We start from the raw sequence: 41896 nt of genomic DNA, 5'->3' as shown, positions 1-41896 counted from the left end.
TGTATCGGCTTTTTTGCTTTCTGGGGATTTAGAAATTATACCCAGCTGGCATCGCCAGGCTCACTCTCATAATTTCAGTAAAAAGCCCAACTCATTGAGTTGGGCTTTTGCGTTTTGGCGTATTTAATTATTCAGATTTAAGACGCTAATACATCAGGCTCACTTACATAAGTTCAGCAGAAACACGATACAGAAATGTGTCAGTTTTTTGTTTTGTGGGATTTAGAAAGCATCTAAATGCACTAAGAGGCTAAAGCCATTTAAGATTTCTTTTGTTAAATCCAAATACCTTAACCTATAAATTACTACATTATATTGAAATATATTTATAAAATTAGCACAAGTGCTTTTATGATAGTAAAGAGTCAGCCTCAAATATTGCTTTAATTTATCAATGAAATGATATTTTTAGTCGATATTAATTTTATTTAATACTTGTATTTCATTTTATACAGCATAATTTTCGATTAAAGACCGAGCAAATGGTTTTTATTGTAGAAACTTCAACTATTAGTACATCAATGCTTGTATTTTGTCTTGCAAATAAATAGCATTGTAGGTTAATAAAATAAAAAGATAATAATTAGCGTGATTAGGCCGTTTTTGGGAATTAAATATATGCGATTTGCACCTTTGTCTCTTTTGATATCATTAAGCTTGCTCTCATTTACTACTGTTGCGCAAGATACAAACACAGTTACGGCAATTGAGAATGACATAACACTGAAACAAGCTGACTTTGATAGTTTTACTGATGTATTGAACAAGCATTTAAAGGATGAAAGTCAACAACAGCATCAATTAGATCTTTTACGTGCGAGATCAACCAAGCTAGAAAAAGAAAAAAACCAAGCTCTAGATGCAATGAATGCGTTATACCGTAGATTAATCGAGGATCCCTCTTTAGATATTTCAGATACAAAATTGAGATATCAAAATGCTGTTGACTCACATAAAACAAATAAAGAAGACATTGCTATGCAATTGGCTTCAATTGCTGCACACAGAAAAGATATCGAAAAAATTCGCATCGACAGACATTCTTTATTAAATACACTTGAAGGGTTGAAAGAACAAAAAAATACAGCAAGAGTTGAGCGATTAAGAAATGAGTTTAATCGTGATGGCACGCTTGAAATACAAAATACAATTAACTGTAAGCGTACTGAGACACTTGCTGCTTGTGAGCAAAGAGGCCAGCATTTAGGTATGCAGAAGGCAACAAAACGCTTTTTAGACCAAGTCTTTGCAAATTTAACAGAGATCCGTTTAGTTGAACCAAAAAGAAACTCTGCTGGTGCAAGAGTTCAGGTACTAAATAGTCATGTTGTAAGTAATGGCTTTAGTGGTCATGGCAATTATGACGTTAATCTAAGTGTGACCATGAGAGGTGAAGCTAATAACAGTCGATTATGTCATTTATTAAATTTAGATAATCGTTTTTGTAGTGAGTACTCAAGTTCTTTCCAAAGTGTATATAGCCCACAAGAATCGTCAAATTTTACAGGGAATGTACGCTTTTCAGATCCTGTTACAGCATCAAAAACTTATCCAAAAACAGAAAAAAAAAGTCAAACTTATAGCAAGCCGGTTGTAGATGTTATTCAAGAACCTGAAATTGCATATACACATGAATTAACATTACGCTCTAATGTGCACGATGATGAAGTGTTTATTGATGGCGTAAGTTATGGCTCTACGCGTTTGTCAGTTGAGTTACCTGTCGGTATTCATGATATTGAAATTCGTAAACTTGGCTATTCATCTTATAAGAAAACACTAAACCTCCGTAAAGCACAAACTCTAAAAGCACGCTTAGTTAAGAACAAGGCTCCTGTTGTCTCTAAACCTGCTGTAGAAACTCTTATAAGTAATTTATCGGTTCCTGGCATGGTCGTTATTCCTGCAGGTAGCTTTGAGATGGGTGATATAACAGGTAATGGATTGGCAAATGAGCGGCCAGTGACAAAAAAAATCCTGAGTGATTCTTTTGCTATGAACTCAAAGGAAGTGTCTGTAGCGCAATATAATTCTTTTGTTATTGAAACTAATTATGTAACAGAAGCTGAATCTGGAAAAGGGTGTGCTTATTACCTTAACGGCGAGCCTGTTTGGGAACCTTCGTTAAATTGGAAAAACCCTGGCTATGAACAAGCTGATGACTTTCCTGTTGTGTGTTTAACTTATAATGATGCAAAAGCTTATGCTGACTGGTTATCTAGTACAACTAATAATGAATTTCGTTTACCAAATGAAGTAGAGTGGGAATATGCTGCACGAGCTGGAACATCTACGGATTATTCTTGGAGTAACGATATAGGCTCAAATCAAGCAAATTGTGGTTGGTGTGGTAGTGAATGGTCAAATAAGAGCTCTTCTCCTGTAGGGTCATTCTCAGCTAATCAGTTTGGCTTATACGACATGGTTGGCAATGTATGGGAGTGGACACAAAAAACAGCTGGCCAGTCTGATGTTGCTGTAAGAGGCGGAGCATGGAATTTTGCACCAAGCTTAGCGCGTGCTTCAACTCGACTTATTCTATCTACTGAATTTAGAGCAAACTACATTGGTTTTAGATTAGTAAAAGAAAGATAAATTTTGGGCTGAAATAAGTGCCTATATATAAGATTGATAATTTCATTTAACTCATTTTTTTTATAAAATATGACTTAATTACTTTTAATGATTAACAATAAATAGCATGTTATTAAAATAATACCATTGGCATTAAAATAGTTAGTCTATAAACAAAATAACAATATACAAGGATCAACCTGCTTTATGTTTAAAAAGCTTCGTGGAATTTTTTCAAATGATTTATCCATAGATTTAGGGACTGCTAATACTCTAATTTATGTGAAAGAGCAGGGCATAGTATTAAATGAACCTTCAGTTGTCGCTATCAGACATGATAAGCCTGGTGGCCCTAAAAGCATTGCTTCAGTAGGAACAGAAGCAAAACAAATGCTTGGTAGAACACCTGGTAATATTAAAGCAATCCGTCCTATGAAAGATGGTGTAATTGCTGACTTTTATGTAACTGAAAAAATGTTACAGCACTTTATCAAGCAAGTTCATGACAATAATTTTTTACGTCCTAGCCCAAGAGTATTAATTTGTGTTCCTTGTGGCGCTACTCAAGTTGAAAAACGTGCAATCCGTGAATCAGCTATGGGAGCAGGAGCAAGAGAAGTATATTTAATTGAAGAACCTATGGCTGCAGCAATTGGTGCTGGTTTACCTGTATCTGAAGCAACAGGCTCTATGGTTGTGGATATTGGTGGTGGTACTACTGAAGTAGCTATCATTTCATTGAACGGTATTGTTTATTCATCTTCTGTGCGTATCGGCGGTGATAAATTTGATGAAGCTATCATCAACTATGTACGTCGTAATTTTGGTAGCTTGATTGGTGAGGCAACTGCTGAGCGCATTAAGCATGAAATCGGTTCTGCATTTAAAACAGAAGAAGCGAAAGAAATTGAAGTGCGTGGTCGTAACTTAGCTGAAGGTGTTCCAAGGTCTTTTACCCTTAATTCACACGAAATCTTAGATGCATTACAAGAACCTCTTCAAGGGATTGTAAGTGCTGTAATGGTTGCATTAGAGCAATCTCCACCTGAACTAGCTTCTGATATATCTGCACACGGTATGGTGTTAACTGGCGGTGGCGCTTTATTGAAAGATTTAGACCGTTTATTGATGGAAGAAACAGGTATTCCAGTTGTAGTTGCTGATGACCCTTTGACATGTGTAGCAAGAGGCGGCGGTAAAGCTCTTGAGATGATCGACATGCATGGCGGTGATGTATTTAGTTACGATTAATGAATTTATTATTTGGACGAAATGCTTCTTTACAACTGCGATTAATCATCGCAGTTGTTTTAAGTGGCTTAATAATGCTGGGAGATAGGTATACTTCAGGCGCATCTACAATCCGTACCAGTTTAAATACTTTTGTAAGCCCTCTATTTTATTTTGCAAATATGCCTTCTGAGTTTTTAAATTGGAGTTCTAAAAATTTAGATTCTAGAGAGTTACTTTTAGCACAAAACACTTCATTAAAAGCAAAGCAACTAGAGCAAAATGCCAAACTGCTTGAGTTTCAGTTTTTACAAAATGAAAACTTGAAATTAAGAGCGCTTCTAAATTCATCTGCCAAATTAGAAAGTAAAAAGCTGGTCACTAAAATCTTATCCATACACTCTAATACTTATAATCAACAAGTTGTTATCAATAAGGGTTTTTTAGATAATGTTGTAGAGGGATTAGCTGTTGTTGATGATTTAGGTGTTGTAGGCAAAGTAGTACAAGTTGGCTCGTCTACAAGTCGAGTATTATTAATGACTGACAATACTCATGCAATCCCAGTTCGCGTATTAAGGAATAATATACAAACAGTTGTAGAGGGGAATGGCAAGCTCAATCAGGTTGAATTACCCCATGTGCCCCATAGCATGGATATCAGAGTGGGGGATATTTTAGTTAGCTCAGGTTTAGGTGATATTTTCCCTGAAGGTTTACCTGTGGCAACTGTGACAAACATAGAAAGAGATGAAAGTAAGCCATTCTCAAAAGTATATGCGCAGCCTATTGCTCAATTAGATCGTATTAGACTACTTGTTTTATTATGGTCGCAGCAAACTAAGGTGAATGAAAATGATGAATAGGCATTATTGGTTGATCCTATTATCAATTTTTGTTGCATTAGTTGTAGCATTAATTCCTTTGCCAAGAGAGTTACAGCCTTTTCAGCCAGACTGGGTATTGTTAATCCTTATGTATTGGTCACTGGCATTGCCTCATAGAGTTAATATTGGTACAGCTTGGGTTGTAGGTTTATTAATGGATTTAGCAATAGGTTCACCTTTAGGTGTGCATTCACTTACATATTCTGTATCAATTTATATTACAGCAAGTAATTATCAAAAAATTAGAAATTACTCCGTACCACAGCAATCATTATTAATAGCGCTATTTCTTGCCTTATACCACTTATTACAATTTTGGGTGAGCCATTTTTTAATTGATATCTACTTTTTACCTCAATATTTATGGCCAGTCTTGACTGGATCTTTATCTTGGGTTTGGATCTTTTTATTGCTTAGAAAATATCGACGTCATTTTAGGATCCGATAATGAAAAATTTAATATACTTAGCTTCAGCTTCCCCTAGACGTAAAGAGCTATTAAGTCAGCTAGATGTTGAGTTCAAGCAATTTTCTTTAGATGTAGATGAGTCTCATATAGATGATGAGACTCCAAAGCAGCATGTCCTAAGGTTAGCTTGTCTAAAAGCGCAAACAGGTGTTAATTCAGGTTATAAAGATCGACCTGTATTGGGCTCAGATACTATAGTTGTATTAGATGATAGGATATTAGGTAAACCAAAAGATAATCTTGATGCTAAAAGCATGCTAGAAAGTTTATCTGGTCGTACGCATCAAGTTATGACCGCGATTGCTTTTGCAAATGAGCAAAAAGTCAGAAGTAAACTCGTGATCACAGATGTGACATTTAAAAGCTTATCAGAACAAGAAATAAGTGAATACATAGCAACAAAAGAGCCGAATGATAAAGCTGGTAGCTATGGTATTCAAGGATTAGCAGGGCGATTTGTAAGCCATATTAGTGGTAGTTACTTTTCTGTAGTCGGTTTGCCATTATTTGAAACCGAACAATTATTATCACATTTCTGGAATGAATCATGAGCTCTGAACTATTAATTAATATTACACCAAGTGAAAGTCGAGTAGCACTTATTGAAAATGGTGTATTGCAAGAGATTCAATTAGAACGCCAAAGTCATCTTGGTATAGTTGGTAATATATATTTAGGAAAAATAAGCCGTGTATTACCTGGTATGCAGGCTGCATTTGTTGATATTGGTTTAGAAAAAGCGGCATTCCTGCATGCTTCTGATATCGTTAATAGTACAATCATAACAGAGGGAGTTGCGGCTTCTAATGTTAAGAAAACCCAAGATATAAGAGCCTTAGTACGTCAAGGTCAGCTTATTATGGTGCAAGTGGTTAAAGATCCGCTTGGCACTAAAGGTGCACGACTTACTACTGATATTACTATACCTTCCCGATATTTGGTTTTCATGCCAGATGCTAAGCATGTAGGTGTAAGCCAAAGAATCGAAACAGATGAAGAAAGACTGCGCTTAAAAAATATTGTTAAACAATATAATGATGATGATGGTGGCTTTATAATTCGTACTGCCGCAGAAGGCGCTTCAGAGTTAGAGCTTGCTCATGATGCTAAGTTTCTGAAAAAGCTTTGGCTAAAAATCAAAGAAAAACGAAAAAAGTTATCAAAAGAAGGTATTTTACACGAAGATCTAATTTTAGCTTTTCGCACATTAAGAGATTTTGTTGGTGAAGATATGGAGAGAATTAGAGTTGACTCTAAATTGACATATCAGCAACTTAAAGCCTTTACTGAAGAATTTGTACCGCAGCTTGCAGCACCATTAGAGTATTATCCTGGTGAAAGACCTATTTTTGATTTGTTTAATGTTGAAAATGAAATTCAACGGGCTTTACAGCGTAAAGTAGAGCTTAAGTCTGGTGGTTATTTGATTTTTGACCAAACAGAAGCAATGACAACCGTAGACGTTAATACCGGAGCTTTTGTTGGCCACAGAAACCTTGAAGAAACCATATTTAATACTAATATTGAAGCAGCGCATGCAATTGCACGACAGCTAAGATTGAGGAATCTTGGCGGTATTATTATCATTGATTTTATTGATATGTCATGTGATGAACATCAAAAGCGTGTATTGCACGCCTTAGACTTAGGATTATCTAAAGAAAGAACAAAAGCGAATATTCATGGATTTTCAGCTTTAGGTTTAGTTGAAATGACGCGCAAACGTACAAGAGAAAGTTTAGAGCATATTTTATGTGACTTCTGTCCAGCATGTCAGGGGCGTGGCGCTTTAAAAACTGTAGAAACTGTATGTTATGAAATATTAAGAGAAATAGTGAGAGTGAATCGCGCCTATAATGCTGATAAATTTGTTGTGTATACATCACAAGCTGTAAGCGAAGCTTTGAAAAATGATGAATATCATAACTTAGCCGAACTTGAGTTGTTTATAGGTAAGCCTGTCAGCATACAGACCGAAGTCTTATATACTCAAGAACAATTTGATGTGGTGATGATGTAGTGCAAAACCCTGTTGTACAACAAAATACGACTGAAAAAGTAAAGCGCTTAACAATTGGGCGCTTTTGCTTTTCTTGTATTAGAAAAATTTGGCAGTTTTTTGCAATTACCCTTGTTCTTTTAGCTGTGCTAATTTCAGTTCTAAAATATAGTTTACCTCATGCAAATGAATATAAATCACACTTTGAAAGTTTGATTTTAGATAAATTTAATGTTGAATTATCAATCGGAAATATCTCTGCGGGCTGGCAAGGAAAAGGTCCCGCGCTAGAGTTGAATAATATATCTTTTCAATCAAATTCACTTTCACCAATTAAGCTCGAAATCAAACAAACGCGTTTGCACATTAATTTATGGCAAACAGTAATTGATAGGCAGTTTCGTTCTAGCTATTTTGTATTAGATGGTCTTAAAGCGAATATAAATTTACCAGAATTACTCAAGCAGTCGCAGCAAACTGAAACTGATAAGGCGAATGATCAGCTTGATTTATTTGAGGGATTGTTTTTAGGTGAAATAGGTCACTTTGCTTTAGAAAATAGCTTGCTAGAAGTTGTAATGCGAGATGGAAATCATAGAACTGTTGAGCTGAAAAAATTAAGCTGGCAAAACAAAAATGAAAAGCATCAAGGTCAAGGGACAATAAGTTTACCAGGTATTTCAGATAATTATTTAAATATTATTTTAGATTTATATGGTACAGAGTTTAATGATTCTTTTGGTGAATTATACTTAGTTGCTAAGAGCTTAAATATCACGCCTTGGCTTTCATCTACAATTTCCAAAGATATTAAATCAGTTCAATCAGATATTAATTTTGAGCTATGGTCACGTATAGATAAAGGTTTGTTTAAAAGCATTCAGCTACAATGGCAACCAAGCACTTTGAGTTGGGACTTTGATAATTTAGAGCAAAATTTTGCTATTACTTCAGGTACTTTGCGTTTTAAACCTACAGAAATGGGCTGGCTGTTAAATTCATCTGATTTAATGATGAGTAGTAATCATGCTGCTTGGCCAAACATGAATTTAGAAGTAGAGAGAAATAAAGACCAATTCAAAGGGGAAATTAAAAATCTAGATATAGAAATGCTTAGTCAGCTTTCACAGCTAGTAAACAATAAGGCTTTTGAACCTTTATTGATAAGAAAGCCTAAAGGGCAAATAACCGATTTATTTGTTAACTTTAACCATGAAAGTGACTGGCAGGTGTCAGCTAAAGCAAATAGTGTTGGTTGGATTAATCATCAAGGCATACCTGGAGTGGAAGATTTTGAACTTGATGTTAATTTTAATCAATCTTCCGGGACTATTTCACTTCATTCTGAACAAAACCAGTTGCTAACGGGTGATTTGTTTCCAAAAAACATTAACTATGAACAGATTGATTTAACACTTTCTATGTTAAAACAGGATTCTGGTTGGCAAATTAAAAGTGATAATATTTGGCTTCATAATACAGATTTAAGTCTAGCTGCAGAGTTAACACTGAATCTATATGATGAGGCTTCAATGACCTTGTATGCTGAATTAAAAGGCCCTAAAGCGATATTGGCAAAAGAGTATTACCCTAAGGGCTATATGCCGCAAGGTACCATCGATTACTTAAATGACTCATTATTGGGTGGGCAAGTAGAGCAAGCTCAAGTGCTTTGGCATGGCAAGTTTTCAAGTTTCCCTTATGAAGATAATGATGGCCATTTCGCCGTTGCAGCAAAAGTGGTTGATGCAGAGTTTCAATTTCAACCTGATTGGCCAAGTATTAAAAATTTAGACGTTGATTTAGTTTTTGATCGCCAAAGAATGGATATATTTAGTGATACTGGTCAGTTAGTTAATCTTTCTTTAAAGGATGGTGTAACAGTCAGTATTGATGATTTACGTATATCTGATTGGCTAGATGTCAAAATAAATAATGAAGTTGATGCGAAAATTTTACAGCCTTTTTTTGCAAAAACGCCTTTATCAAAATCTGTTGGTGAGGTATTAAAAATTGTAGATGCTAAAGGTCATGTGTCAGGTTTTACCCATTTAAAAGTTAATTTATCTAAACCTGAAGTTATTACAAAAGGTAGAGTTAGCTTTTCAGATATTGATGTCAATATTACTAAGCCAGGAATTGAATTAGATAAAGTATCTGGAGAGCTTAGTTTTATTGATAATCAAATCAATTTACCAAATATCTCTGCAAACTGGTTAGGGCTACCAATTAACTTAGCTATATCGGGTGAGCAAACACCTAAAGAGTATGCTTTGACAGTTAAAGGCGATGTGAACTGGCCTGTGGAACAATTGTTAAGCAAAGGTACAGGGTTAATGGCTGGATATGTTTCAGGTGAGATTCCTTTATCAATAGACTTTAAATTGGGATTGCCTGACTCAGGCTTTCATTATCAAGCTGAAATTAACTCTACACTAGAAGGTTTTGCAACCTCTTTACCTAAGCCATTTAATAAAGATATAGCGAAAATTAAAACATTTAAAGGGGTTGTGAGAGGGGATGAAATATCAAATTTAATTACACTTAATTTAAATGAACAGCTTTTCTTTAATAGTATTTTTGAAAATAAAACAACCAGTATGAGCAATGCCCATTTGATTGTTGGAACCAGTGATTTAGGGCTAAATGCTTCTGACTTTGATGTGAGCATTAATTTGAAGCATGCTAACATGAAAAGTTGGATCCCATTTATAGATCACTTACTTGAAAATATAAATCAAGGTGAGTCCTCTGGTATTTTCCCGCCTTTAAAGCAAATTAAAGGTGAGATTGAAAAAGTTGATTTATCGGGCATTATATTTAATGAATTGGATTTTAAGTTAGATAATTTCGCCCAAAGTACACAACTAAAATTAATGGCTAAAGAGTTAAGGGCCCAGGTAAGTATTCCAAAAGTACTTGCTCAACGACCTATTTATATTGAAGCTGATTATTTACGTTTCAATTTGCCTGAAACAGACAAAACGAATGCAATTGAAAAAGAAAAAACAGATACCAGCTGGTTTTATTCGTTGCCAGCGATCCGCTTTAACTGTGCGGATTGTCGAATTGATGATTATCAGCTAGATAAATTAATCGTTAACTTAGATCCAGCGGAAAATGGTATTCAGATATCAGATTTTATTTTAGATAAAAATAAACATAAATTAACAGCAAGTGGTTTATGGAAAAATGAAATGACTTATCTAAAAGGCCAGTTTACAAGCAAAGATATAGGTGAACTGTTTGATGAATATGATCTGACATCTACTATCAAAGATTCTAAAGCAGATGCAAATTTTGATCTAAACTGGCAAGGTTTACCTTATGAATTTGACGTCGCATCTTTATCTGGAGACTTTAAATGGAATTTAGCAGATGGCCATTTAACAGAGGTGAGCGATGGTGGCGCAAGAGTTTTTTCTTTACTGAGCCTGGATTCATTAGTTAGAAAGTTGAAATTAGATTTTAGAGATGTATTTGCTAAAGGTTTTTTTTATAACAGTATTAAAGGGTCTATGTATTTAAAAAACGGATTAGCGACAACGACTAATACAAAAGTTGACGGTGTTCCTGCAGATGTATCAATAAAAGGCTATGCTAATTTAAATACCCATGAATTAAATTATGATTTAGCCGTTTTACCTGAAGTAACATCCAGTATTCCTGTGATTGTTGCTTGGATGGTGAACCCAGTAACAGGTTTGGCTGCATTGGCTATCGATAAAGTAATACATTCAGCTAAGGTCATTTCAGAAATTAAGTTTCAGATCAGCGGTACAATGGATAAACCTGTTGTAACTGAGTTAGGCAGAAAAAGCCGAGACGTGGAAATTCCGCAAACAGCTAAACCAAAGCTGGAAGTGCCAAAATCTCAACCAGAATTACAATTGCAATAAAAATTCATGAAAGTGATATTTAGGGTATTTTTTAATAGATATAAATACACTGATTAATAGAATATAAGAGTTAACACATGACAACTGAAGTAGAAAATAACTTACTACGAGAAAGTAACTTATCTCGTGATGATTTAACTAAAGCATTAGCACTTATACACCAAAATAACGTAGATTATGCTGATTTGTATTTTCAATCTAGTTATCACGAAACTTGGATGTTGGAAGATGGTCTTGTAAAAGAGGGATCTTACAATATTGAGCGTGGTGTCGGTGTTAGAGCTGTTAGCGGAGATAAAACAGGTTTTTCATATTCGGATGCAATTAATCTAGAGGCACTAACACAAGCATCTTCAGCGGCAAAAAGCATCGCTAAAGCTGGTGAAAATAAACAAGTAGAAATATTTACTGAAAAAAAACATGCTATTCAATTTGAAGCTGTCAATCCTATTTCGAGCCTTCCTGATAGCAAAAAAATTGAACTATTGCATCAAATAGAAGATTACATACGTCAGCTTGCACCTGAGGCTAGTCAGGTTATCAGTTCTATTTCTGCAGTATATGAAGAAGTTTTAGTTGCTGCTAGTGATGGTACTTTTGCAACTGATAGCCGCCCATTGATCAGAATGAATTGTTCTGTTTTATTAGAAAAAAATGGTAAACGAGAACGTGGTGGCGCTGGTGGTGGTGCAAGGTTAGATTATGGTTATTTTATTGAATTAGAAGATAATAAACCACGCTGGATGGGTTATGCTGAAGAAGCGGTTAGGCAGGCTAGAGTGAATCTAGAAGCAATCGATGCACCAGCAGGGTCAATGCCTGTCGTGCTTGGTTCAGGTTGGCCTGGTGTATTGCTACATGAAGCGGTAGGTCATGGGCTTGAAGGTGACTTTAATCGTAAAGAAGCCTCAGCGTTTAGCGGTAAAGTGGGCCAAAAGGTTGCCTCAGAGTTATGTACTGTTGTTGATGACGGCACATTACAAGGCCGTAGAGGTTCATTAAATATTGATGATGAAGGTACGCCTGCACAATGTAATGTGCTTATCGAAAAAGGAATTCTAAAAGGATATATGCAAGATAAGTTAAATGCTCGTTTAATGGGAGTCGCTCCTACGGGTAATGGTCGTCGTGAATCATATGCACATTTACCTATGCCTAGAATGACCAATACTTATATGCTGGCAGGCGAAAGTACTCAGCAAGATATAATATCGAGCGTCAAAAAAGGCATATTTGCACCTAACTTTGGTGGTGGTCAAGTTGATATTACTTCAGGGAAATTTGTTTTTTCAGCCTCTGAAGCTTATTTAATTGAAGACGGCAAAATTACTCAGCCAATTAAAGGTGCTACTTTGATCGGTAATGGCCCTGAGGTCATGCAGCAGATATCTATGGTAGGGAATGACTTATCTTTAGATAAAGGTGTGGGTGTATGTGGTAAAGATGGCCAGAGTGTGCCTGTTGGCGTTGGTCAGCCTAGTTTGAAAATAGATATGCTTACAGTAGGTGGTACAGCTTAGATTTATTGCTACTCAAAGAAAAAGCGAAGCTAGTAATTAGCTTCGCTTTTTTTATAACTAATTTTTAGTTTAATCTAATGGTATTGAAATAACTGTACCGCTTGTAATACCTGAAGGGCTTGTAATTTCAACTTCAACGACAGCAACCGTAGCAGGATCATCTTCAACTAATGTATTTTTCAATACAAAACTGACAGTTTGACCACCAAAAACGCTTTTATCAATTATCGCTTCAGCAATACTTATGTTGCCAACGTCACTATCTGAAATTGGCTTGCTAGCACCTGATGAGTTATTGCTTACAGTGAATGATGTTTGTCCAACTAGTTCGCCTTCATCAGAAGTGATGGTTACTATTGAGCCAATAGCAAGCGTTTGTAATGCTGTATCTGCAAAAGCTAGGGTATAGCTTTGTGCATTATTACGCGCTATTGATGTTGGTGAAACGATCGTTTCATTATTGGAATTATTTGAAGCTATCGTAGTTGCAGATAATGTTATGCCATCTTCATATAAAGCCCAAGTACTTGCACCACTTGCCATCACTAGGCGAATAGCCTTCCTAACATTGACGGATTTACTTGAAGAGCAATTTGTACCTTCACAGTGTGGACCATTGAATAAAGTATCTTGTTCAGTATGTTCACCATTTAAATCATAGTCAATGAAGATTTCACCAGTTTGATAAATACTATCTTCATTATCATCACGCCATGCTTCAGGCATATCTATAAAGCTTGAAGAAAAATATTCAGAGCGCCCAAAACCGCTAGAGACTAATGGGTTAACAATTGGCCCATCAACAGGATTTACATCAGCATCATCAAATATATTATTACCATTGGTATCAAAGAAGGTTTCATGACCTAGGGCCGTCGCTAAGATTGTAATACGGTGGTTGAATACTCTTGGATTACTGCTTTCCCATTTTACAAAACAAGAACCGTTTAAAGTTTGACATGAAGGCTCTATTTGACCGCCTTCTGTAGTGAAGTTAACCGTCGTGCCATCTGGAACTGGGTTATTAAAGCTATCTGCCAACCAAGCTGTTATTTGAGTTTCAACACCATTGATAGCATGGGATTCTGGGTTTAACGTAACAGCAGATAAACTAATACTATTTTGATCTGCTAAGCCGGTATTAACGGATAATAAATCAGATTGTGTTGAAATGACCTCTCCACCTTCTGATGTTGCAGAAGCTGAAACCCGAACAACTGTAGGTACATTACCTGAAGTTACTTTAGTACTTACTTGACCCAGAGAGTTAGTAAAAGCCGTTACTGGATTAATGCTTAAACCTCCTACTTGCGTATCGAGCTCAAAAGTCACTTGTTGCTGTGCTAAAGGATTACCCAATTTACCTTTTACTAAAAAAGATAAAGTTGAAATTTCTTGCTTGCCTTGCCCACCAGTTCCTTTGAGTACTATGGAGTCTGGTTCAGCTGAAACAAATTCAACTGCACCTAAACTCTCAGGTTGAAGTTTTACTATTTGTGTTAAAGTGATGTTTTCTGCGCTACCAGCAATAGTCGCGATAATTTGGTCTGTATTACCAGTTGAACCAGCACAGCTAAGATCTTCATAGGTTGCATTAGCTTTGCCGTTAATAGTTAATACCTGTTCATCAACCTGAGCTTGTTGATTAGCAACACAGCTAGACGTAAAGCTAATAGCAGTAGGTGTAGAGATAGGTGTATTGTTTTCGTCAACAATTGCAATTTTTAAACCTAAAGTGCCACCTGCACTTAAATTAGCTTCCCCATCTTGAATTGCGCCATCTAAAGTGAAGCCTACTTTACCTTCGATAAATAGGTTGTTTTCATCAAAATATCCAGCTTTTATCTCAGGTTGCTCAATGATATCGGCATCTAAGATTTGATAATTGAATTGCTGATTGATTGTTTGGCTATTGTCACTAAGTGTATAACTTGCCGTTAATACAGCTGCGCCAATACTGTTTTCAGTTGAGGCGGATAATGTTGCTTTAGCAGTGCCATCTTGGTTTGTTAAAATAGCTGAAGCATCCAGAATGCCAGATTCTGCTGTTAAATTTATGATTTGGTTATTTAGTGGTAAATCAGCGGCATTGGTTAGCTGGATTTGGACTAAAACAGATTCGCCTTGTTTAAATTGATTATTCGCTATACCATTTTTTTGCATTTGCACATTAATTTTAGGTAAATCGGATGCTCCACTATCATTATTTATAAACTCATATTGTGCATTCGCTGAAGACTGATCTTGTGTTGCTGTTAAAGTCGCAGCACCAACAGAAGTGCTATCACTGTCTAGATAAATAATCGCATTACCATTGGTATCTGTAAGTTTGGAGCTTTGGCGTAAAGTACCTAATGGTGCGTCAAATACAACAGTTAAGCCAGATACCGGGGACTCATTCTTAGTTAAATTGGCTTTTACACATATCGTATCTCCCGCTGTAAAACTAGGTAAACCAATTGGGTTACATTGTGCATTTAGCATCTCAAGAGAGAGTTGAACCGGTGCATTTGGATCGGGTTCATTACTTTCTAAAAACTCATAATCGGCTGATGCGGATACATCAGCTACACTTGCTGTTATGGTATTGGAACCAACATCTGTAATGTCACTGTTTAACATTACTTGTGCGATACCATTTTCATCACTGAGTGTTGAAGGTGGAGAAATAGTGCCTGTTGGCGCACTAAAATTAACCGAAGTATTAGTTACTGCTAGGTTATTTTTAATGAGTTTAGCTTGAATACAAAATGAGTTACCAGCAATGACTTTTGGTGTGGTCAGTATCTGACAATTTTCATCTAATACAGAAAGTGAGATTTCAATTGGAGCATCTGGATCTGGAATATCAGGTTCTTCATTTTCTCCAGACGAGCCGTTACACGCAGTTAAAAATAAACATGCTAAAAAACTAAAAAAAAGTTTAGTGGTTCTCATTTGTGATCCTTTGCTATTTATTTCAAGATGCTAAGATAGATTCTTTTAAATATTGAAATAAGTCTCGGTAGCCTTTAGCTGGTTTTTCTTGCTCGACTTCTTTTTTTGCTTGGCGAATAAGTTGACGCAGCTTTTGTCTGTCCAAATTATCATATTCTTCAATTAATTCATTCACTTTTTTGTCACCATCTGCAATTATTTGGTCACGTAAATGTTCTAATTTGTTTAAAGCAACTGATGCTTGTTGATTTTTATTACCAATTAGATCCATCGCATGTTTTATTTCATCTAGGTTATCAGCTAATCGTAACTGTTTTGCAATATAGTTCAAATGTCTGCGATAGGATTCTTTCTTTTTACTGAGCTTATCAGCAAGTACCATAGCTTCTTCTAGTATTGCATCTAATGGTACCTTTTCTCGCGCTTTAGGTGATAGTGCAGCTAGTTGAGTGCCTAATTTATGCATCTCTTGTACTTCACGTTTAATTTCACTCTTTGAAATGTAAATAATTTCTTCTTCTAGCTCTGGATTACGCTTTTTTCTAGCCATGATGCTCTACACTGTTTTAATAATTTAATTTATATCAGCATAGTATAACTCAATGTTATATACCCAAGCCACTTGAATGTATCTATAAGCGTTTAGGTATAATCGTTAAAATCAAGCTTGGCGTATGTTATGCTTAGTCTATTAGTCTTATTTACATTATTTGGTTGGTTTTATGAGTGAACAACACAAGTCAGACCCTATTTACAAACAAATATCAGAAGTTGAAGCTGCAGTTGCACAAGCATTAGATAAAGCAAAAAAATTAGGAGCGACATCAGCTGAGGCTGCTATGAGTAGCACGTCTGGCTTGTCTGTAACAACGCGTTTAGGTGAAGTTGAAACAATAGAGTTTAATCAAGATGGTGCTTTAGGGATCAGCGTATATGTTGGTAATAAAAAAGGCTCTGCCTCAACTGCTGACTTAAGTTCTAAAGCATTAGATTTAGTTGTGAAAAAAGCAATTGAAATTGCAAAATATACATCAGAAGACCCTTTTAACGGTTTAGCTGACAAAGAATTATTAGAGTTTTCTCCAGTTGATTTAGATTTATATCACCCTTGGCAAGTATCACCTGAACAAGGCATTGAGTTTTGTAAGCAAGCTGAAGAAGCTGCATTAAATTCAGATTCGCGTATTGTTAATTCAGACGGAGCTAGCTTTGCGAGTCATCAGGGGTTGAGAGTTTATGGAAATAGCCATGGTTTGATTGCTGGTTTTCCGCGTACACGCCATAGCTTAAGCTGTATGGTGATAGGTGAAGAAGCTCAGCAAATGGAACGCGATAGCGCTTATACTACTGCTCGCATAGGCAATCAGCTAAAAGCTGCAAATGAAATTGGTTTAGAGGCAGCTACTGAAACACTTGCCAAGTTAAATAGTCGAAAATTAAAAACAGGAAAAATGCCTGTTGTTTTTAGAGCTGATATAGCTAGCTCTTTATTTGGTCATTTAGTTTCAGCCATTGGCGGCGGTGCTTTATATCGCAAATCAAGTTTTTTACTCGACAGTTTAGGTAAGCCAATATTTAGCGAACTTGTTAATGTAGAAGAGAAACCACATATTCTCCAAGGCATGGCTTCCTCACCTTTCGATAGTGAAGGTGTTAAAACCCAAGATCGTATTATATTAAATAATGGTGAGTTACAAACTTATCTGTTAGCAAGTTATGCCGCGCGTAAACTAGATATGACCGCAACAGGCCATGCTGGTGGCATACACAACTGGTTAGTTCAAAGCACTGATGGTGATTTAGCTCAATTACTTAAAACGATGGGCACAGGTTTGTTTGTTACTGAATTAATGGGCCAAGGTGTTAATGTGATCACCGGTGATTATTCTCGTGGTGCAGCAGGATTTTGGGTTGAAAATGGCATTATTCAATATCCTGTAAGTGAAATAACCATAGCTGGTAATTTAAAAGATATATTTAAAGGCATAGCTGCAATCGGCTCTGATATTGATTATCGAGGTAGTGTGCAAACGGGTTCTATATTAGTTGAAGAGATGCAAGTTTCAGGTGAATAAGTTTTAGTAAGTTTACTGATATGTTTAACTTGAGATTGAAAAGGCAAGAGATTAACTTGCCTTTTTTGTTTTTGAGAAAACTTGGTTACTAAGTGGTTATTCAAGCATTTATTTTTAGATTAAAAACCAAGTTGCGGTACCTAGGAAAGCAAAAATACCGACAATATCTGTCACTGTTGTTAAAATAACACCGCCAGCTAAAGCTGGGTCAATATTCATTCTCTTAAGCATTAAAGGTATAAAAGCCCCAGCTAAACCTGCAGAAAGCAAGTTCATAAACATTGCAAAGGCGATGACTAATCCCAAGTTAAAATCCCATTGCCAGAGCGCAACAACAGAGGCGATTAACATAGCCCAAATTATGCCATTTAGTGCGCCAATCGCTAATTCTTTATGAATAAGGGATTTTTGATTGGCGTTATTAATATGTCCTACTGCCATGCCGCGAATAACAAGCGTTAGAGTCTGACTACCAGCGACACCACCCATTGATGGCACTATGCCATTTAGTACGGCTAAAATTGGTAATATACTGAGCGTTGATTCAAAAAAACTTGCTACAAACGCAGCGCTAAGTGCTGTGATTAAGTTAACACCTAGCCATATTGAGCGCCGTTGGGTACTTTGAACTACAGGTGCAAAGGTATCTGCTTCATCATCAAGGCCTGCCATACTTAACATACTGTGTTCAGCATCTTCACGAATAACATCAACAATGTCATCGATAGTGATACGGCCTAATAAATGTTTGTTGTCATCTAAAACAGGCGCTGAAATCCAGTCATGTCGTTCAAACAACTGCGCCACTTCAGACTCATCCATAGTAACGGGAATTGATTCATATTCGTCGTCCATAATGGAGCGAACAGTTAAACCAGGATTACTTGTTAGTAAAGAGGCTAGTGATACGCCCCCTAAAAATTGATTGTTTTTATCAACGACATACAATTCATCTGTGGCGTCAGGTAATTCACCTTTTAAACGTAAATATCTCAAAACAACATCAATCGTTACATCTGGTCGGATTGTAACAGTATCAGTATTCATTAAAGCGCCAGCTGATTCTTCAGGATAAGAAAGTGCTAATGTCGCTCTCTCTTGATCTTGACTATCCATAGAGCCTATTACTTCTTGATAGACTGCATCTGGAAGACTACGTAATACTTCTGCTAAATCATCAACATCCATATCAGCTGTTGCAGCAGCAATCAGCGTAGGCTCCATTTGAGCGATAATACCGCTACGAACGTCTTCTGATAATTCTTCTAGGATTTCACCTTGTACATCAGGATCTACTAGTTGCCAAAGAACGGCTCGGCCTTTATAGGGAGAGGACTCTATTAATAGTGCTATATCACAGTCAGCCATATGAGCAAGCATACGTCTAACATGCACAAACATACCGCTACTAAGGGCTTTATTAACCTCTAGAAGTTGTTTTTGTGTGTAATCTTGCTCTAACGCTTCAGGCATCTGGTCTTATTGTTATTCTTGTTCGTGGAATTTATCAGCAATTAATTCACCAATTGTTTTTAGTGCTATTTTTGCATCAGGTCCGCTACACGTCACGGTTACTTTTTTTCCTTTAGCACCTTCTAACAGCATCAAAGCTAAAACACTATCAGCTTGCGCTTCTTTATCCCCTTGTTGCAATATAACCTTAGCATCAAAAGAAGTGGCAAGTTGTGCTAATACTGACGCGGCTCTTGCATGAAGCCCTAAGCGGTTTTCTATTAAGAAAATGTCTTGATATTGCATTATTTACCGTGAGTATCTTGTTCGCGATGGCGAACTTTTACATTTTTATGGCTTTTAGAAAAGCTATCACATAGTGATTGCGCTAAATAGACTGATCTATGTTTTCCACCCGTACAACCAATTGCAATTGTAAGGTAGCTGCGGTTATTTCTTTCTAAATGCGGCAACCAAGTTTGTAAAAAGGTTTGAATTTGCCAATTAAATTTTTGCACTATGCTATGGCTGGCTAAATAATCTTTGACAGGTTGATCTAACCCCGTTAAAGGCTTTAATTCAGGTTCCCAGTGTGGGTTAGGTAAAAATCTCGCATCAAAAACATAATCTGCATTTTTTGGCATACCATATTTAAAGCCAAAAGATTCAAAAGTAATGATTAATTGCTTGTCTTTTTTGCCTAATACTTTTTCTCGAATGGATTCCGCTAGCTGGTGAACGCTTAAATCCGTTGTATCAATAATAAAATCAGCATTGGTTACTAAAATATCTAATAGTTCTTTTTCTTGTTTAATTGCCAGATCTAACGGCTGATTATTCATAGATAATGGGTGTAAACGACGGGTTTCTGAAAATCGCTTTATTAAAGTTGTATCATCACTATCTAAGTAGAATAGGCTAGGTTTAACAAATTCAGGTAAATAACCAAGAATTTCATTAAACTCCTCTTGCTCAGCGGGTAAATTTCTAACATCAATACTGACAGCTATTTTATCGTAATTATCAGATACACTTCTTACAAGCGAAGGCAGTAGGTTAACTGGAATATTATCTACGGCATAATAACCTAAATCTTCTAATACGCGTAAAGCGACTGATTTTCCGGATCCTGAACGACCGCTTATAATGATAAGTTGCACTGAATTTTCCTTATGCGTCTTCAACTTTGACTAAAACTAATCATCATAATGACTCATAATTAGTTTATTTTTATTAAAGTGTCATTATCTCATATAAAGATTGATCTGATTGAGCATGACGTAATTTTTTACAAAACTGTTTATCTTTGAGTTTATCAGCAATTGCAGCTAACGTCTTTAAGTGAGCCTGACATTGTGCATCAGGAACTAATAAAGTAATAAATATATCAACAGGGCGATCGTCTATTGCATCAAATGCAATGGGTTCTGCATTTACGACTAAAATAGCCACGGTTTCATCTATATTGGATAATCGGCCGTGTGGAATAGCGATACCTTTTCCGATACCTGTGCTTCCAAGCTTTTCTCGCTTTAATAAAGAATCAAGGATCTCTTGTTCAGTTAGCTCGGGTAGCTTTTGCTGTGCTATCTGGCTTATATATTCCAGCATTCGTTTTTTGCTATGAAAAAGGACTGCAGCTTTAGTGCAGTCCTTTGATAAAAATGAATTAATCATATTTAATGTCTAGATAATTTTTCTTTATGTTTAATAACTTGTCGATCTAATTTATCAATCAAGCCATCAATTGCAGCATACATATCAGCATGCTCAGAAGTTGCAAAAAGTTCGCCTCCATTAACATGAAGTGTTGCTTCTGCTTTTTGAGATAGCTTTTCGATATCTAAGATAACATGCACATTGTTAATATGATCAAAATGCCTTTCAAGCTTAGCGAATTTGTTTGTTACATAGTCTCTTAGTGGATCTGTGATATTTACATGACGACCTGTTAAATTTAATTGCATAAGCGTATTTCCTTCTATTATACATCTCAGATTAAACATTTTCTCTGATTTGACGGTGGAATGGACAGTGATTCTCGATATTTTGCTATCGTTCTTCTGGCCACCTTGATGCCTTGATCTGCTAAAATATCCGCTATTTTACTATCACTTAATGGTTTGGCTTGATTTTCTGCGGCAATTAGCTTTTTGATAAGTGCTCGAATCGCTGTAGATGAACACTCACCCCCATTTTCTGTACTTACGTGGCTAGAGAAAAAATACTTCAGTTCATATATACCACGTGGTGTATGCATATATTTCTGTGTGGTTACACGTGAAATAGTTGATTCATGCATTTCTACCATTTCAGCAACGTCGTTAAGCACCATAGGCTTCATTGCTTCATCACCATGTTCAAAGAATGCCTGTTGTTGCATTACAATGCAATTGGCAACTTTTAATAGTGTTTCGTTTCTACTTTCTATACTTTTAATAAACCATTTAGCTTCTTGTAAATGAGAGCGAATAAACTGACTGTCCGCACTAGAAGAGCCTGCCATAGAAGCATAGTGATTATTGACTCTTATTTTTGGCATGGTATCTGAATTTAAATCAACTGCCCAACGACCCTTTATTTTTTTTACTGTCACATCGGGGATCACATATTCAGTTTGCTCTTTTACGATACTTGATGCAGGTTTCGGGTTTAGGCTATGGATCAAATCCATCACTTGTTTTAATTCAGGTTCTTTGAGCTTAGTTTTTTTCATTAAACTGCGATAATCTCTCGCACCTAATAATTCGACGTATTCTCTTAAAATATGTTTGGTTTCATCAAGCCAAGGAGTTGTTTTATCGTATTGATTAAGCTGAATTAATAAACACTCTGATAGGCTTCGAGCTGCAATACCAATAGGATCAAAGACCTGAATGCGTTTAAGTACTGCTTCAACTTCATCTAATTCAACTTCATCTTCTTCAGAACCTAAACTATCTAAAATGTCTTGTGAAGAAACGGTTAAGTAACCTGATTCATCTACAGCTTCTACAATTGCAGTGGCAATAGCTTCATCTGTAGGGCTAAATGGGGTGAGGCGCAATTGCCACATTAAATAATCTTGCAATGATTCGGATGTACTGCCTTGATATGCTAAATCATCATCTGGGGCAGGTCCTGCCGATGCTACGGGGGCGGCACTGACATATTCATCCCAACTTACATCCATTGCGAGTTCGTCTGTCAGGGTTTCTTTAGTTAAGGCTTCGGAGCTTTCCATTTCTACTTGAGCCGTAGGGATAATCTCTTCTGCATCAGAAGCTTTTTCTGCTGTTTCATTTTCAGAAGCTGACGTTTTTTCTTCAGCATTAAAGTCTTGCTCATCAAGTTCTAAGAGCGGGTTGCTTTCGAGTGCTTCTTGTATCTCTAACTGCAGATCTAACGTGCTAAGTTGCAATAGGCGGATAGCCTGTTGCAACTGTGGAGTCATTGTTAGTTGTTGTCCAAGACGAAGCTGTAGTGATTGCCTCATTAAGTTTTAACAATCCTTATAATATCTAAATTAAATACACTCTTTTTTACTTAATTTTGAGTATAGCCCATATTTCTTTTTATATTTTTTTATAATCTAAATTGTTCACCAAGATAAACGTCTCTTACAGTCTGATCAGCTAAAACGGCTTCAGGTGTACCGGATGCGATAAGTTCGCCATGGGAAACAATGTAAGCTTTTTCACATACATCTAAGGTTTCACGCACATTATGGTCTGTAATTAACACACCTATGCCTCTATTTTTAAGATGTTGTATAATTTTTTTAATATCCAATACTGAAATTGGATCAACACCTGCAAATGGCTCATCTAATAGAATAAATTTAGGTTCAGCTGCTAAAGCTCGGGCAATTTCAACTCGACGTCTTTCGCCCCCTGATAATGCCATACCTTGGCTATCACGAATATGGCAAATATTAAATTCATCTAATAAATTATTAAGCGCATCTTCTCTTTGTTGCTTATTCAGGTGTTTGCGAGTTTCTAATATGGCCATGATATTTTGATAAACAGTCAGCTTTCTGAAAATAGATGACTCTTGCGGTAGGTAGCCAATACCCATACGCGCACGATTATGCATAGGCTGTAAAGTGATATCTTCATCATCAATTTTAATAGTGCCTTTATCACTTGGTACTAGGCCAACTATCATATAGAAGGAAGTGGTTTTACCTGCACCATTAGGTCCTAATAAGCCAACGATTGTGCCTGCTTTGACTTCTAAACTCACATTTTTTACGACTTGCCTGCCATTGTAACTTTTTGCCAGTTGCGCTGCTTGTAATAAGCTCATTAATTATTACCCGATTGTTTAGTTTCTTCTTTTTTAACTGGCGTTAAAACAGTGTGTACTCTTTGGTCTGAGTCTTTATCTTTATATGCGGTAATAAGTTCTTGAAGGTGATCGTAGATAATTGTTTTAGCACTCATTGATTGACCACTTTGGTTTATTTTTGCATCACCTTTAAAAGTGAGAGTACCAGATTCAACATCATAACGAATATTTTTTGCACTTGCTGTTACTGGGCTGCCGTCTTTAAGTTTACCGATAAAAGTAGCTGGGTTACCTGTTGCTATCAATATTTGTTTTTCTTTTCCTAATTCTCTTCTTCTATGTACTTCTAATAAGTCAGCTTTGATGTTTTTATCTGTATGTTTGATATCCACATTATTTTTAAATATTACAATATTTCTTTTTAAATCAGCCTGCTGTGTATCGGCAGAGATAGATACCTTGCCGATAAGCTCTTTTGCTTGCACATTAAAGTGAGTAACTAAAGCCAATGCAGCAATGATAAATCTTTTTTTATAAATTGTTTTATTGGTCATAATTTTCTTTATCGTAGTAAATAGTTTGAGTATGGTTGATTAATTCAAGCGTTTCTTTATTTAGATCTGCATTGAGACCTTTACCTGTGATCAACAAGTTTGGACCTGTCATCGTGGTTAACTGATCTGAATGCATGGTTGAGTCTTGAATATAAATCTCTATTTGTTCAGTAGTAATTTTTTTTACCATCGCGATTGGGTTCAGATTTTTAGCCACAACGCTTTGTTCTAAAATTAATTTTTTATTATTATTATTCTCATATAATGTCGCTTCAGCGGCACTGATTGCCCAAACATCATTTTCAGAAAATAAAGTAAAAGTGGGCTCAGTAAAGTGTGTAAAACCAAGCTCTTGATAGAGTTCCATTTTTTTAGCTGTTACTTTATGGCTAACATGCCCCTGTTTGTCAAAAACTGTTTGTTTTAAAGTGTCAGCGGTGTAATCGGGAAGTACTTCTATTTCAGGTGTGGAAACAGCGGTTACTTTGCTGGTGGTCAGGTAGGGATACCATAACCACAGCATGATGCTGAAAAATATAGCACTGAGAGTCAGCCTAGCTAGGTTCATGCACTTGTGCCTTCACATAATAAAACTTTATTTTGTGACAACATTAATAAGTCAGTTAGTTCTCTTACAGCGCCAAAGCCACCCGGTAGCATGGTTTTATAATGTGAGATATGGCTTATAAGTGGATGTGCATCATTAACCGCAACTGCAAATCCAACTTCCTGCATGACAGGTAAATCAGGTGCATCATCGCCTATATAGGCTATTTCACTGTCAGTTAGCGATAAATCATCTTTGAGTTGTTGATATGATATTAGCTTATTTTCTTGACCTTGATAAATATGTTTTACATTTAGGTTAGACATTCTATTTTGTACAATATTTGATTGTCTACCGGTGATCACGGCAACTTCAATTCCGGCATTAATTAACGCCTTAATACCAAAGCCATCTTTAGTATTAAATGCTTTTAATTCTTCACCTTGGTTGCCTAAGTAAATACGGCCATCAGAAAATACGCCATCAATATCACAAATAAGTAATTTTATTTTACGGGCTAGTTGCACTGTTTCTTCAGAAACTTCTTGATATAGTTCTGCAAATGTTAGCGCTTCAATTGGTTTTTTATCAGACATTAAAATACACCTGCTTTCAATAAATCTTGCATGTTTAGTGCGCCAATAGGTTGTTGTGATTCATTTACCACTAATAGACCATTAATACGTTTGTTTTCCATTATATTTAAAGCTTGAGCTGCTAGCATGTCTGGGTTAACAGTCGTGCATTGTGTTGTCATAACGTCACTGATTTTAGTATTATGGATATCAATCTTTTGCTCTAGAATACGCCGTAAGTCACCATCAGTAAAAATACCTTGAAGTTGGTTTTTGCTATTGACGATTGCAGTCATGCCAAGTCCTTTTTCAGACATCTCTATCAGCGCATCTTTTATAATATCATCACATTTTACAATCGGAATGTGAATGCCACTGTGCATAATATCTTTTAAAGTTAGTAATAAGCGTTTACCTAAACTGCCGCCCGGATGAGATAATGCAAAATCATCTGCTGTAAAACCTCTGGCTTCAAGTAAGGCGACAGCAAAGGCATCACCCATCACTAAGGTTGCTGTCGTACTTGCTGTTGGCGCAAGACCTAGAGGGCATGCTTCTTGTTCAACTTTAATGCAAACATGCACATCGGATAGTTTAGCTAATGAAGAGTCAATATTGCCGGACATGCTTACCATTTTAGCGCCAATGCGTTTTAGTACAGGAATAATATTAATAACTTCACTGGTTTCACCAGAGTTAGAAATTAATATAACCACATCTTGTGAAGTGATCATGCCTAAATCACCGTGGCTTGCTTCTCCTGGGTGAACAAAAAACGAAGGCGTGCCTGTGCTTGCAAGTGTAGCTGCAATTTTATTACCTATATGGCCTGACTTTCCCATGCCAATAACGATAATACGGCCTGTACAGTCAAACATAAGCTGACAAGCGTTCTGAAAGTTTTGATCAATATATTGCTCTAGTTGATTAATAGCTTGTTTTTCTATCGCTAAAACTTGCTTTCCACGAGTTATAAAATCTTGCAACGACATGTAATTCCTCTGACTTTACTTTAAATGATATTTTTAAAGCAATTAAGCTACTTGTGAAAAAATATAATATTGATAAGCGAAAAATCCACATAATAAAGTAGCACCTTCTATTCTATTAATGCGGCGGGTTCCCTTTAAATTCAAGCTCATTGCAATTAAAACAACCGTAGCACCTAGCATCACCATCATATCTCTAGAAGCCGCGCCTGGGTCTATATCAGATGGATTAATCATACCCGCAAGTGACAATACAGCTAACAAATTGAAAATATTTGAGCCTATGATATTACCTAGTGCTAAGTCATCTTCTCCTTTTAAAACCCCGGCAATACAGGCAGCCAATTCAGGTAAGCTAGTGCCAATAGCGATAATGGTTAAACCTATCACTAAATCACTCATGCCAAAGTGTTGCGCAATCTCAACTGCTGAACCAATTAAAAAATGCGAGCTTACAGGTAACAGTATTAATCCAAAGACTAACCAAAAGATTGCAGATTTATTGCTCACATTACTTGGCACATCACCACATGCTTCAGCAACAAAAGGGTCTTCTTCTTCGCTTTTTTGATTTTTTGCTATGTAAATAAGGCCAAGAATAAAAATGATAAAACCGACTAATAAAGCTGTGCCTTCAGGAGCTGAAAAATAATTATCACTAATCACATACCATGCACCGAGTGAAATCAGCATTAATATTGGCATTTCACGCTTTAATGTGGAGGAAGTTACTAACAATGGCTTAATTAATGCCGTTACACCTAAAACCAGTAAAATGTTAGTAATATTTGAGCCTATGGCATTACCAACTGCTGTATTTGTTTTGTCGGCTAAAGCAGCTGAAGCCGATACCATCATTTCAGGTGCAGAAGATCCCATTGCGACTATGGTTAAACCAACAATAAGAGTTGGTACGCCAAGGTTTTTTGCAATAGCTGCTGCGCCATATACAAATCTGTCTGCGCTCCAAACTAAGGCTGCGAATGCAATTAGTAAAATGATACTTGGTAAAATAATAGGAGTTAACATGGTAAGTTAATTTTAAGCCAATATTTGAAGGATAATAACCCTAAATTCTAGCAAGAACTGCACTAAATGTATAATGGCAATATTGTTCGCATGTAAAGTTATTTTGGCTAATAATCATACTCCCACACAACTCAATTGCTTTTTCTTACAAAATTTTACTTTTATTTTGTCCCAAAATGTTAAAAAAAGCTTAAAATACCCTTCAGCAAAAATGTATTGGAGAGCGACTTGTCGCAAAACATAGTTGAAATCAAGGATGTGAGCTTTACAAGGGGTGAGCGTGTTATCTATAAAAACATGTCCTTTAGTGTGCCTAAAGGTAAGATCACAGCCATAATGGGGCCAAGCGGTATAGGTAAAACAACTATGCTTAGGCTTATTGGTGGCCAGCTTAAACCTGAGTCAGGTGATATTTTATTTGAGCAAAATAGTATTCCTAAAATGTCGCGTAAGACTTTATATCAAGCTCGAAAAAAAATGAGTATGTTATTTCAAAGCGGTGCATTATTTACGGATATGTCTGTTTTTGACAATATTGCATTTCCTATAAGAGAGCATACAACATTAAATGAAGAGCTGATCCGAATAATTGTTTTATTAAAATTAGAACTAGTTGGGCTTCGTGGTGCTAAAGATTTAATGCCTTCAGAGTTATCTGGTGGTATGGCAAGACGTGCTGCTTTAGCGCGTTCAATTGCATTAGACCCAGATCTTATTATGTACGATGAGCCTTTTGCCGGACAAGATCCTATTTCGATGGGTGTTTTGGTAAAATTAATAAAGTCTTTAAACAATGTACTCAATATAAGTTCATTAATTGTTACCCATGATGTAACAGAGGTAATGAGCATTGCAGATCATGTCATTATTATTGCTGATAAGGGCGTAATAGGAGAAGGTTCGCCTGAAGATATGCTAAAACATGAATCACCTTTGGTACAACAATTTCTACAAGGGTTATCTGATGGCCCTGTACCATTTCATTTTGAAGCAAAAGATTATGCAAAAGATTTGTTGTCAGAACAAAGCGAAGGAGAGCTACAATGATTGCTTTTTGGCAAAGGTTGGGTAAATCAACTATTGAGCGTTTTTCTTCTATAGGTAGAGCCACAAGTTTATTGTTAGGCGCCTTATTTAGTCTTCCTAACTTTAAAAAAGGCACGCCATTATTAATTAAGCAACTTTACTCTGTTGGTTTTTTATCTCTTATTATAATTATCGTATCTGGTTTATTTATCGGTATGGTATTAGCTTTACAGGGCTATACTGTTTTACAAGGGTATGGTGCGGAAGGCAGTTTAGGGCCATTAGTTGCGCTTAGTTTATTAAGAGAATTAGGCCCAGTAGTGACGGCTTTATTGTTCGCAGGCCGTGCAGGAAGTGCGTTGACTGCTGAAATAGGCTTAATGAAAGCCACAGAGCAACTGAGTAGTTTAGAAATGATGGCTGTCGATCCTTTAAAAAGAATCATCGCGCCACGTTTTTGGGCGGGGATGATCAGCATGCCACTATTAGCGTTAATCTTTTCAGCTGTAGGCATATTAGGTGCTCATTTGGTGGGTGTAACTTGGCTAGGTGTTGATACCGGAAGCTTTTGGTCAATCATGCAAGCTGAAGTGTCTTTTGAAAAAGATATTCTAAATGGCATTATTAAGACAGTTGTTTTTGCTTTTTTAATTACATGGATTGCCTTGTATAGAGGGTATGACTGTATCCCAACGTCAGAAGGTATTAGTAACGCAACGACTAAAACGGTTGTGCAGTCTTCATTAGCGGTTTTAGGGTTTGATTTTGTATTAACAGCAGTAATGTTCAGCAGTTAATAATTGATAAGAATTTAGTTTTACAAGGTAAAAAGTAATGGTTTCAAGGAAAATAGAAATATTAGTAGGTTTTTTTGTTTCATTAGGTGTTTTAGCGTTGGTTATGTTGGCATTAAATGTTGCCAATGCTGGTATAGGTTCAACTGGCGAAACTTACACATTAAATGCGAAGTTTGAAAATATCGGTTCTTTAAAAGTGCGTTCACCAATTAAAGTTGGTGGTGTTGTAATCGGCAGGGTTACAAGTATCACACTGGATAAAAGTGACTACTTACCAGTTGTTGCTATGGAAATATCTACAGATTACAGCAATTTTTCTGAGACAACAGCGGTCAATATATTAACTTCTGGTATTTTAGGTGAGCAATATTTAGGCTTGAATCCAGGTGTATTAATCAGTGAATCAGATGCTGATGATGAATTAAATGATTTATTTGGGCAAGAAGAATTAAAGGTATTGGTTGATGGTGATTTTATTACAGATACTAAATCAGCATTAGTTTTAGAAGAATTAATTGGTCAGTTTTTATTTAATCAGGGTGGCGAATAACCATGCTAAACAAAATTACAGTTTTAATTTTATCAATAATCATCATTTTATTTTCTAATATCGCAGCGGCGGAGCAAGTATCGCTTGAAAATCCATATGTAGCGATTAAAGAGATTGCGGGTAATACATTTGATCGCTTAGCTAAAGATCAGAGTGTTATAAATGATGATCCTAATCATTTAAAGGTCGTCGTTGAAGAAGAGTTATTACCTTATATTGACTATAAATACGCAGCACTAAAAGTACTTGGTAGCTATATCAGTAAAGTTAAAAATATTGAAGATAAAGCAGAAAGGAAAAATGAGTATGCAAAAATCAAACGTTTTATTGGTGTATTTAAAGGTTATTTAGTAACAACTTATGCAGGTGTTTTTACACAATATACTGATCAAGTTGTTAAATTTGACCCTGCTCAAAAGTTAGATAAAAAAACTAAAGTAAAAGTCGGCACACGCATTGTTGAGGAAGGTAAACCTGATATTCGTATTTCATTTAAAATGAAAAAGAGTAAAAAAGGTCAATGGCGTGCATACGATATGGTTGCTGAAGGTATTAGTTTATTAGATGCTAAACAAAGTGAATTGCACGGTATCATACGTAAAGAAGGCATAGATCATGTGATCACTTTACTTGAAAATAAAAGTAAGCTTCCGATTCAAGCTAAAGGTAAATAATTTCAATGACCACACTTAATTTAATACATGAATCAAACGGTCATTTTAATTTATCTGGTGAAATGAGCCGTGAAACAGTGATGGCGCATTCTAATATAAAAAAAATAGCCTCAAAAGGTGATGATTGTATTAATTTTGACCTTTCAGAAGTATTAAGGGTTGACACTGCTGGCTTAGCTTGGTTAATTCACATATTATCTGAATTACGGCAGCAAGGCATTCGCCTTGAATTAAACAATATACCTGAGCAGCTGCAAAAATTAATGCAATTAGGTCAGGTAAGTCACTTATTTGAGTAAAGAGCTAATGGAACCGAATCAAGTAGAAACAATATTAAAAGAAAGCTTATCACTTACAGATATACGTGTGACAGCAAATGGTAACCATTTTGAAGTGATTGCAGTAGGTGATTGTTTTGATGGCGTGAGCAGAGTTAAAAAACAGCAACTTGTATATGCGCCATTAAAAGACTCTATTGCAGATGGCACTATCCATGCTGTGTCAATTCGTGCTTTCACCCCTGTAGAATGGGAAAGAGAGCGCAAATTCATTCTTCCTCAATAAGGAGAATGAAATGGAACAATTTATAATACAAGGTGGTAGCACGCTTGCTGGCGAAGTTACCATTTCAGGCGCAAAAAACGCGGCGCTGCCAATATTGTTTGCATCATTACTTGCTAATAGCACAAGTACTTTCTTAAATGTACCTAGATTACGTGATATTGAAACAACCGAAGCTTTATTAAGTTGTTTAGGTGCAAAAATAGAATGGCAAGGTGATAGCTTGCTTATTAATGGCGGCACGGTTGATCAAACTTTAGCACCTTACGATTTAGTTAAAAAAATGCGTGCTTCAGTTTTGGCATTAGGACCATTATTAGCGCGTTTTAGTGAGGCGCAAGTCTCACTTCCTGGTGGCTGTGCTATTGGAGCTCGACCTGTTGACTTACATATCAATGGCTTAGTTAAAATGGGTGCAGATATTGAAGTTGAAAACGGCTACATAAACGCAAAAGTATCAGGGCGTTTAAAAGGTGCCAATATCTTTATGGATATGGTAAGTGTTGGCGCAACAGAAAACCTGATGATGGCAGCATCATTAGCTGATGGTATTACTGTACTTGAAAATGCAGCCAGAGAACCTGAAATTATTGACTTAGCTAAATACTTAATTGGTATGGGTGCAAAAATTACAGGAGCTGGTACGGATCGCATTGAAATTGAAGGTGTAGAACAACTTCAAGGCTGTGAACATAAAATATTACCTGACCGCATTGAGACTGGTACATTTTTAGTTGCTGCAGCAATGAGTGGTGGTGAAGTTTTATGTAAAAATACCGACCAGAGCTTAGACCCTGTTATTGAAAAGTTACGTGCAGCAAATGCACTGGTTGAAGTAACAGATGACACTATTTACTTAGATATGCGTAATCGTGAATTAAAAGCCGTCAATATAAAAACCATGCCACATCCTGGTTTTCCAACTGATATGCAGGCACAGTTTACAGCGCTTAATGTTGTAGCTAATGGTAGTGCGACTATTACAGAAACGATTTTCGAAAATCGTTTTATGCATGTACCTGAGCTACAGCGTATGGGTGCAAATATTCGTCTCGAAGGTAATACAGCCATTTGTGGTGAAACTCAGCAATTAACTGGCGCACAGGTTATGGCAACTGATTTGCGTGCTTCGGCAAGCTTAATTCTTACGGGTATAATAGCTAAAGGCGAAACAATTGTAGATCGCATTTATCATGTAGATCGTGGCTATCAAAAGATTGAAGATAAACTCAGTGCTTTAGGTGCAAATATTAAAAGACGAAATGCTTAAACTTCTTTAAGACTCGAACTCCACCTAAAATAAAAAAACGCGTTATAAAACGCGTTTTTTTATGTCAACAGTATTAATGAACTGCGCTATAACACAGGTTCTAATTCCATTACAGTCACTGCAATTGTATGCTTTTTCGAATTACGTATTAACTCAAAGTCCATGACAGTCCCAGGTTTGGTATTACCTATTAGTTCTAATGTTTGTTGTATGTTTATAACGGACTGGCCATCAATTTTAATGATGATATCTTGATTTTGCAAACCAGCTTGCCAAGCGGGTCCTAGTGGATCTAAGTTATTAATTCGCATACCTGAAACCTTACTAAACTGATCTCTAATCGCTTCCCCTGAGCTATCGACAGCAGTTGCTGCAAATCCTAAGTAGCCTCTTACCACTTGGCCATACTTAATGAGCTTCTTCATGACATCTTTTGCAATTGAATAAGGTACTGCAAAGAAAATCCCCTGAATATCGATATTACGTTTTGCTGTAAATTGGGCTGAATTAATACCAACTAAAATACCATTGGAATTAACGAGTGCACCACCTGAGTTACCTACATTAATAGCTGCATCCATTTGTAATAAATTGGTATGTGAGCTTTGAGATATATTTTGCTTTCCTGTCGCACTAATAATGCCTTGAGTAATGGTTTGACCTAAATTTAGCGGATTACCAATTGCTAAAACGACATCACCTACTTGTGGTAAAAAACTATCTTCAGTTGGTACAACAGGTAATTGTTTAGCATCTATTTTTAACAATGCTAAATCAGTAACAGTATCAAAGCCAACTAATTGCGCTTCATTAAATTGACGTCCATCAGCTAAAATAACAACAACTTGGTCAGCATTATTAATAACATGATAGTTAGTTAATATATAACCATCTTCAGACATGATAACACCAGAACCCAACTCTTGAGCAGCTCTTTGGCTTGCGTAGCGGGGTTGGTTGCTAAAGCTCTCAGAATAAATAGTCACAACTGCCGGGGCTGATTTTTGTACTGCATCTGCGAATGTTAAATGGGATTGTGAAATCGTGTTTGATTGTTCTGAAAATAAAATGTTAGCAGGCCAAAACGCAGGCCTTAGCGATGGCTTCATTAATAAAACTAAGAAAGCGATTCCTAGTCCAATTAAGATAGGTGAGAGTAAAAATTTTAAGGATTTAAGCACAAGGAAATAAACTACTAAATACGAATATCACTATGATGGCATAAATGACTGAAAATGACACAAAAAAAGAAACAATACAGAATATTGTTTCTTTTTAAATTTTATTTGTATGAAATATTATTGAATCAATAAGAAAATAGATTCATGACCACGTTTTACACCTAATACAATATTGCCATTCACATCTTTAAGTGAATCGGTTAATTCTCGTAAATTAGATACGCGTTTTCTGTTTACTTGCATAATGACATCACCTGCTTCAAAACCAACTCGTGCTGCAGGCGATCTTTCGTCAACTTCTGTTACGACGATACCTTTGGTATCATCTTTTGTTTTACCAACTTCAAGCGCGCTACCACGTAACATAGGGTGAAGTTTATCAGATTCAACTTTTGCTAATTGCGCACCACGTAAAGTGACTTTAACAGTTTTATTTTTACCATCCCGAATAAGTTGTAGCTTTACTTTTTTACCTTCGCCTAAGGTAGATATTTTACTGCGGAGTTCTTGAAACCCTTGAATATCATTACCATTTACACCAACAATAACATCGCCTGTTTTAATGCCTGCTTCTGATGCTGCTGAATCCTCACTCACACTCATTACAATAGCACCTTGCTTAACATCAAGTTGTTGTGCTTTTGCAATGCCAGCATTAAGCGTTCTGCCTGAAATGCCTAAAGTGCCACGTTTAACTTCACCATGCTCTACTATTTGATCTACTAGATTTTTCATCATATTTGATGGGATAGCAAAGCCTATGCCGACATTGCCACCAGAAGCGCCTAAGATTGCCGTATTAATACCAATGAGTTCACCACGTAAATTAACTAAAGCACCACCAGAGTTACCTTGATTAATAGCGGCATCAGTTTGAATAAAGTCTTCATAGCCTTCAATATTTAGACCGCTTCGGCCCATAGCACTTACAATGCCTGAGGTAACCGTATGGCTTAAACCAAATGGATTACCAATGGCAACGGTAAAGTCACCTACACGAAGTTTATCTGAGTTAGCTAATTTCACTTCAACTAAGTTATCGGAATCAATTTTTAATAGCGCTATATCCGATTCTTTATCTGTGCCAACAAGTTCTGCTTGGTATTCACGACCATCATGCAGTTTTATAATGATTTTTTCGGCATCTTGGATCACATGGTTGTTAGTGACAACAAAACCTTCATCAGCATCTATGATAACGCCAGAACCCAAACCGCTAAAAGGTTGTTTTTGACTGCGTTGTTGGCGTGGGTTACCAAAGAAAAATTCTCTAGGGTCGACTTTGCGGCGCACTTCTTTGGCACCAGTCACATTAATACTGACAACACCTGGGGTTATTTTTTCTAGCATAGGTGCAAGTGTCGGAAGTTGCTCCCCATTAACTGCTACGGGTAATTTTGCTTGGCTAATACTAGGATTAATTAAAAGGCTTGAAGAAAGAATAATAGCACTTAATAAAGTTAATTTTGTTTTCATAGTCTAAATGTACTCCTGTTTAATACTTCATCAGAGATATTAAACTATTGGTTTAATATCTCTGAACTTACCTATTAAAGACTATGGGGTTAAAAAAAAGTTCATCAAGTTTAAATTATTAAACTTATCTAAATGTAAGAAAATATTTAAGAAACCGCTTCTTTGGTTGGTTTTGTCTCTTTTTCACCAGAAAAAATGCCTGAGTGCTCTTGTGCATAATCAGTAGGCTGCGCATCCGTAATATTAGCATGTGCTTTAGGCTCTGCAAGTTGATCAAGTGAAGCTTGTAATTGCTCTGTCGTTTCTTTTGAAAAGAAAGGCATCGTTTCTTTAGTATTATCGACTAATAATAGTTTGTTGGTCTGTTGAACATGTGTTGCAAGCTGCTCGTAGTTATCTTTCATTTTATCAACTAACTTATCTGTACTTGCTAAATGATCAGCGACATCTTGCTTATATTGTTCTAATTCATTTTTTGCTTTTTCTACTTCTTTCTCAAGCTCGTCGTTTTCATATTGACGTTTAGTAAAAACAGTACCAACAAAAAAACTAGCGATAGCGGTGATTACCATAAAAGAAAGCCAAGTGATTGTTGTCATAAAATACCCCTGTAATTGAACGAAAAGAAAAATAAGTCATTAACTATAAATATACGCTTACTTGGTCATCGTGTTAATATAAAAAACACATTTAGTGTTATTTATTAATCCAGTTTAAGTATATTTATATGACTCCTTGGCAAAAATATCAATTAGACCTTGAAAGTGACGATTTTCATTACGATGCAGCGCAAGAAAATGCAGTAAAACATTTACAGCGTTTATATGATGATTTACAAAATGTGCAGGAAGTTAAAAGTGGTTTTTTGTCACGTATATTTAAGGCTAAACCTGCAAAAAATAATATTAAAGGTTTATATTTTTGGGGGGGCGTTGGTCGAGGTAAAACTTATTTAGTTGATACCTTTTTTGATGCACTGCCAGGTGAGCGCAAAATGCGTATTCACTTTCATAGGTTTATGCATCGTGTTCATGATGAATTAAAAAAATTAAATGATGTTGCTAATCCGCTTGAAAAAGTAGCGGATAGTTTTAAGGCGCAAGTCGATATTATTTGTTTTGATGAGTTTTTTGTTTCTGATATTACCGATGCGATGCTGCTTGGTGGTTTGATGCAGGAATTATTTAAACGCGATATTATTCTTGTGGCTACTTCAAATATCGTACCGGATGACTTGTATAAATACGGGTTACAAAGAGCGCGGTTTGTGCCTGCGATTAAGTTAGTAAATGAAAATACAATTGTTGTAAATGTAGATTCAGGCATTGATTATAGATTACGTACCCTTGAGCAAGCTGAGATTTTTCATAGCCCCTTAGATGAACAAGCTGATAAAAACTTGTATGAATATTTCGAAAAGCTATCTCCTGAGCTTGGGCATAAAAATCAGCAAATTGAAATTGAAGGCCGAATGCTTAATACGCGGATGGAAGCTGACAGTATCGTAATGTTCGATTTTACACAGTTATGTGAAACTGCACGAAGCCAAGTGGATTACATGGAAATAAGCCGAATTTATCACACTGTACTATTATCAAATGTAAAAGTGATGGGTAGACAAAATGATGATGCAGCAAGAAGATTTATTGCACTAGTAGACGAATTTTATGAACGTAACGTGACTTTAATTATCTCTGCTGAAGCCGAACTAACGCAATTATACGATACGGGCACATTAGATTTTGAATTTAAGCGCTGTATTAGTCGCTTACAAGAAATGCAATCCTTAGAATACTTATCAAGAGAGCATTTAGCTTAATTATAAGTTAACTACCATTTCTCAATATATGCAGCAGTTAGAATAATTAGTTTAATAAAACTGTTGCATTTATCATCAATCTCACTATAATACGCAAACTTTCAGAATTATTAGTACTAACTTGATTAGTATCTAACTGGAATCAATAGGTACTGATTTGGATATCAAGTCGTACTAAACAAGAACTCCGATTTGGAGTTCATCGGTAAGAACATAAACGCAACTGACACTAGTTTTCTAGGTGTATCAGTGCGTACTATTGTGTTCTTTTTAAATGCTCTTTTTAATATTTGAGGTTTAAGAATGTCAAGTCAACGCATTCGTATTCGCCTGAAAGCTTTTGACCATAGATTGATTGACCAATCAACTTTGGAAATCGTGGAAACAGCGAAGCGCACTGGCGCTCAGGTTCGTGGTCCTATTCCACTACCAACACGCTTTGAGCGTTTTACAGTACTAACTTCACCGCACGTTAATAAAGACGCGCGTGATCAGTACGAAATCCGCACCCATAAACGTCTGATAGACATCGTTGAACCAACTGATAAGACTGTAGATGCATTAATGCGTCTTGATCTTGCAGCTGGTGTAGATGTTCAAATCAGCCTGGGTTAATCGGAAGATTAGAGAGGTTTTAGGAAAATGGCATTAGGTCTAGTCGGTCGTAAAGTGGGCATGACACGTATCTTCACTGAAGATGGTGCATCTGTTCCAGTAACGGTTATCGAAGCAACACCTAACCGCATCACTCAGATTCGTTCTGAAGAAGTTGATGGTTATAGTGCGCTTCAAGTAACTGCAGGCACTAAGAAAGCAAGTCGCGTAAATAAAGCTGAAGCAGGTCACTTTGCTAAAGCTGGCGTAGAAGCTGGTCTTGGTCTGTGGGAATTTCGCCTTAACGGTGATGAGGGTGAGTTCGCTCTTGCTCAAGAAATCACTGTAGAATTATTCAATGACGTAAACAAAGTTGACGTTACTGGTAAGTCTAAAGGTAAAGGCAATGCTGGCGTAATTAAACGCTGGAACTTTGCAATGCAAGACGCAACTCACGGTAACTCTCTTGCTCACCGTGCACATGGTTCAATCGGTCAAAACCAGTCTCCGGGCAAGGTTTTTAAAGGCAAGAAAATGTCTGGCCACATGGGTAATGAGCGTGTAACGACTCAAAACCTTGAACTTGTACGTGTTGACGTTGAGCGTAACTTACTGTTAGTTAAAGGCGCAGTGCCTGGCGCTATCGGTGGCGATGTTATCGTTAAACCTGCTGTTAAAGCATAAGTCCTGGAGATTTAGTAATGGAATTAGTATTGAAAGACGCTAAAGGCGCTCTTGAAGTATCCGATGCTACTTTTGGACGTGAGTTTAACGAAGCATTAGTACACCAAGTAGTAGTTGCATTTGCAGCTGGTGCTCGTCAAGGTACTAAAGCTCAGAAGACTCGTTCTGAAGTAAGTGGCGGTGGTAAAAAGCCGTGGAATCAAAAAGGTACTGGCCGTGCACGTGCTGGTACAATCCGTAGCCCAATCTGGCGCTCGGGTGGTGTGACGTTTGCAGCTAAGCCGCAAGATCACAGCCAAAAAGTTAACCGTAAAATGTACCGCGGCGCAATCCGTAGTATCTTGAGCGAATTAGTTCGTCAAGAGCGTTTAATTGTTGTTGAAAGCTTTGGCATAGAAGCGCCAAAAACTAAACAACTTGCAGCTAAGCTTAAAGAGCTTGAGCTGAAAGACGTGCTTATCGTTACTGAAGAAGTTGATGAGAACTTATTCTTATCATCTCGTAACCTTTATAAGGTTGACGTACGTGACGTTGCTGGTATTGACCCAGTAAGCTTAATCGCTTTCGATAAGGTTCTTATTACTGCTGCTGCAGTTAAGCAACTTGAGGAGTCATTAGCATGATCCGTGAAGAGCGTTTATTAAAGGTTGTTTTAGGCCCGCACATCTCTGAAAAAAGTACTATTAACGCTGAAACAAACAACGCTGTTGTTTTTAAAGTAGTTAAAGACGCAACTAAAGCTGAAGTTAAAGCTGCTGTTGAAAAACTTTTTGAAGTAGAAGTAACGGGTGTTCGCACATTACTTGTTAAGGGTAAAACAAAACGTACAGGTGCTCGTTTCGGTCGTCGTTCTGACTGGAAAAAAGCGTACGTTACTCTTAAAGAAGGTAGTGAACTAGACTTTGTCGGCGGCGCCGAGTAATTTAGGAGTTAGAATTATGGCACTTCAGAAGTGTAAACCAACTTCTCCGGGTCGTCGTCACCTAGTTAAAGTGGTAAACTCTGAGCTACATAAGGGTAAACCATACGCACCACTTTTAGAGAAGAAATCTAAATCAGGTGGTCGTAATAACAATGGTCGTATTACGGTTCGTCACATTGGTGGTGGTCACAAGCATCATTACCGTGTAGTTGATTTTAAACGTAACAAAGATGGCATCCCAGCTAAAGTTGAGCGTTTAGAATACGATCCAAACCGTAGCGCAAACATCGCACTTGTATTATATGCAGACGGTGAGCGTTCATACATCATTGCACCTAAAGGCGTTTCTGCCGGTGATGCTATCCAGTCTGGTGTTGATGCACCAATCAAGCCTGGTAACACATTACCAATGCGTAACATGCCTGTAGGTTCTACAGTACATTGTGTTGAGTTAAAACCAGGTAAAGGTGCACAACTTGCACGTTCTGCTGGTTCTTACGTACAAATCCTAGCTCGTGATGGTCAGTATGTAACATTACGTCTTCGTTCAGGCGAAGTTCGTAAAGTTGAATCTGATTGTCGTGCGACATTAGGTGAAGTAGGTAACGCTGAACATATGCTTCGTTCTTTAGGTAAAGCTGGTGCTAGTCGCTGGCGCGGTGTTCGCCCAACTGTTCGTGGTGTTGCCATGAACCCAGTTGATCACCCACACGGTGGTGGTGAAGGTCGTACATCTGGTGGTCGTCATCCTGTGTCTCCATGGGGTAAGCCTACTAAAGGTGCTAAAACGCGTAAGAACAAGCGTACGGATAAATTTATAGTACGTCGTCGTACTAAGTAATATTGAGGAATAGCCATGCCACGCTCTCTCAAGAAGGGTCCTTTTATTGACCTACACTTGCTGAAGAAGGTAGAGAAAGCTTTGGAAAGCGGTGATAAGAAGCCAATTAAAACTTGGAGCCGTCGTTCAATGATCATACCTAACATGATCGGATTGACCATTGCTGTCCATAATGGTCGCCAGCACGTACCTGTATTTGTTACAGACGAAATGATCGGTCACAAACTGGGTGAATTTGCGCCAACTCGTACTTATCGCGGCCATGCTGCAGATAAGAAAGCGAAAAAGAGATAAGGGGTTAAAAAATGCAAGCATTAGCTAAACATAAATTTGCCTCTGGCTCAGCGCAAAAAGCTCGTCTAGTAGCAGATCAAATCCGTGGTTTAGCGGTAGATCAAGCTCTAGAAATCCTAGCGTACAGCAACAAATCAGCTGCTGTATTAGTTAAAAAAGTACTTGAGTCTGCTATTGCTAACGCAGAGCATAACGAAGGTGCTGACATTGATGAGCTACGTGTAGCTACGATCTTTGTGGACGATGGTCCTACAATGAAGCGTATTATGCCACGTGCTAAAGGACGCGCAGACCGTATCCTTAAGCGTTCAAGCCACATCACTGTTGTGGTTTCAGATAACTAGGAGTAATAGTAATGGGACAAAAAGTTCATCCTACTGGTATTCGCCTAGGTATATCGAAACCTTGGGTTTCTACTTGGTTCGCGAATTCTAAAGAATTTCCAGAAATGCTTTTCGGCGATCATCAAGTACGTGAGTACCTTACAAAGGCACTAAAAAGCGCGTCACTTGCTAAGATCGTAATCGAACGTCCAGCTAAATCTATCCGAGTTACAATTCACACGGCTCGTCCGGGTGTTGTAATCGGTAAGAAAGGCGAAGATGTAGAAAAGCTACGTAAAGCAGTAACAAAAATTGCTGGTGTTCCGGCTCAGATTAATATTTCTGAAGTTCGTAAACCAGAGCTTGAAGCACAATTAGTTGCTGATAGCATTGCATCTCAACTTGAGCGTCGTGTTATGTTCCGTCGTGCTATGAAGCGCGCAGTACAAAATGCAATTCGCATTGGTGCCAAGGGTATCAAAGTACAAGTTGGTGGTCGTTTAGGCGGAGCAGAAATTGCTCGTTCTGAATGGTACCGTGAAGGTCGTGTTCCACTACACACTTTACGTGCTGATATCGACTATGCAACAGCTGAAGCTGCAACCACTTACGGTATTATCGGTATCAAAGTTTGGATCTTTAAAGGTGAAGTTATAGGTGGTTTACCACTTAAAACTGAAGTTGAAAAGCCATCTAAACGCGGTCCGAAAAAGCCACGTAAAAGTGCTAAGTAGAGGAAGCGAATAATGTTACAGCCAAAACGTACAAAATTCCGTAAAGTGCATAAAGGTCGCAACCGCGGTCTTGCACAAAACGGTAACAAAGTAAGCTTCGGTACTTTCGGTTTGAAAGCAGTTGGCCGTGGTCGTATGACTGCACGTCAAATTGAAGCCGCTCGTCGAGCGATGACTCGTCACGTTAAGCGTCAAGGTAAAATCTGGATCCGTGTGTTCCCTGATAAGCCTATCACAAACAAGCCGCTTGAAGTTCGAATGGGTAAAGGTAAAGGTAGTGTGGAATATTGGGTTTGTGAAATCCAACCAGGCCGCGTACTTTACGAGATGGAAGGGGTTCCTGAAGAGCTTGCACGTGAAGCTTTCGAACTTGCTGCTTGTAAACTACCATTCAAGACAACATTTGTAACTCGGACGGTGATGTAATGAGCGCTAACGAACTTAAAGACAAAAATGTAGAAGAGCTAAATACTGAACTTCTAGAACTACTTCGTGAGCAATTCAATATGCGCATGCAAGCTAGTACTGGTCAGTTAGCACAAACACATTTGCTAAGAAAGGTACGTCGCGATATTGCGCGTGTTAAAACGGTTATCAACCAGAAGGCAAACGCATAATGAGCGAAAATATCCGTACTCTTCAAGGCCGTGTAGTTAGTAACAAAATGGACAAGTCTATTGTTGTTGCTATTGAACGTCAGGTGAAACACCCAATTTATGGTAAATTCATCAAGCGTACAACTAAGTTACACGCACATGACGAAAACAACACTTGTGTAGAAGGTAACATCGTGACTATTCGCGAATGTGCACCTATCTCTAAAACTAAGTCTTGGACTTTAGTTTCTGTTGTTTCTGAAGCTTAATTAGTATTTTAATACTAGTCTAAGTTTTTAGTCTAAAAACCCACTCTTCGGAGTGGGTTTTTTTATGGATAAAATATAGTTAACGAGTATTTTTAAATTCACGGTAAACTGATTTCTAATGGATGGTACAAATTTAGAAATTAGGAGTTGCAGAGAATTTAATAAAAAATGAACCTTTCCCTTTTGTACCCGTCTATATAGATTCAAAAATAAGCAAAAATAAAAAGTAATAATGGAAATTAAAAAAATGGGGAGGTGCAGCTGTAATTTCTTTTGG

General features: G+C 37.0%; 45 protein-coding genes. 28 read left to right on the top strand and 17 right to left on the bottom strand.

The window, feature by feature from the left end; translation table 11 throughout:
* The first annotated feature begins 618 nt into the window (after window positions 1-618).
* The 8 genes from KO527_RS02085 (at window position 619) to tldD (ending at window position 12578) form a co-directional block, all read left to right on the top strand.
* A complete protein-coding gene (locus KO527_RS02085) occupies window positions 619-2595 on the top strand; it encodes a formylglycine-generating enzyme family protein (RefSeq protein WP_216038727.1) in 1977 nt (658 codons plus the stop codon).
* 186 nt (window positions 2596-2781) lie between these two features.
* On the top strand, window positions 2782-3825 hold the full coding sequence (locus KO527_RS02080) for a rod shape-determining protein (RefSeq protein WP_042146848.1): 1044 nt from the start codon (window positions 2782-2784) through the stop codon (window positions 3823-3825).
* On the top strand, window positions 3825-4670 hold the full coding sequence (gene mreC, locus KO527_RS02075; RefSeq protein ID WP_216038726.1) for a rod shape-determining protein MreC: 846 nt from the start codon (window positions 3825-3827) through the stop codon (window positions 4668-4670). Before KO527_RS02080 ends, mreC begins: the two co-directional genes overlap by 1 nt.
* The gene (gene mreD / locus KO527_RS02070) at window positions 4660-5139 is read left to right on the top strand and encodes a rod shape-determining protein MreD (protein ID WP_216038725.1); all 480 of its coding nucleotides are present in this window, start codon (window positions 4660-4662) and stop codon (window positions 5137-5139) included. The genes mreC and mreD overlap by 11 nt, the downstream gene beginning before the upstream one ends.
* Complete coding sequence (locus tag KO527_RS02065; RefSeq protein ID WP_216038724.1) at window positions 5139-5711, top strand: Maf family protein; 573 nt, start codon at window positions 5139-5141, stop codon at window positions 5709-5711. The genes mreD and KO527_RS02065 overlap by 1 nt, the downstream gene beginning before the upstream one ends.
* On the top strand, window positions 5708-7180 hold the full coding sequence (rng, locus tag KO527_RS02060; RefSeq protein ID WP_216038723.1) for a ribonuclease G: 1473 nt from the start codon (window positions 5708-5710) through the stop codon (window positions 7178-7180). Before KO527_RS02065 ends, rng begins: the two co-directional genes overlap by 4 nt.
* On the top strand, window positions 7180-11058 hold the full coding sequence (locus KO527_RS02055) for a YhdP family protein (protein ID WP_216038722.1): 3879 nt from the start codon (window positions 7180-7182) through the stop codon (window positions 11056-11058). Before rng ends, KO527_RS02055 begins: the two co-directional genes overlap by 1 nt.
* A gap of 77 nt (window positions 11059-11135) precedes the next feature.
* Window positions 11136-12578: a metalloprotease TldD gene (gene tldD, locus KO527_RS02050; RefSeq protein WP_216038721.1), complete on the top strand. Its 1443-nt coding sequence runs from the start codon at window positions 11136-11138 to the stop codon at window positions 12576-12578.
* A 69-nt stretch (window positions 12579-12647) separates the two neighbouring features.
* On the opposite strand, the gene KO527_RS02045 is transcribed toward tldD, so the two are convergent.
* On the bottom strand, window positions 12648-15515 hold the full coding sequence (locus KO527_RS02045) for an Ig-like domain-containing protein (RefSeq protein WP_216038720.1): 2868 nt from the start codon (window positions 15513-15515) through the stop codon (window positions 12648-12650).
* Window positions 15516-15537: 22 nt separating this feature from the next.
* Entirely contained in the window at window positions 15538-16065 is a 528-nt protein-coding gene (gene yjgA, locus KO527_RS02040) for a ribosome biogenesis factor YjgA (protein WP_216038719.1), read from the bottom strand.
* Between the two features lie 172 nt (window positions 16066-16237).
* Between yjgA and pmbA the strand changes: the two genes are divergently transcribed.
* On the top strand, window positions 16238-17590 hold the full coding sequence (gene pmbA, locus KO527_RS02035) for a metalloprotease PmbA (protein ID WP_216038718.1): 1353 nt from the start codon (window positions 16238-16240) through the stop codon (window positions 17588-17590).
* 114 nt (window positions 17591-17704) lie between these two features.
* Here pmbA and mgtE read toward each other — a convergent pair whose 3' ends face one another.
* The 12 genes from mgtE to KO527_RS01975 form a co-directional block, all read right to left on the bottom strand.
* Entirely contained in the window at window positions 17705-19063 is a 1359-nt protein-coding gene (gene mgtE, locus KO527_RS02030) for a magnesium transporter (RefSeq protein ID WP_042146835.1), read from the bottom strand.
* A gap of 12 nt (window positions 19064-19075) precedes the next feature.
* A complete protein-coding gene (locus tag KO527_RS02025; RefSeq protein WP_216038717.1) occupies window positions 19076-19348 on the bottom strand; it encodes an HPr family phosphocarrier protein in 273 nt (90 codons plus the stop codon).
* Entirely contained in the window at window positions 19348-20202 is an 855-nt protein-coding gene (gene rapZ / locus KO527_RS02020) for an RNase adapter RapZ (RefSeq protein WP_216038716.1), read from the bottom strand. The genes KO527_RS02025 and rapZ overlap by 1 nt, the downstream gene beginning before the upstream one ends.
* 73 nt (window positions 20203-20275) lie before the next feature.
* Window positions 20276-20719 (bottom strand): PTS IIA-like nitrogen regulatory protein PtsN, encoded by a 444-nt coding sequence (gene ptsN, locus KO527_RS02015; protein WP_216038715.1) that lies wholly within the window; start codon window positions 20717-20719, stop codon window positions 20276-20278.
* A gap of 2 nt (window positions 20720-20721) precedes the next feature.
* Window positions 20722-21009, bottom strand: coding sequence for a ribosome hibernation promoting factor (hpf, locus tag KO527_RS02010; RefSeq protein ID WP_216038714.1), 288 nt, complete (start codon window positions 21007-21009; stop codon window positions 20722-20724).
* 26 nt (window positions 21010-21035) lie between these two features.
* A complete protein-coding gene (locus KO527_RS02005; protein WP_216038713.1) occupies window positions 21036-22517 on the bottom strand; it encodes an RNA polymerase factor sigma-54 in 1482 nt (493 codons plus the stop codon).
* Between the two features lie 89 nt (window positions 22518-22606).
* On the bottom strand, window positions 22607-23332 hold the full coding sequence (gene lptB, locus KO527_RS02000; protein WP_042146824.1) for an LPS export ABC transporter ATP-binding protein: 726 nt from the start codon (window positions 23330-23332) through the stop codon (window positions 22607-22609).
* Window positions 23332-23868, bottom strand: coding sequence for a lipopolysaccharide transport periplasmic protein LptA (gene lptA / locus KO527_RS01995; protein WP_216038712.1), 537 nt, complete (start codon window positions 23866-23868; stop codon window positions 23332-23334). Before lptA ends, lptB begins: the two co-directional genes overlap by 1 nt.
* Window positions 23858-24436: an LPS export ABC transporter periplasmic protein LptC gene (gene lptC, locus KO527_RS01990; protein WP_216038711.1), complete on the bottom strand. Its 579-nt coding sequence runs from the start codon at window positions 24434-24436 to the stop codon at window positions 23858-23860. Before lptC ends, lptA begins: the two co-directional genes overlap by 11 nt.
* Complete coding sequence (gene kdsC / locus KO527_RS01985; RefSeq protein ID WP_216038710.1) at window positions 24433-25011, bottom strand: 3-deoxy-manno-octulosonate-8-phosphatase KdsC; 579 nt, start codon at window positions 25009-25011, stop codon at window positions 24433-24435. Before kdsC ends, lptC begins: the two co-directional genes overlap by 4 nt.
* Complete coding sequence (locus KO527_RS01980) at window positions 25011-25982, bottom strand: KpsF/GutQ family sugar-phosphate isomerase (RefSeq protein ID WP_216038709.1); 972 nt, start codon at window positions 25980-25982, stop codon at window positions 25011-25013. The genes kdsC and KO527_RS01980 overlap by 1 nt, the downstream gene beginning before the upstream one ends.
* A gap of 42 nt (window positions 25983-26024) precedes the next feature.
* Complete coding sequence (locus KO527_RS01975) at window positions 26025-26996, bottom strand: calcium/sodium antiporter (RefSeq protein ID WP_216038731.1); 972 nt, start codon at window positions 26994-26996, stop codon at window positions 26025-26027.
* 240 nt (window positions 26997-27236) lie between these two features.
* Between KO527_RS01975 and KO527_RS01970 the strand changes: the two genes are divergently transcribed.
* From KO527_RS01970 to murA, 7 genes are read left to right on the top strand one after another with little or no spacing between them, the layout of a single operon-like run.
* On the top strand, window positions 27237-28055 hold the full coding sequence (locus KO527_RS01970) for an ATP-binding cassette domain-containing protein (RefSeq protein WP_216038708.1): 819 nt from the start codon (window positions 27237-27239) through the stop codon (window positions 28053-28055).
* Window positions 28052-28831 carry a lipid asymmetry maintenance ABC transporter permease subunit MlaE gene (gene mlaE / locus KO527_RS01965; protein ID WP_216038707.1) on the top strand — a complete coding sequence of 260 codons (780 nt, stop codon included), beginning with the start codon at window positions 28052-28054 and terminating at the stop codon, window positions 28829-28831. The genes KO527_RS01970 and mlaE overlap by 4 nt, the downstream gene beginning before the upstream one ends.
* Window positions 28832-28868: 37 nt before the next feature.
* Window positions 28869-29381, top strand: coding sequence for an outer membrane lipid asymmetry maintenance protein MlaD (gene mlaD, locus KO527_RS01960; RefSeq protein ID WP_216038706.1), 513 nt, complete (start codon window positions 28869-28871; stop codon window positions 29379-29381).
* A 2-nt stretch (window positions 29382-29383) separates the two neighbouring features.
* Window positions 29384-30055 (top strand): ABC transporter substrate-binding protein, encoded by a 672-nt coding sequence (locus KO527_RS01955; RefSeq protein WP_216038705.1) that lies wholly within the window; start codon window positions 29384-29386, stop codon window positions 30053-30055.
* A gap of 5 nt (window positions 30056-30060) precedes the next feature.
* Window positions 30061-30354: an STAS domain-containing protein gene (locus tag KO527_RS01950; RefSeq protein WP_216038704.1), complete on the top strand. Its 294-nt coding sequence runs from the start codon at window positions 30061-30063 to the stop codon at window positions 30352-30354.
* Between the two features lie 7 nt (window positions 30355-30361).
* Window positions 30362-30619, top strand: coding sequence for a BolA family protein (locus KO527_RS01945; protein WP_042146867.1), 258 nt, complete (start codon window positions 30362-30364; stop codon window positions 30617-30619).
* A gap of 10 nt (window positions 30620-30629) precedes the next feature.
* Window positions 30630-31886, top strand: a complete 1257-nt coding sequence (murA, locus tag KO527_RS01940; protein ID WP_216038703.1) for a UDP-N-acetylglucosamine 1-carboxyvinyltransferase — start codon at window positions 30630-30632, stop codon at window positions 31884-31886.
* An 86-nt stretch (window positions 31887-31972) separates the two neighbouring features.
* Here murA and KO527_RS01935 read toward each other — a convergent pair whose 3' ends face one another.
* From KO527_RS01935 to KO527_RS01925, 3 genes are all read right to left on the bottom strand, one after another.
* Entirely contained in the window at window positions 31973-33067 is a 1095-nt protein-coding gene (locus KO527_RS01935; RefSeq protein WP_216038702.1) for a trypsin-like peptidase domain-containing protein, read from the bottom strand.
* A 117-nt stretch (window positions 33068-33184) separates the two neighbouring features.
* Complete coding sequence (locus KO527_RS01930) at window positions 33185-34543, bottom strand: DegQ family serine endoprotease (RefSeq protein WP_216038701.1); 1359 nt, start codon at window positions 34541-34543, stop codon at window positions 33185-33187.
* Between the two features lie 146 nt (window positions 34544-34689).
* Window positions 34690-35142 carry a YhcB family protein gene (locus KO527_RS01925; protein ID WP_216038700.1) on the bottom strand — a complete coding sequence of 151 codons (453 nt, stop codon included), beginning with the start codon at window positions 35140-35142 and terminating at the stop codon, window positions 34690-34692.
* A gap of 128 nt (window positions 35143-35270) precedes the next feature.
* Here KO527_RS01925 and zapE point away from each other — a divergent pair, with 128 nt between their 5' ends.
* From zapE to rpsQ, 12 genes are all read left to right on the top strand, one after another.
* Complete coding sequence (gene zapE, locus KO527_RS01920) at window positions 35271-36362, top strand: cell division protein ZapE (RefSeq protein WP_216038699.1); 1092 nt, start codon at window positions 35271-35273, stop codon at window positions 36360-36362.
* A gap of 303 nt (window positions 36363-36665) precedes the next feature.
* Entirely contained in the window at window positions 36666-36977 is a 312-nt protein-coding gene (gene rpsJ, locus KO527_RS01915) for a 30S ribosomal protein S10 (RefSeq protein WP_042146798.1), read from the top strand.
* Between the two features lie 27 nt (window positions 36978-37004).
* Window positions 37005-37640, top strand: a complete 636-nt coding sequence (rplC, locus tag KO527_RS01910) for a 50S ribosomal protein L3 (protein ID WP_042146796.1) — start codon at window positions 37005-37007, stop codon at window positions 37638-37640.
* A 17-nt stretch (window positions 37641-37657) separates the two neighbouring features.
* A complete protein-coding gene (gene rplD / locus KO527_RS01905; protein ID WP_042146794.1) occupies window positions 37658-38263 on the top strand; it encodes a 50S ribosomal protein L4 in 606 nt (201 codons plus the stop codon).
* Complete coding sequence (rplW, locus tag KO527_RS01900; RefSeq protein WP_042146792.1) at window positions 38260-38562, top strand: 50S ribosomal protein L23; 303 nt, start codon at window positions 38260-38262, stop codon at window positions 38560-38562. Before rplD ends, rplW begins: the two co-directional genes overlap by 4 nt.
* Window positions 38563-38578: 16 nt before the next feature.
* Entirely contained in the window at window positions 38579-39403 is an 825-nt protein-coding gene (gene rplB / locus KO527_RS01895; protein ID WP_042146790.1) for a 50S ribosomal protein L2, read from the top strand.
* A 15-nt stretch (window positions 39404-39418) separates the two neighbouring features.
* A complete protein-coding gene (gene rpsS / locus KO527_RS01890; RefSeq protein WP_010367084.1) occupies window positions 39419-39697 on the top strand; it encodes a 30S ribosomal protein S19 in 279 nt (92 codons plus the stop codon).
* Window positions 39698-39708: 11 nt separating this feature from the next.
* The gene (gene rplV, locus KO527_RS01885) at window positions 39709-40041 is read left to right on the top strand and encodes a 50S ribosomal protein L22 (protein WP_042146786.1); all 333 of its coding nucleotides are present in this window, start codon (window positions 39709-39711) and stop codon (window positions 40039-40041) included.
* A gap of 11 nt (window positions 40042-40052) precedes the next feature.
* A complete protein-coding gene (rpsC, locus tag KO527_RS01880; protein WP_042146785.1) occupies window positions 40053-40754 on the top strand; it encodes a 30S ribosomal protein S3 in 702 nt (233 codons plus the stop codon).
* 12 nt (window positions 40755-40766) lie between these two features.
* A complete protein-coding gene (gene rplP / locus KO527_RS01875) occupies window positions 40767-41180 on the top strand; it encodes a 50S ribosomal protein L16 (protein ID WP_042146783.1) in 414 nt (137 codons plus the stop codon).
* Complete coding sequence (gene rpmC / locus KO527_RS01870) at window positions 41180-41371, top strand: 50S ribosomal protein L29 (protein WP_042146781.1); 192 nt, start codon at window positions 41180-41182, stop codon at window positions 41369-41371. Before rplP ends, rpmC begins: the two co-directional genes overlap by 1 nt.
* On the top strand, window positions 41371-41619 hold the full coding sequence (rpsQ, locus tag KO527_RS01865; protein ID WP_216038698.1) for a 30S ribosomal protein S17: 249 nt from the start codon (window positions 41371-41373) through the stop codon (window positions 41617-41619). Before rpmC ends, rpsQ begins: the two co-directional genes overlap by 1 nt.
* Window positions 41620-41896: the final 277 nt, after the last annotated feature.

Origin of the sequence: Pseudoalteromonas sp. C2R02 (genome assembly GCF_018860845.1) — a bacterium.
In the GTDB taxonomy this organism is placed as follows: Bacteria; Pseudomonadota; Gammaproteobacteria; order Enterobacterales; family Alteromonadaceae; genus Pseudoalteromonas.
The sequence above is the reverse complement of the archived record's forward strand: the minus strand, read 5'-3'. Positions and strand labels throughout refer to the sequence as shown.

Coding starts and splice junctions, on each gene's coding strand:
- KO527_RS02065 (WP_216038724.1), top strand. CDS start 5,139: ATGAAAAATTTAATATACTTAGCTTCAGCTTCCCCTAGACGTAAAGAG.
- mreC (WP_216038726.1), top strand. CDS start 3,825: ATGAATTTATTATTTGGACGAAATGCTTCTTTACAACTGCGATTAATC.
- KO527_RS01980 (WP_216038709.1), bottom strand. CDS start 25,982: ATGTCGTTGCAAGATTTTATAACTCGTGGAAAGCAAGTTTTAGCGATA.
- rng (WP_216038723.1), top strand. CDS start 5,708: ATGAGCTCTGAACTATTAATTAATATTACACCAAGTGAAAGTCGAGTA.
- lptC (WP_216038711.1), bottom strand. CDS start 24,436: ATGAACCTAGCTAGGCTGACTCTCAGTGCTATATTTTTCAGCATCATG.
- hpf (WP_216038714.1), bottom strand. CDS start 21,009: ATGCAATTAAATTTAACAGGTCGTCATGTAAATATCACAGATCCACTA.
- yjgA (WP_216038719.1), bottom strand. CDS start 16,065: ATGGCTAGAAAAAAGCGTAATCCAGAGCTAGAAGAAGAAATTATTTAC.
- rplV (WP_042146786.1), top strand. CDS start 39,709: ATGCAAGCATTAGCTAAACATAAATTTGCCTCTGGCTCAGCGCAAAAA.
- rpsJ (WP_042146798.1), top strand. CDS start 36,666: ATGTCAAGTCAACGCATTCGTATTCGCCTGAAAGCTTTTGACCATAGA.
- KO527_RS02005 (WP_216038713.1), bottom strand. CDS start 22,517: ATGAGGCAATCACTACAGCTTCGTCTTGGACAACAACTAACAATGACT.
- lptA (WP_216038712.1), bottom strand. CDS start 23,868: ATGACCAATAAAACAATTTATAAAAAAAGATTTATCATTGCTGCATTG.
- rpsC (WP_042146785.1), top strand. CDS start 40,053: ATGGGACAAAAAGTTCATCCTACTGGTATTCGCCTAGGTATATCGAAA.
- rpsQ (WP_216038698.1), top strand. CDS start 41,371: ATGAGCGAAAATATCCGTACTCTTCAAGGCCGTGTAGTTAGTAACAAA.
- mlaE (WP_216038707.1), top strand. CDS start 28,052: ATGATTGCTTTTTGGCAAAGGTTGGGTAAATCAACTATTGAGCGTTTT.
- rplW (WP_042146792.1), top strand. CDS start 38,260: ATGATCCGTGAAGAGCGTTTATTAAAGGTTGTTTTAGGCCCGCACATC.
- KO527_RS01955 (WP_216038705.1), top strand. CDS start 29,384: ATGCTAAACAAAATTACAGTTTTAATTTTATCAATAATCATCATTTTA.
- zapE (WP_216038699.1), top strand. CDS start 35,271: ATGACTCCTTGGCAAAAATATCAATTAGACCTTGAAAGTGACGATTTT.
- mgtE (WP_042146835.1), bottom strand. CDS start 19,063: ATGCCTGAAGCGTTAGAGCAAGATTACACACAAAAACAACTTCTAGAG.
- mlaD (WP_216038706.1), top strand. CDS start 28,869: ATGGTTTCAAGGAAAATAGAAATATTAGTAGGTTTTTTTGTTTCATTA.
- KO527_RS02025 (WP_216038717.1), bottom strand. CDS start 19,348: ATGCAATATCAAGACATTTTCTTAATAGAAAACCGCTTAGGGCTTCAT.
- murA (WP_216038703.1), top strand. CDS start 30,630: ATGGAACAATTTATAATACAAGGTGGTAGCACGCTTGCTGGCGAAGTT.
- KO527_RS01950 (WP_216038704.1), top strand. CDS start 30,061: ATGACCACACTTAATTTAATACATGAATCAAACGGTCATTTTAATTTA.
- rplC (WP_042146796.1), top strand. CDS start 37,005: ATGGCATTAGGTCTAGTCGGTCGTAAAGTGGGCATGACACGTATCTTC.
- KO527_RS02080 (WP_042146848.1), top strand. CDS start 2,782: ATGTTTAAAAAGCTTCGTGGAATTTTTTCAAATGATTTATCCATAGAT.
- mreD (WP_216038725.1), top strand. CDS start 4,660: ATGATGAATAGGCATTATTGGTTGATCCTATTATCAATTTTTGTTGCA.
- rplP (WP_042146783.1), top strand. CDS start 40,767: ATGTTACAGCCAAAACGTACAAAATTCCGTAAAGTGCATAAAGGTCGC.
- rplD (WP_042146794.1), top strand. CDS start 37,658: ATGGAATTAGTATTGAAAGACGCTAAAGGCGCTCTTGAAGTATCCGAT.
- rplB (WP_042146790.1), top strand. CDS start 38,579: ATGGCACTTCAGAAGTGTAAACCAACTTCTCCGGGTCGTCGTCACCTA.
- KO527_RS01930 (WP_216038701.1), bottom strand. CDS start 34,543: ATGAAAACAAAATTAACTTTATTAAGTGCTATTATTCTTTCTTCAAGC.
- lptB (WP_042146824.1), bottom strand. CDS start 23,332: ATGAGCTTATTACAAGCAGCGCAACTGGCAAAAAGTTACAATGGCAGG.
- KO527_RS01925 (WP_216038700.1), bottom strand. CDS start 35,142: ATGACAACAATCACTTGGCTTTCTTTTATGGTAATCACCGCTATCGCT.
- tldD (WP_216038721.1), top strand. CDS start 11,136: ATGACAACTGAAGTAGAAAATAACTTACTACGAGAAAGTAACTTATCT.
- ptsN (WP_216038715.1), bottom strand. CDS start 20,719: ATGATTAATTCATTTTTATCAAAGGACTGCACTAAAGCTGCAGTCCTT.
- kdsC (WP_216038710.1), bottom strand. CDS start 25,011: ATGTCTGATAAAAAACCAATTGAAGCGCTAACATTTGCAGAACTATAT.
- KO527_RS02085 (WP_216038727.1), top strand. CDS start 619: ATGCGATTTGCACCTTTGTCTCTTTTGATATCATTAAGCTTGCTCTCA.
- KO527_RS02045 (WP_216038720.1), bottom strand. CDS start 15,515: ATGAGAACCACTAAACTTTTTTTTAGTTTTTTAGCATGTTTATTTTTA.
- rpmC (WP_042146781.1), top strand. CDS start 41,180: ATGAGCGCTAACGAACTTAAAGACAAAAATGTAGAAGAGCTAAATACT.
- rpsS (WP_010367084.1), top strand. CDS start 39,419: ATGCCACGCTCTCTCAAGAAGGGTCCTTTTATTGACCTACACTTGCTG.
- pmbA (WP_216038718.1), top strand. CDS start 16,238: ATGAGTGAACAACACAAGTCAGACCCTATTTACAAACAAATATCAGAA.
- KO527_RS01945 (WP_042146867.1), top strand. CDS start 30,362: ATGGAACCGAATCAAGTAGAAACAATATTAAAAGAAAGCTTATCACTT.